Source organism: Isoptericola sp. 178 (assembly GCF_030586525.1).
GTDB classification, from domain to species: Bacteria; Actinomycetota; Actinomycetes; order Actinomycetales; family Cellulomonadaceae; genus Isoptericola; species Isoptericola sediminis.
This window is the reverse complement of sequence record NZ_JAUQYN010000006.1, coordinates 1-50,667: the sequence shown is the minus strand read 5'-3', so window position 1 is coordinate 50,667 and position 50,667 is coordinate 1. Positions and strand designations below refer to the sequence as shown.

41 protein-coding genes and 1 riboswitch are annotated in these 50,667 nt (G+C 74.2%); of the genes, 15 read left to right on the top strand and 26 right to left on the bottom strand.

Annotated elements, in window-relative coordinates:
* Positions 1-126: 126 nt before the first annotated feature.
* On the bottom strand, positions 127-747 hold the full coding sequence (locus tag Q6349_RS15270) for a hypothetical protein (protein WP_304604835.1): 621 nt from the start codon (positions 745-747) through the stop codon (positions 127-129).
* Complete coding sequence (locus Q6349_RS15265; RefSeq protein ID WP_304604834.1) at positions 744-1,613, bottom strand: PASTA domain-containing protein; 870 nt, start codon at positions 1,611-1,613, stop codon at positions 744-746. Before Q6349_RS15265 ends, Q6349_RS15270 begins: the two co-directional genes overlap by 4 nt.
* Positions 1,614-1,750: 137 nt before the next feature.
* On the opposite strand from Q6349_RS15265, the gene Q6349_RS15260 reads away from it, so the two are divergent.
* The 4 genes from Q6349_RS15260 to Q6349_RS15245 all read left to right on the top strand — a co-directional run bounded on the left by Q6349_RS15260 (position 1,751) and on the right by Q6349_RS15245 (position 4,823).
* Positions 1,751-3,016: an MFS transporter gene (locus Q6349_RS15260; protein ID WP_304604833.1), complete on the top strand. Its 1,266-nt coding sequence runs from the start codon at positions 1,751-1,753 to the stop codon at positions 3,014-3,016.
* The gene (locus Q6349_RS15255) at positions 3,013-3,363 is read left to right on the top strand and encodes a helix-turn-helix transcriptional regulator (RefSeq protein WP_304604832.1); all 351 of its coding nucleotides are present in this window, start codon (positions 3,013-3,015) and stop codon (positions 3,361-3,363) included. The genes Q6349_RS15260 and Q6349_RS15255 overlap by 4 nt, the downstream gene beginning before the upstream one ends.
* 78 nt (positions 3,364-3,441) lie before the next feature.
* Entirely contained in the window at positions 3,442-4,122 is a 681-nt protein-coding gene (locus Q6349_RS15250) for a phosphatase PAP2 family protein (protein ID WP_304604831.1), read from the top strand.
* Positions 4,119-4,823, top strand: a complete 705-nt coding sequence (locus tag Q6349_RS15245; RefSeq protein ID WP_171246598.1) for a phosphatase PAP2 family protein — start codon at positions 4,119-4,121, stop codon at positions 4,821-4,823. The genes Q6349_RS15250 and Q6349_RS15245 overlap by 4 nt, the downstream gene beginning before the upstream one ends.
* Before the next feature lie 15 nt (positions 4,824-4,838).
* Here Q6349_RS15245 and Q6349_RS15240 read toward each other — a convergent pair whose 3' ends face one another.
* Entirely contained in the window at positions 4,839-5,534 is a 696-nt protein-coding gene (locus Q6349_RS15240; RefSeq protein WP_304604830.1) for a GPR1/FUN34/YaaH family transporter, read from the bottom strand.
* Positions 5,535-5,696: 162 nt separating this feature from the next.
* On the opposite strand from Q6349_RS15240, the gene Q6349_RS15235 reads away from it, so the two are divergent.
* A complete protein-coding gene (locus Q6349_RS15235) occupies positions 5,697-5,903 on the top strand; it encodes a heavy-metal-associated domain-containing protein (protein WP_171246600.1) in 207 nt (68 codons plus the stop codon).
* Between the two features lie 33 nt (positions 5,904-5,936).
* Here the strand turns inward: Q6349_RS15235 and Q6349_RS15230 are convergent, their stop codons facing one another.
* Both Q6349_RS15230 and Q6349_RS15225 read right to left on the bottom strand, forming a co-directional pair.
* Positions 5,937-6,551, bottom strand: a complete 615-nt coding sequence (locus Q6349_RS15230) for a cation transporter (protein WP_304604829.1) — start codon at positions 6,549-6,551, stop codon at positions 5,937-5,939.
* Complete coding sequence (locus tag Q6349_RS15225; RefSeq protein WP_304604828.1) at positions 6,548-7,585, bottom strand: DUF4190 domain-containing protein; 1,038 nt, start codon at positions 7,583-7,585, stop codon at positions 6,548-6,550. Before Q6349_RS15225 ends, Q6349_RS15230 begins: the two co-directional genes overlap by 4 nt.
* 171 nt (positions 7,586-7,756) lie before the next feature.
* Between Q6349_RS15225 and Q6349_RS15220 the strand changes: the two genes are divergently transcribed.
* The gene (locus Q6349_RS15220) at positions 7,757-9,157 is read left to right on the top strand and encodes a polysaccharide deacetylase family protein (protein ID WP_304604827.1); all 1,401 of its coding nucleotides are present in this window, start codon (positions 7,757-7,759) and stop codon (positions 9,155-9,157) included.
* A gap of 40 nt (positions 9,158-9,197) precedes the next feature.
* Here Q6349_RS15220 and Q6349_RS15215 read toward each other — a convergent pair whose 3' ends face one another.
* Positions 9,198-10,928, bottom strand: a complete 1,731-nt coding sequence (locus Q6349_RS15215) for an acyl-CoA dehydrogenase family protein (RefSeq protein WP_304604826.1) — start codon at positions 10,926-10,928, stop codon at positions 9,198-9,200.
* Positions 10,929-11,000: 72 nt separating this feature from the next.
* On the bottom strand, positions 11,001-11,951 hold the full coding sequence (locus Q6349_RS15210; protein WP_304604825.1) for a ketopantoate reductase family protein: 951 nt from the start codon (positions 11,949-11,951) through the stop codon (positions 11,001-11,003).
* 140 nt (positions 11,952-12,091) lie between these two features.
* Positions 12,092-12,258: riboswitch (cyclic di-AMP (ydaO/yuaA leader) on the top strand.
* Positions 12,259-12,277: 19 nt separating this feature from the next.
* Between Q6349_RS15210 and Q6349_RS15205 the strand changes: the two genes are divergently transcribed.
* On the top strand, positions 12,278-13,219 hold the full coding sequence (locus tag Q6349_RS15205) for a D-alanyl-D-alanine carboxypeptidase family protein (RefSeq protein ID WP_304604824.1): 942 nt from the start codon (positions 12,278-12,280) through the stop codon (positions 13,217-13,219).
* A gap of 12 nt (positions 13,220-13,231) precedes the next feature.
* Here Q6349_RS15205 and gtfA read toward each other — a convergent pair whose 3' ends face one another.
* A complete protein-coding gene (gene gtfA, locus Q6349_RS15200) occupies positions 13,232-14,764 on the bottom strand; it encodes a sucrose phosphorylase (RefSeq protein WP_304604823.1) in 1,533 nt (510 codons plus the stop codon).
* A 202-nt stretch (positions 14,765-14,966) separates the two neighbouring features.
* On the opposite strand from gtfA, the gene Q6349_RS15195 reads away from it, so the two are divergent.
* Together Q6349_RS15195 and Q6349_RS15190 are read left to right on the top strand one after the other, a co-directional pair.
* Positions 14,967-15,773, top strand: a complete 807-nt coding sequence (locus Q6349_RS15195; protein ID WP_304604822.1) for a maleylpyruvate isomerase family mycothiol-dependent enzyme — start codon at positions 14,967-14,969, stop codon at positions 15,771-15,773.
* 22 nt (positions 15,774-15,795) lie between these two features.
* Entirely contained in the window at positions 15,796-16,110 is a 315-nt protein-coding gene (locus Q6349_RS15190) for a hypothetical protein (RefSeq protein ID WP_304604821.1), read from the top strand.
* 101 nt (positions 16,111-16,211) lie between these two features.
* Here the strand turns inward: Q6349_RS15190 and Q6349_RS15185 are convergent, their stop codons facing one another.
* From Q6349_RS15185 to Q6349_RS15175, 3 genes are read right to left on the bottom strand one after another with little or no spacing between them, the layout of a single operon-like run.
* Entirely contained in the window at positions 16,212-16,709 is a 498-nt protein-coding gene (locus tag Q6349_RS15185; RefSeq protein WP_304604836.1) for a flavin reductase family protein, read from the bottom strand.
* A gap of 37 nt (positions 16,710-16,746) precedes the next feature.
* Positions 16,747-17,196, bottom strand: a complete 450-nt coding sequence (locus Q6349_RS15180) for a thioesterase family protein (RefSeq protein WP_304604820.1) — start codon at positions 17,194-17,196, stop codon at positions 16,747-16,749.
* Entirely contained in the window at positions 17,196-22,946 is a 5,751-nt protein-coding gene (locus Q6349_RS15175) for a type I polyketide synthase (protein ID WP_304604819.1), read from the bottom strand. The genes Q6349_RS15180 and Q6349_RS15175 overlap by 1 nt, the downstream gene beginning before the upstream one ends.
* 238 nt (positions 22,947-23,184) lie before the next feature.
* Between Q6349_RS15175 and Q6349_RS15170 the strand changes: the two genes are divergently transcribed.
* Entirely contained in the window at positions 23,185-24,165 is a 981-nt protein-coding gene (locus Q6349_RS15170; protein WP_304604818.1) for a DUF1702 family protein, read from the top strand.
* Here the strand turns inward: Q6349_RS15170 and Q6349_RS15165 are convergent.
* The 9 genes from Q6349_RS15165 to Q6349_RS15125 all read right to left on the bottom strand — a co-directional run bounded on the left by Q6349_RS15165 (position 24,154) and on the right by Q6349_RS15125 (position 34,482).
* Positions 24,154-24,663 (bottom strand): DUF2505 domain-containing protein, encoded by a 510-nt coding sequence (locus Q6349_RS15165; RefSeq protein WP_304604817.1) that lies wholly within the window; start codon positions 24,661-24,663, stop codon positions 24,154-24,156. The genes Q6349_RS15170 and Q6349_RS15165 overlap by 12 nt on opposite strands.
* A gap of 9 nt (positions 24,664-24,672) precedes the next feature.
* Positions 24,673-26,295, bottom strand: a complete 1,623-nt coding sequence (locus Q6349_RS15160) for a GMC oxidoreductase (RefSeq protein WP_304604816.1) — start codon at positions 26,293-26,295, stop codon at positions 24,673-24,675.
* A complete protein-coding gene (locus Q6349_RS15155) occupies positions 26,292-26,891 on the bottom strand; it encodes a DUF5987 family protein (protein WP_304604815.1) in 600 nt (199 codons plus the stop codon). Before Q6349_RS15155 ends, Q6349_RS15160 begins: the two co-directional genes overlap by 4 nt.
* The gene (locus Q6349_RS15150) at positions 26,888-28,162 is read right to left on the bottom strand and encodes a cytochrome P450 (RefSeq protein ID WP_304604814.1); all 1,275 of its coding nucleotides are present in this window, start codon (positions 28,160-28,162) and stop codon (positions 26,888-26,890) included. Before Q6349_RS15150 ends, Q6349_RS15155 begins: the two co-directional genes overlap by 4 nt.
* On the bottom strand, positions 28,155-29,147 hold the full coding sequence (locus Q6349_RS15145; RefSeq protein ID WP_304604813.1) for a DUF1702 family protein: 993 nt from the start codon (positions 29,145-29,147) through the stop codon (positions 28,155-28,157). Before Q6349_RS15145 ends, Q6349_RS15150 begins: the two co-directional genes overlap by 8 nt.
* On the bottom strand, positions 29,144-30,175 hold the full coding sequence (locus Q6349_RS15140) for an enediyne biosynthesis protein UnbU (RefSeq protein WP_304604812.1): 1,032 nt from the start codon (positions 30,173-30,175) through the stop codon (positions 29,144-29,146). Before Q6349_RS15140 ends, Q6349_RS15145 begins: the two co-directional genes overlap by 4 nt.
* Positions 30,172-32,037 (bottom strand): VCBS repeat-containing protein, encoded by a 1,866-nt coding sequence (locus Q6349_RS15135; protein ID WP_304604811.1) that lies wholly within the window; start codon positions 32,035-32,037, stop codon positions 30,172-30,174. Before Q6349_RS15135 ends, Q6349_RS15140 begins: the two co-directional genes overlap by 4 nt.
* Before the next feature lie 77 nt (positions 32,038-32,114).
* The gene (locus tag Q6349_RS15130; protein WP_304604810.1) at positions 32,115-32,948 is read right to left on the bottom strand and encodes a helix-turn-helix transcriptional regulator; all 834 of its coding nucleotides are present in this window, start codon (positions 32,946-32,948) and stop codon (positions 32,115-32,117) included.
* A 244-nt stretch (positions 32,949-33,192) separates the two neighbouring features.
* Positions 33,193-34,482 carry an NAD(P)/FAD-dependent oxidoreductase gene (locus Q6349_RS15125; RefSeq protein ID WP_304604809.1) on the bottom strand — a complete coding sequence of 430 codons (1,290 nt, stop codon included), beginning with the start codon at positions 34,480-34,482 and terminating at the stop codon, positions 33,193-33,195.
* Positions 34,483-34,674: 192 nt separating this feature from the next.
* Between Q6349_RS15125 and Q6349_RS15120 the strand changes: the two genes are divergently transcribed.
* Positions 34,675-35,829, top strand: a complete 1,155-nt coding sequence (locus Q6349_RS15120) for an epoxide hydrolase family protein (RefSeq protein ID WP_304604808.1) — start codon at positions 34,675-34,677, stop codon at positions 35,827-35,829.
* A 27-nt stretch (positions 35,830-35,856) separates the two neighbouring features.
* On the opposite strand, the gene Q6349_RS15115 is transcribed toward Q6349_RS15120, so the two are convergent.
* The 6 genes from Q6349_RS15115 to Q6349_RS15090 form a co-directional block, all read right to left on the bottom strand.
* Positions 35,857-36,516 (bottom strand): response regulator transcription factor, encoded by a 660-nt coding sequence (locus Q6349_RS15115; RefSeq protein ID WP_304604807.1) that lies wholly within the window; start codon positions 36,514-36,516, stop codon positions 35,857-35,859.
* Positions 36,513-37,508, bottom strand: coding sequence for a sensor histidine kinase (locus Q6349_RS15110; RefSeq protein WP_304604806.1), 996 nt, complete (start codon positions 37,506-37,508; stop codon positions 36,513-36,515). The genes Q6349_RS15115 and Q6349_RS15110 overlap by 4 nt, the downstream gene beginning before the upstream one ends.
* A 94-nt stretch (positions 37,509-37,602) precedes the next feature.
* Positions 37,603-38,478 (bottom strand): UbiA family prenyltransferase, encoded by an 876-nt coding sequence (locus Q6349_RS15105; protein WP_304604805.1) that lies wholly within the window; start codon positions 38,476-38,478, stop codon positions 37,603-37,605.
* A 123-nt stretch (positions 38,479-38,601) separates the two neighbouring features.
* The gene (locus Q6349_RS15100; protein WP_304604804.1) at positions 38,602-39,861 is read right to left on the bottom strand and encodes an FAD-binding oxidoreductase; all 1,260 of its coding nucleotides are present in this window, start codon (positions 39,859-39,861) and stop codon (positions 38,602-38,604) included.
* Positions 39,858-40,280 (bottom strand): SgcJ/EcaC family oxidoreductase, encoded by a 423-nt coding sequence (locus Q6349_RS15095; protein ID WP_304604803.1) that lies wholly within the window; start codon positions 40,278-40,280, stop codon positions 39,858-39,860. The genes Q6349_RS15100 and Q6349_RS15095 overlap by 4 nt, the downstream gene beginning before the upstream one ends.
* Positions 40,281-40,338: 58 nt before the next feature.
* Positions 40,339-45,564: a type I polyketide synthase gene (locus tag Q6349_RS15090; RefSeq protein WP_304604802.1), complete on the bottom strand. Its 5,226-nt coding sequence runs from the start codon at positions 45,562-45,564 to the stop codon at positions 40,339-40,341.
* 177 nt (positions 45,565-45,741) lie between these two features.
* On the opposite strand from Q6349_RS15090, the gene Q6349_RS15085 reads away from it, so the two are divergent.
* Genes Q6349_RS15085 through Q6349_RS15070 form a run of 4 tightly spaced genes read left to right on the top strand, consistent with a single transcriptional unit; the run spans position 45,742 to position 50,571 of the window.
* Positions 45,742-47,502 (top strand): (2,3-dihydroxybenzoyl)adenylate synthase, encoded by a 1,761-nt coding sequence (locus Q6349_RS15085; RefSeq protein WP_304604801.1) that lies wholly within the window; start codon positions 45,742-45,744, stop codon positions 47,500-47,502.
* The gene (locus Q6349_RS15080) at positions 47,499-48,515 is read left to right on the top strand and encodes a methyltransferase (protein WP_304604800.1); all 1,017 of its coding nucleotides are present in this window, start codon (positions 47,499-47,501) and stop codon (positions 48,513-48,515) included. Before Q6349_RS15085 ends, Q6349_RS15080 begins: the two co-directional genes overlap by 4 nt.
* Complete coding sequence (locus Q6349_RS15075) at positions 48,512-49,810, top strand: NAD(P)-binding domain-containing protein (protein ID WP_304604799.1); 1,299 nt, start codon at positions 48,512-48,514, stop codon at positions 49,808-49,810. Before Q6349_RS15080 ends, Q6349_RS15075 begins: the two co-directional genes overlap by 4 nt.
* Before the next feature lie 17 nt (positions 49,811-49,827).
* Positions 49,828-50,571 (top strand): thioesterase II family protein, encoded by a 744-nt coding sequence (locus tag Q6349_RS15070; protein WP_304604798.1) that lies wholly within the window; start codon positions 49,828-49,830, stop codon positions 50,569-50,571.
* Positions 50,572-50,667 lie beyond the last annotated feature (96 nt).

The following is a 50,667-nucleotide window of genomic DNA, read 5'->3' as shown; positions in this document are numbered from 1 at the left end:
CCCCCGCCCGGGCGCCCGGGGGCGCGCCCCCCCCCGGGGCCCCGCCCCCCGGCCCCCCGGGTCCGGACGTCTCAGGGACGCAGCAGCGCCTTGATCGCGCGGCGCTCGTCCATGGCGCGACCCGGGTCAGGACTCCCCGCGGAAGACCGCCGACCGCCCCGACGTCAGCGGGATCGGCCGGCGCAGCCGCACCAGCGCCTCGACGTCGAGGGTGCGGGACCTCTCCACGAGCCGCACCCCGTCCAGGGAGAGGGTGCCCGTGACGTCGGCCGACCCGCCCCGGACCGCCACCAGGGAGCCGCCCGCGACGACGGCCGCGACCCCCGTGAGGACGGCGACGAGCGAGATCTCGAAGGTGAACCGGTGCAGGGGGACGCCGTCGACGGACAGGTCGACCCGCGGGTGGTGCGTCGCGGTGATCCGGTGCGTGGCCAGCGCGACGATCTCCTCCCCGGGGGCGAGGGCGGTCCGCCGGCCGGCCGCCGTGAGGTCGGCGACGGACCGCCACGAGCGCAGCAGGACGTCGCCGAGGTCGAGGTCGAGCAGTCCGTCCGCCACGGCGGCGAGCTCGGACCCGACGGCCTCCCGCGTCGCCGTGGTGGCCCGCCGCACGCCCTGGAGCGCCGCGCCGCCGATCCCGTGCCGCCGGACGGCCTCGCCGAGCACCTGCGCGGTGTCCCGGCCCGAGCCGTCGTCGAGGAGGAAGACGCGCGCCGTCATCGTCGGCGCGGCGGTCGTCGTGGTCATCGTCCGATCACCTCCAGGTGCTGGTCCACGTCGTCCGCGGAGGCGACGAGCCGGATCACGAGGGTCGCGCCGGGTCCCGCGGGGTCCGTCGGGTCCGCGGCGAGCGTCACGGTGGGCGGTGGGGTCGGGGCGGGCCGGACCCGGACGTGCTCGCTCACCCAACGCCGGTCCTGCCGGCGACGGGCCCGGCGCAGCCGGGGGGCACCGGCTGCGGCCCCGGCGACGAGCAGCCCGACCAGGACGATCCACAGCAGCGGGAACCGTTCCGCCGGGTCGTCCGTCCCCGTGTTCCCCGGGGGCGGGACGACGGCGGCGAGGGTGACGGCCACCTCGCTCTCGACGTCGACGCCGGTGCCGGGGCCGGGGTCCTGGTCGGCGACGGCGTCGCCCTCGCCCGACACCTCGCCGAGCACGAGGCCCCGCTCGGCCAGCAGCGTCTCGGCCTCGTCGAGCGGGCGGCCCACCAGGTCCGGGACCGTGACCAGGTCGGCGACCGGCTCGACCTCGAACGTGGTCTCGGCCGCGACGTCGTCGGACCTGGCGCACCGGGCGAACACCTCGTGCCCACCGGGCTCCGCCTCCGTGGGGACCGGGAACGTCGTCTCGTCGGCGCCACCGTCCAGGTCGACGGTCCCGACCACCCCGGACTCTCCCCACAGCAGCTCGACGACGCCGATGGAGCAGTCGAAACCGTCGACGCTCGCCGTGACGGAGGTCCCGGGTGGCCCGGCCGACGGGTCGAGGTCGATCTCCTGCCCGGGCACGACGACGGCGGGGAGCGAGGACAGCAGGCCGAGGACGGCCGCCACCAGCGTCGGCACGACCGTCCGCGTCGCCGGGCGGTTCCGCACGGGTCCGGATCGCACGGGGCCACCTCCGTCCTGGCCGCGGCTCGAGCGTTCCTCTACCGGTCCGGAGCGCCGTGTCTCCCCTGCTGATACGGCCCGCTCGTCGACCCTCGAGCTTTGTTGCGTCCCTGCGCAATCATGCAGACAATGGGTCGGTGCTGCAGGTACTCGCCCACCCGGTCTACCGTCGGCTCTTCCTCGCCCAGCTCGTCGCCCTCGCCGGCACCGGGCTCGCCACCGTCGCCCTCGGGCTGCTCGCCTACGACCTCGCCGGGGCCGAGGCCGGGCAGGTCCTCGGCACCGCGCTCGCGGTGAAGATGGTCGCCTACGTGTTCGTCGCCCCGCTGGCGGCGGCCGCGGTCGTCCGGCTGCCCCGGCGGTCGGTGATGATCGGCTCCGACGTCGTGCGGCTGCTCGTCGCGGTGTCCCTGCCCTTCGTCGGCGAGGTCTGGCAGGTCTACGTCCTCGTCTTCGTGCTGCAGGCGGCCTCGGCCACGTTCACCCCGACGTTCCAGTCCGTGATCCCCGACGTGCTCGACGACGAGGAGGACTACACCGCGGCGCTGTCCCTGTCCCGGCTGGCCTACGACCTCGAGGCCGTCCTGTCCCCCGTGCTGGCGGCCGGGCTGCTGCTCGTCGTCCCCAGCTCGACCCTCTTCTTCGGCACCGCCGCCGGCTTCGGGGCGTCCGCGCTGCTCGTCGCAGCGACGGTCCTGCCGCGCCGTGGCGCCGACGCCGGCGGGGACGGCCCGCAGATGCCCTTCGGCGAGCGTGCCCGGCACGGGATCCGCCTCTTCGTCCGCACCCCGGCGCTGCGGCCGGTCCTGGCACTCAACATGGCCGTGGCCGCGGCCGGGGCGTTCGTCATCGTCCAGACGGTCGTGATCGCGCGCTCCGCGTTCGGGCAGGGCGAGGACGTCGTCGCGCTGCTGCTGGCCGCCAACGGCGCCGGCTCCATGACGGCGGCCTTCGCCCTGCCCCGGCTGCTGCGCCGCCGGCCCGAACGGCTCGTGATGCTCACGGGGGCCGTTGCCCTCACCGTGGCCACCGCCGTCGTCCCCCTCGCGCTGGCGGCCCCGTCGCCGGTGGCCGGGCTGACGGCCGTCGCGGCGCTGTGGGTGCTCGTCGGCCTCGGCTGGGCGTCGGTGGAGACCCCCGTGGGCCGGATCGTGCGTCGCACGGTCGCTCCCGGCGACCGCCCGGCGGCCTTCGCGGCGCACTTCGCCCTGCTGCACGCCTGCTGGCTGCTCACCTACCCCCTCGCCGGTCTGCTCGGCGTGGGCCTCGGGCTGAGCAGCACCGCGCTCGTGCTCGCGGCCCTCGCGGCGGCCGCGACGACGACGGCCGCCCTGCTGTGGCCGCGCCGACCCGGACGTCCGGCCACGACGGGGACGACGGCGCGAGGGACGGTGCCATCATGAGTCCCGTGGCCCCCGCCGAGCGCAGCGCACCCCCGGACGCCGAGCTCGACCGCGCCGTCGAGGTGCTGCGACTCCTCGCCGACCGCACCCGCCTGGCGATCCTCGTCATGCTCGACGGCACCGAGATGTCGGTCGGGTCGATCGCCGCGGCGCTCGACCGCCCCGTCCCCGCGGTCTCCCAGCACCTGGCCAGGCTGCGTGCCAGCCGGCTGGTCACGTCGCGGCGCGACGGCACCACCGTCTACTACGGCCAGCCCGACGAGCACGTCGCCGCGCTCGTCGCGAACGTGCTGCACCACACGGAGCACCTGCTCTACGAGGTCCCGCCGCACCACCGCTCCCCCTGAACGGACGCGCCGTGCGACCCGCACGGGTCGTCCCCCGCTCGACAAGCGCTGCGGGGACCTGCGGGTTAGTCTCCCGGGATGCTTCGACGATCGCCCCGGGCCCGCGCTCTGGCCCGCGCCGGCGCCTTCGCCGTCGCCGGATTCGTCCCGGTGCTCGTCCTGGCCTGGTTCGTCCGCACGAACGCCACGGTGCAGGAGGCCGACCAGGCCGTCGTCGACGCCGCCGTGTCGGTCACGCTGGACAACGACTGGCTGCTGGACACCTTCGTCGTCTGGTCGGCGGTCACCCAGCCCGGCTGGGTCGTGCTGGCCGGCGGCGCGGTCGCCCTGTGGATGTGGCGCCGACACGACTACCCCGGGCGCGCCCTGTGGGCGGTCGGGACGTTGCTCGCCTCGTGGGGGCTGGCCAACCTCGCCAAGGAAGCCGTCGGACGGGTGCGGCCGGTCGTCGACGAGGTGATCCTCGACGCGCCCGGCCTCAGCTTCCCCTCCGGGCACGCGACGTCCGCAGCGACCGCCGCGGTGACGATCACCCTGCTGGTCTGGCCGGTCCTCGGCCGGGTCGGCCGGGTCGTCGTCCCGCTGGTCGCCACCACGTTCGCGCTGATCACTGCCGCCGACCGCATCTTCCTCGGGGTGCACTTCCCCTCGGACGTGGTCGCCGGCATCCTCCTGGGCGTCACCATCTCCGGTGCGTCCTACCTCGGGTACCGCGGGTGGTCACCCACCACCCGCACCACAGATGCGGAGATTCGATGAACGCCTTCGTCCACCGCTACGAGCTCGACACCAGTCGGCCGACCAAGGGACAGGCCGCCCGGGACGCGGCGGTGCGCGCGCTGGGTCCCGCCGTCCTCGGCTGGCTCGTGCTCCTCGGCGTCGGGTTCCTCGTCGTCGGCCCCCTGAACGACTTCCCCCAGGGGAACACGGTCGAGCAGTGGTTCGCCGATCAGCGGACGTCCACGATGAACACCGTCTCGGAGTGGCTGGGTCGCTTCGGCATGACCGAGGTCGTGATCGGCGTGACCGCGCTGACGGTCGGGATCCTGTGGTGGCGCACCCGCCAGTGGTGGTTCGCCCTCGTGCCGGCGCTCGCGGTCTCCCTGCAGTCCCTGCTGTTCATCACCAGCTCCGCCCTGGTCGGGCGGGAGCGCCCGGACGTCGAGCACCTCGACCCGGCCCCGCCGACCTCGAGCTTCCCCAGCGGTCACACCGGTGCGGCGACGGCGCTGTGGCTGACCATGGCGCTGCTCGCCCAGCGCATCTCGAACCCGGTGCTGCGCCGACTGGTCACGGTGGTGTGCGTGGCCATCCCGTTCATCGTCGGCATCTCCCGGATCTACCGCGGCATGCACGGTCCGCTCGACGTCGTCTTCGGCCTGCTCAACGGCCTGTTGTGCGTGGTCGTCGCCTGGTGGTACCTGCGCCGGGACACGTCCGGGGCCGTGCGGACGCGCTGACCCGCCGCGCACTTCTCAGAGCTGCTGGCGCACGCCGGCCGACCGGGCGACTCCCTCGAGCTGCTCCTCCAGGTCGTCGCGCAGCGGCTTGAGTCCGGCTCCCCGACGCAGCACGGGGAGCCGGACGGGGTGGTCGACCTCCTCCAGGACGAACCCGAGCGCGGCGTAGAGCGCCATCGCGGCCAGGACCAGCCCGAGGACACCGGCGGTCGTCTCCCACGCGCCGGACCCGGTGAACTCGGCCACGCCCGTGACCGCGAAGCGCACGCCGGAGCCGATCATGACGGCGGCCGCGACGACCTTCCCGCCCGCGGCCAGGGCCGGGACCACCATGGCCAGGGCAGCGGTCAGCAGCAGCACGCCGAGCGCCGGGCTCGAGGAACCGGGCGGTGACGTCAGCGTCGAGACCGCGAGCATGGCCCAGACCCCGGACACCACGGCCATCCCCGTGCCGGCGATCGGGTCGCGGGCCCCGAAGCCGATGATCGCGGCGAGGAGCTGCAGCGGGACGGTGAGCACGAGGACGGCGAGGGCCACGGTGCTCTCCTCGGCGGTGCTGAGGATCCCCAGCTGCAGACAGCTGAACCCGACCGTCGCCACGGCCAGCGCCATGAAGCCGAGGGGAAGCGGGTTGCCCGTGGGGCGGAGCACGATGCGCGTGATCTCGAGCTGTTCGCTGCGCGTGCGCTGCCCGTCATCGGTGTCGTTCATCGCTCCACACAACACGAGGACCACGGACCCCACAACATCGGGACGGACCCCTGCCTGCGCCCCGGGGAGCGGGCCTCGCGCGGACTCGTTGATCTATACCCACTGGGGGTATAGCCTCCCTGGTGACGACCACCCGTCGGTGGTGGCAGGAGAGGAGAGACGATGAGCACGAACACGTACCAGGTCACCGGCATGACCTGCGGCCACTGCGAGATGTCGGTCCGCGAGGAGGTCGGCGAGGTTCCCGGGGTCGAGGAGATCCAGGTGAGCGCCGAGACAGGCACGCTCGTGGTCACCGGTCCCGCCGAGGAGTCCAAGGTCCTGGCCGCGGTCGACGAGGCCGGCTACTCCGCGGTCCGCGTCGGCTGACTCCCCTCGGGGCGCTCGACCGCGGAGGACGACTCAGTCGATCTCCTCCCCGGCGAGCGCCCTGGCCGCGAGGCGTTCGTCCTCGCTGACCTCCCACACCTCCCAGGCGGCCCGCCCGGCGAGGCCGATGATGACGCAGCCCAGGACGAGGTCCGGCCAGCCGGACCCGGTCCACGCCGTCACGAGGCCCATGGCGATCACGGCGACGTTGACGAGCACGTCGTTGCGGGCCGACAGGAACGCCGCCCGGCTGAGCGACCCGCCGTGGAGCCGCACGCCGACCAGCAGCCATGCCGCCGTGCCGTTGACGACGATCGCCCCCGCGGACGCGAGGACGAGCGGGACCACGTCGGGCGCCTCGGGGGCGCCGAACCGCTGCACCGCCTCCCAGGCGGCGAAGGCCGCCGGACCCAGGATGATCACGGCCATGACCTTGCCCATGGCCGCGCGGCGGGCCAGCGGCCATCCCAGCGCGAGCAGGATGAGCAGGTTGACCGCCGTGTCCTCCAGGAAGTCGACGCTGTCGGCGAGCAGCGAGACCGACCCCGCGCTCAGCGCCACGAAGAACTCGACGAAGAAGTAGGCGAAGTTCAGCGCGGCGACGACGGCGACGACCCGTCGCAGCCGGGCGACGGGGATCTCGGTCACGGGTTCCCGACACCCTCGGGGAGCAGATCGGCCGGCACCCGCTCGAGCAGGTCGTCGCAGGCCGCCGCGTCACCCGACTGGCACTGGCCGCCCAGCTCCTGGAGCTCGTCGGCGTCACCCAGCATGCCCCCGAGCTCCTGCAGGTCCTCGAACGAGTAGTCGCCGGTGACGCCGCCGAGCAGCAGGTCCGGGACACTGACCTCGCCCGCGGCGATCGCGTCCGCCTGGTCCAGGGCGGCCTCGACGTCCTCGCCGTAGGCGTCCCAGAACATCAACCCGCCGACGACCAGCAGCGTGGTGAACAGCACCTGCAGCGTCCCGAGCGTCATCCCGGTCCGCGCCATGCCACGGCCGTTCGTCCCCCGCCGGCGCGTGCGGTCGAGGCCGATGCCGCCGAACACGATCGCCAGGATCCCGACGAGCGGCACCACGATCCCGAGCAGGCCCGTGATCAGGGACGCCACCGCCGTCGGCTCGGTGCCGCGACGCGGGCCGGCGCCGCTCTCGCGCGGTGGTGCGGGGGCCGACGGCGCCGGGCGCTGTTGCGGCGCCGGGCGCTGTTGGGGAGCCGGCCGCTGCGTCGGCGTTGCCGCGGGTCCGGGCGCCGGGGCGGTCCGCTGCGCGGGTGCCGGCGTCGATCGCGGGAAGGCAGCGGCCGACGGCGGCGTCGCGGACGACCGGTCGGCCGGCATCACCCGGGTCCCCCAGGGCGTGGCGTCACGACCGCGGTCGGTGGCGGGCAGCACCGACTCCCGGCGCGGCCGGCCAGCGAGGGGCTGCGTGGCCGACATCGCGCCACCACCGAGGACCTGGGTCTCCTGCCCCGCGTCGCGGTCGAACACCTGCGTGTCCTGCGCCGACGGGGCCAAGGGCTGCGTCTCCTGCCCCGCGTCGCGGTCGAACACCTGCGTGTCCTGCGCCGACGGGGCCGGTGGAGGCTCCTCGGTGTGCGCCGGCAGGACCTGCGTCGCGTCGTCGGGGTCGGGTCCCGTCCCCTCGGCGTCGGTCCGGTCGGGGCGGTGCTGCTCGTTCATGCGGCTCCCGTGTCGAAGTCAGCACCGATGCTATGCCCCGGGCGGCGACCCCGGACAGCCCCGGCCCGGTGGCGGCGCCCGGGTGACCGTCGTGTGCACGCTCCGCGAGCGCCTCGCGCGAGCATCGCGACCAGGGTGGCCACGGGGCGCCGTTGGCCGGAGGATCACCCTGTGAGCACCTCCGAGCCGACCGCGCCCGAGCCGCCGGTCCGTCGCCGCCGCGCCCGGTGGTGGTGGATCGGCGCGCTCGTCGTGCTGCTCGCCGCTGCGGTCGTGGTCGCCGGTGAGCTCGAGCACCGTGCCTGGGAGTCGCAGGTCGCCGAGTACGAGGAGGAGGTCGCCCGTCTCACCGACGCCGCCGACACCTCCCGCGGACGCTCCGAGGACGCCTACGCGGACAGCCGCGAGACCCTCACCGCCGCCGTCCAGGACGGCCGGCCCGTGTACCGGCGCAGCGAGGGCCAGGTGGCGGACCCCGCGGTCCGCGAGCCCTTGGACGCCGCCCTCACGGAGGCGCGGAAGCTGCGGGACGCCGAGGTCAGCTACCCGGTCGAGACCCGCACGGTCGAGGCGGTCACCCGCCCGAACCCGTTCTTCCCGGAGACGTTGCCACAGGTGGAGGTCGAGGTCGTCGACGGGTCGGACCCCTCGCCGGAGGCGCTCGACGACGCCGCAGCGGAGGTCCTGGAGACGAGCGACGCCGTCGCCGCCGCACGCCGCCAGTGGGCCGTCGACGAGCTGCAGCCCGCCGTCGTCCAGGGCCGTGACGCGCTGACGGACCTCACCGCGCAGGACGCCGACCTCGACCTCGGCACCCTCGACACGGCGGTCTCCGACGCCGAGGCGATGCTCGACGCCGGCGTCGACGCCGTGGACCCCGACGAGGCCGTGCGCCTGCGGGACACCCTGCTCGAGACCAGCACGTCCCTGTGGCGCACCCGGCTGGACCAGATCACCGCCGAGCGCCGTGCGGCGGCGCGTGCCGAGGGCGTCGACTGTCGGGTGGACAAGTGCGTCGCCCTGACCTTCGACGACGGTCCCGTGGCGCAGACCGAACGGCTGCTGCGGATCCTCGACCGCAAGGACGCACCGGCCACGTTCTTCATGGTGGGCGACAACGTCGCCAGGAACCCGCAGATCGCCCGCGCGGTCGCCGACGCGGGGCACCTCGTCGCCAACCACTCGTGGAGCCACCCGCAGCTCACCACCCTCGACGACGCCGAGGTGCGCGAGGAGCTGCGCAGCACCTCCGACGCGATCCGCGAGGCGACCGGGTCCACCCCGTTCCTGCTGCGGCCGCCCTACGGTGACGTCGACGGCCGGGTCCGCACGCTCGCGACCCGCAGCGGGCTCGACGTCATGACCTGGAACCTCGACACGCTCGACTGGCAGACCCGCGACGCGAAGGAGACCCGCCGTCGGGTCCGCGAGCAGGTGGAGCCCGGGAGCAACGTGCTGCTGCACGACATCCACGCGACCTCGGTCGACGCCGTCGGCAAGATCATCAAGGACCTGCGCGACGAGGACTACGTGCTGGTCACGGCCGACCTGCTCGTCGACGACGAGGAGTGACGCCCCGCCCGGCCGGACGACGCGTCGGGACGCGCCTCGGTCAGCGCCGGCGGTGCCGTGCCAGCACCGCACGGCAGTCGGTGCCGGCCGGCAGCACCCCGTAGCCGGCGCCGCGGTCCTCCCCGAGCCGCGCGGCGACGAACGCCTCGGCGCTGCCCGACGGCGCGTGCCGCACCATCAGCGACGCCTGCAGCGCCACGGCGAGCGACTCGACGACGCGGCGGGCCTGCGCCTGCTGCGCGCCGTCGTCGGACCCGGCGAGCTCGGTGAGCAGCCGCTGCGTGCGCGCGACGTGCGCGTCCAGGGCGGGGTGCGCCCCCGCCGTCGTGCCGAGCTCGGCACGGAACGCCTCGACAGACTCCGGCTCGCGCGCCATCGCCCGCAGCACGTCCAGGGCGATGACGTTGCCCGACCCCTCCCAGATGGCCATGACGGGCTGCTCGCGGTACCGGCGTGCCAGCGGGAACGCCTCGGTGTACCCGTTGCCGCCCAGGCACTCCATCGCCTCGAACGCGTGGTGCGGGCCGCGCTGGCACACCCAGAACTTGCTCACCGCCGTGGCCAGACGGCGGAACGCCCGCTCGGCGTCCGTCTCGGCGTCGTACGCCGCGGCCAGGCGCATCGAGGTCAGGGTCGCGGCCTCGGACTCCAGCGCGAGGTCGGCGAGCACGGCCGTCATGGCGGGCTGGTCGACCAGGTGCGCCCCGAACGCGCTGCGGTGGTCCGCGTGCCACAAGGCCTCGGCGACCCCCTGGCGCATGCCGGCCGCCGACCCGTGGACGCAGTCCAGCCGGGTGCGCGACACCATCTCGATGATGGTGCGCACCCCGCGGCCGGGCTCCCCGACGAGATACCCGACGGTGCCGTCGAGCTCGACCTCCGCCGACGCGTTCGACCGGTTGCCGAGCTTGTCCTTGAGCCGCTGGATGCGGAACGCGTTGCGGGTGCCGTCCTCGAGGACGCGCGGCACCAGGAAGCACGTCGGTGACCCGGGCGGCCCGGCGTCCTCGCCTCCGGCCTGGGCCAGGACGAGGAACGCGTCCGACATCGGGGCCGAGCAGAACCACTTGTGCCCGGTGAGCAGGGACGTCCCGTCCGAGCCCACGGGGACGGCCGCCGTGGTGTTGGCGCGGACGTCCGACCCGCCCTGCTTCTCCGTCATGGCCATGCCGACGAGCACGCCGGGTTTGTCCCCGGGAGCGGCCGGCGTGCCGTCGTACCCGGACGACAGCAGGCGCGGTTCCCAGACGGCGGCGAGCTCCGGCGCGTGCCGCAGGGAGGGCACGGCCGCGTGCGTCATCGAGACGGGGCACGCATGGCCGGGCTCGACCTGCGAGAACAGCGAGAAGACGGCGCCCCGCACGACGTTCGCCCCGGGCCCCGGCTCCGCCCAGGCGCCCGTGTGCGCCCCGCGCTCGACGGCGGCGGCGAGCACCTCGTGGTAGGCGGGGTCGTACTCGACCTCGTCGAGGCGGCGGCCACGCCGGTCGTGGGTGTGCAGCACCGGCTCGTGGATGTTCGCCCGCTCGGCCGCGTGCTGGAACGCCGCGGTCCCGACGTGCGCCCCGGCCTCGACCAGTCGCTCCTCGCCCCAGTCGCCGCCGAACGCGTGCACCGCCTCGCGCAGCACCGGGAAGTCCAGGTACTCGTTGACGTCGACGCGTTCCGGCGGCTGGTTCACGACCTGGTGGGTGGTGCGGGGTGCCGGCTGACGCTGCGCGGGGTCCGGCGTCGCGACGTCCGGGGTCGTGGCGGGCGGACTCGCGGTCATGGGATCCTCCGTCGTCGTCGACCTCGTCCTCGAGGGGCCGGCTCCAGGATGTCCCCCCGGGGCACCTGCTCGCTACCCAGTGGCGCCGGCTCCCGTCGAGGCGCCCGGTGACGAGGTCGAGGACCGGCCGAGCTCGGTCACCAGCCGCCGGGTGAGGGGTGCGGGGACCTCGTGCCGGTCGGCGGCCCGCAGCACGGCCCCGCCGATGGCGTCGAGCTCCAGGGGCCGCCCGGCCTCGGCGTCACGCTGCATGGACGAGCGCGCCTCGGGCGGGAACGTGTCGTAGAAGCGCAGGGCCGTCTGGCTGGTGTCGGGACCGCCGCCGGCCTGGCCGATCGCGGCGACCTCCGCGACGAGCGCCGCGAGGGTGTCGCGACGCTCGGTCCGGAGCGTCCCGATCGGCTCCCCGTGGTAGGTCGTCAGCAGGGCGAAGGGCGCGAGGAGCCCGAGCTTGCCCCACAGCATCGCCCCCTCGTCGTCGCGGACCAGCGTGGTGACCCCCGCGTCCCGCAGGATCGTCGCCGCGGCCTCGAGCCGCTCGGGGGGCGCCGTGCTGCTGGCCAGGTCCACCTCGACGAAGGGACTGCCGTGCACGATCCGCCCGGGAGCGGTCCGGGTGGACTCGACGCGGATGACACCGGCGGCGACGGACGCCGGCGCGAACCGCTCGCGCAGGGTGGCGACGTGCTCGACCCCGTTGAGCAGCGGCACGACGAGCCCGGCGGCGACGTGCTCAGCAGGGACCCGCTCCAGGGCTTCGGGCAGCGACGGGTGCTTGACGGCGACCAGGCACAGGTCGACCGGTTCGCGCAGCTCGGTGTCCGCCTCGACCTCGGCCGAGAAGTCCCCGAAGAAGCCGCTGGTGACGCGGAGGCCGTCGGAACGGAGGGTCGACGCCGTCTCGGGGCCGGCCAGGACGATCACACGATGGCCCGCCCGGGCGGCCAGCGCTCCCACCAGCCCGCCGACGCCCCCCGGGCCCAGCACGGCGATCGTCGAACGACGTGACGTCCGTTCCGGCATCGTCCACCTTCTTCCTGCGAATCGGGTCAGAGGTTGGTCAACGTAGCGCACCCGTGATCTACCCGTGACAACTCGCGGCGGGAGGGATAGTGTCCAGGCAGCTCACACCCCAGGTGAGATGTCCGAGGCGGGCGCCGAGCCCTGTCACCGCCCCGGAGCCGGACGACACGAACGACAGGGACGGGGGACCCACTCTCGGGCACCACGGTGCCCTCGGGGTGAAGCCGTGCAGGGACGCCCTGCCGGCCGGGTCAGTCTCCGACCCGAACCCGACAGCTAACCCCGCAGGCGCCAGGAGAATGTTCGATGCGACCCCGCACCGCCCGATGAGGCACACGCGCGACCTGCCCGCGCTCCCCGAGGCGACCGCACGACCCGCACCCACGAGGGCACGTGCCAAGGGACGACACACCGCGAGCCACGCGGCTCGACGCCGCCGCACTGGCCCGACCTGGTCCTCGCTCGCGCCCACGAGCTGGCCGCTGAGCATCGGCCTGGGCCTCGCCGTCACGATGGCGACCACGACCGGCATGGCCGTGGCCTCCAACACGACCGAGCTGCCGCGCGCCACGAGCCCGGAGGCCGCGCCCTCCGGCGTCCGCGCCCCGGGTGACGCCGCCGCCGACCTCGCGGCCGTGACGAGCGCCGCGAAGCAGGCCGCCCTGCTCGCCGACCGTGGCCAGGCCGCCTCCCGGAACGCCGACCGGGCCGCGCCGACGACGTCCCGCGCGGCCGGTGGCTCGGTCGGCGGCACCGTCGTGCCGGCGGACGCCACGATGTCCGCGGAGAAGGTCGCCCTGTCCGTCGAGGCGGCGCCCGAGCCCCCGCCGCCGCCGCTGCCCGGCTGCGACGGCTACGCCAGCGGCACCGGGTCCAACGGGTACATCCCCGAGAGCGAGATGTGCACCCTGTGGGACGGCACGACGCGGATCCGCGCCGACGCCGGCGTCGCCCTCGCCCGGCTCAACCTGGCCTACCGCGTGGTCTTCGGCGAGAACATGTGCATCACCGACGGTTACCGGAGCTACTCGTCGCAGGTCGCGACCAAGGAGGCCAAGGGGTACCTGGCCGCCACGCCCGGCACCTCGAACCACGGGTGGGGTCTGGCCGTGGACCTCTGCCCGGAGACGTACTCCGGCAGCCGCTACGACTGGCTCCGCGCGAACGCGCCGGCCTACGGCTGGGACAACCCCGACTGGGCGATCTACGACAAGTACGAGCCGTGGCACTGGGAGTACACGGACGCCGTCACCGAGATGGGCGGCTGAGACCGGACGATCTCAAGGCCCCACCGGGCCGCCGAGGTCGTCCGGGGTGAAGGCAGCGAGGTCGACCGACGCCTCGCCCCGCCCACCGGAGGACCAGGTCAGGGTCCCGGCGCCGCTGGCCAGGTCGACCTCGAGGACGGCGACGGCGTCGGGCACCTCGACGCCGCGGCGCTCCATGCTCAGCACCGCGCCGTGGAGCGTCGCGTCGACGTCGCCGTCGAACGCCGGGAACGTGTTGCGGAACCGGCACAGGGCCAGCATCCGCCGCACCACCGGCGTCTCGAGCGCGGCGTCGATCTCCTCCGCCGTGTAGTGGTGGCGGTTGATGTCCCGCCCCACGCCCGTACGCTGCAGGAGCTCGACGTCGTTCTCTCCCGCCAGCAGGCCGACGTAGTAGACCTGCGGGATGCCGGGCGTGAAGAGCTGGAGCGCTCGCGCGGCGAGATAGCGCGCGTCGTCGCGGCCGAGCGCGTCGTAGAAGGTCGAGTTCACCTGGTACAGGTCGAGGTTCGACGCCGCGGCACCCGTCGCCGCGGCCGACGCACCGCCGGTCCGCTCGTGGATCCCCTCCACGAGGGCGTCGATCTGGGCCGGGTCCAGCAGGCCGGGGCGATCCGGCTCCCCCGGTTCGACGGTCTGGTCGGGGCCGACGTCGATGACCCCGATCCCGTCGTGGGTGTCGAGCACCGTGACGGCGTTGCGGGGACGTTCACGCAGCCAGTCGAGCAGCGCCGTGCCGTCGCCGGTGTACAGCGCGTGCAGCACGAGCGGAGGCAGCGCGAAGTCGTAGACGAGGTCCACCTCCCGCGCGATCTCGATCTGACGCCGGTAGTAGGAGTGCACCTCGACCAGGACGTCCACACCCCGCTCCCGCGCCCGTGCCGCGAAGTCCGCGATGAAGGCGAAGGTCTCGGGCGTCATGAAGCACGTGCTGCCCGGCGTCTTGACCGCGTACCCGACGGCGTCGAGGCGCACCTGGCGCACCCCGGCCGCCGCGACCGTGTCGAGGATCGAGGTGAGGTAGTCCTGGCCGAGCTCGGAGCTCAGGTCGATGTCGATCTGCTGGGGCGTGAACGTCGTCCACACGTAGCGCAGCGCGTCCCCGAGCCGCAGCGCCGTGAACGGCAGCCCGGGCCGGGGCCGGTAGATGCGGGCCAGCTCCTCCTCCCGTGCGCCGTCCGGGAAGACCGACGACATCGTGAGGAACATCGGTGCCCACGGCGAGGCGTCGCCGTGGGCGACGACGTCGCGGAACGCCGCGGAGTCGGCGGAGACGTGGTTGACGATGAGGTCGACCATCACGTCGTGGGTGCGGGACAGGTCACGCACGTCGTCCCATGTCCCCAGGCGCGGGTCGACGGCCGTGTGGTCGACGGGGTCGAAGCCGGCGTCCGCGCCGTCGAAGGGCGTGTAGAACGGCAGGACGTGCACGCCCCCGAACGACTCGGCGACCTCGTCGCGGCGCAGGAAGCGCGCCAGTCCCCGCAGGTCGCCGCCGAGCCGGTCGGCGTAGGCGATGAGCTGGACCTGGTCCTGCGTGCCCATGGATCCTCACCCTCCGTCGGGTCGGTCGGCATGCCTCTCGCCCGCCATGATGCGCCACCGTCGACGACCACGCCCACGCGGCGCACCCGGTGCGGGGGCCGCGTCCGGGTACCGCGCCGGGAGGAGCACACCGGGAGATGTCCCAGGGGGACCGCGGGGGTTCACTCGCATGAACCCGGACATCACGAAACGAGGTCAGGACATGACGACCACCACCGAGATTCTCGACGACTTCCTCCTCGAGGCAGCGGACCTCCGCGGTCTCCTCGCATCGCTCGACGACGACCAGTGGGAGCTGGTCACGCCCGCCGAACCGTGGCGCGTGCGCGACCAGGTCGCCCACCTCACGTTCGTCTTCACCCTGGCCGCCGCCGCAGCCTCGGACACGGAACGGTTCGCCGCCATGACGGCCCCCGCGGCCGACGTCGGGTTCGACGCCGCGGTGAACCACGCTCTGGACCTCTTCAACGCCGGCACTCCCGCGGAGGTGCTGGGGCGCTTCGACACCGCCGTCGACGACGTCGAGCGGGCGCTGCGTTCACGCGGCCCGGACGATGTCGTGCCGTGGCTGGTCAACCCGCTGCCCGCGGCGGTGCTGACCGCCGCCGGCATGCTCGAGCTGTTCGCGCACGGCCAGGACGTGGCGGACGCGGTCGGCGTGGGGATCGTCCGGACGGACCGGGTACGGCACCTCGTCCCCTTCATCCACCGGACCATCGCCTTCGGCTACCAGGCCCGGGACCTCGACGTACCGCAGGGCTCGTTCCGGTTCGCGGTGAGCCTGCCCTCCGGTGCGGCGGTCGAGGCCGGCGACGAGTACGCCCCGAACATCGTGTGCGGCGAGGCGGTCGACCTCGCGCTCCTGGCCTCCCGGCGTCGACACCCGGACGACCTGGTGCTGCACGCGATCGGCCCCGACGCATGGACCTACCTCGACGTCGCCCAGGCGTACCGCGGGCCCGCCGGCACGGGGCGCGAGCCCCTGGCCGCCGGCGCGGCGACGGTCTGAGCCGAAGGGTCAGGAGGAAGCCGTGCTGAGAGTCATGACGTACGAGGTCCGCGAGGACGCGGTCGGTGCCAACACGGCGCGCGTCCGTGACGTCGTGGCCGCGCTCGAGGCGCGCGGCCACGCGGGGACCTATCTGTCCGCCCACGTCGCCGGGACGGGACGGTTCGTCCACGTCGTCGACCCGCGGATCGAGGGCGTGCTGGACGACCTGCCCGAGTTCGCCGCCTTCCGCCACGGGCTCCGTGGCGTGCTCGTCGCCGGTCCCGTGGCCCACCAGGCGGCCGTCGTCGCCGGCGCCATCGACGGCGCCGTCACCGCGCCGAGCGCCTCGGTGTAGCCAACCTCATGGCCGGGTACACCTAGACGGTCGGGGCGGGTCGGGGAACGTGCCCCGACCCGCCCCGCCGGCCCGACCCGCCGCTCCGTCGCGGCGGGTCCTCACGTGCCCGCACCGGCCCCCAGAAGAGTCACCGGCACCGGGCCCGGGGTCCCGAGCTCGCGGAACCCTCCGTCGAAGAACGTCAGCACCTCGGGGGCGCCTTCACCACAGCCGAGGACCCGAGCCACGACGATGCCGTGGTCCCCGCCCGGATGAACGTCCTCCACCTCGCACTCCAGCCACGCGGCCGCGCCCGCGATCAGCGGGACACCGGTGCTCTGTCCGCACCACCACGACAGGTCGCCGAACTGACGCCACCCGCGCGGTCGACCGCGGTCGGCGAAGTGCCGGGCGATCGGCTCCTGGCCCCCCGCCAGGATCGAGACGCCGAGGCACGCACCCGGGGCGAGGAGGGCGTGCATGCGGGCGCTCGCTGCGACGCAGCCGAGGACCAGGGGCGGGTCGCACGACAACGACGTGAACGAGTTCGCGGTCATCGCGTGCGCGTGCTCACCGCAGGTGGAGAACACGGTCACGCCCGTCGCGAATCGTGACATCACCCTCCGCAGCCGGACCGGGGTCACCGCGGGCATGTCAGACGACCTCGAGCGCCGGCTCGGCGCGGTACGGGGCGAGCGCGGCGACCAGGTCGTCCGGGACCCGGGTCGGCACCGTGTGCTGGTTCGGACCACGCATGCACACGATCTTCTGCCGCCCCTTGCCGACGAGCGTCTCGGTGTCCTCCTCGACCTTCACGTAGTCGAAGGCGAACTCCAACCGGCTCGGGCCGAGGTCCACGAGGCTCATCCGGACGCCGACCTGGTCGAACGCCGTCAGCTCGCTGAAGAACTCGCACTCGACCTTGAGCGTGAACAGCTTCAGGTCCTCCTGGACCTCGGCCAGGACCGTGGGAGCCTTGTCCCGCAGGAACATCTCCCGGCAGCGGCCCTGCCAACGCAGGTAGTTCACGTAGTAGACGTTCCCGACGAGGTTCGTCTCCTCGAACCCGACGACGTGGCGGATCTCGTAGTAGCGCGACGGCATCAATGACCTCCCAGCAGTGCGAACATCGTGCTCGTGCCGGTCTCACCGGTGGGCAGCACCCAGGTGATGACCCGGTAGGGGCCCGCGGCGATGACGACGGCGTCGTCGGTGGTGCTCGCCAGGGTCAGGCCGATCGACGCGTGGCCGACCTTGCGGACGCACTCGAGCGCACCCCACACGCGGGTCGCGGCCTCGTGCACGTCACCGCCGGCCGCGGCGGCGATCTCGCGGACCAGCGTCCATGCGTCGCCCAGCAGGTCCTGCCACACGTCGTCGGGCCGCTCCACGACCGCCTCCGTGTCGCAGGCCACGCTTCGCGGCGCGACGGCGGACATCGTGAACAGAGCGTGGTGGGCGGAGCACGCCTGGGTGGTGTCGTCGAGCAGGAGCCGGCCGTCGGCCTGCCGGCGGAGCGTGGCCCCTGGCCGGAGGCGCGCGATCGCCCGGTCCGTGGCCGCCCGGTCGTCGGCCCGTGAGGCCGACCCGGCGGGTGCATGGGGCTCGACGGCGACCTCCACGCCGCGTCCGAACAGCTCCTCGGCCTGGCGCTGCAGGTAGGGGCCCGTCATCGCCGGGCTCCAGCGCATCGTCCGTGCCGGACGTCTCGTGACGGCGCGCAGCCGCAGACCGGACCAGGTCTCCACCGGACCCGACAGGTCGTGACAGGCGAGTCGGTACGTGTAGGAGTCCCCGTCCTGGACGTCCTCGTAAGCCTCCATCAGCACCTCCGCGCTCGGATGCGTGGCCATGGCCGGCACCAGGAGGTCGACCCTCTCGGGGAGCAGCACGGCGTCCGGGACGCAGCACTGGATGGCGTGCATCATCGCGTCGCGGGCACCAGGTGCGGCCAGGATCAGCTCCTGCGGGTGGACGAGGGAGAACCACGGCTGGCCCGGCCCGGTGTCCAGGTCGGCCACGGCCCGACGGGCCAGCGCCGCGCGGTAGCCACGCACCGCCTGGAACCGCGGCCCCTGGAACATCAGGGACCCGTACAGGTCACGTCCGGGCTCCAGACCGACGGGCTCCAGACCCGCCGACGCGGGAGCATCGGCCTCCGGCACGTCCGGCGGCGGGGTGATGAGTGCGGTGAAGTGGTCGACGGCGAACGCGGTACCAGCCGTGCGGACCGCGACCCGGACGGAATCGCCCTCGACCAGCGCGGCGACACGGATCGTCTCGGGACGGTCGGGCGGGACGAGGACGGGCCGGTCGAACGAGAGGTCGGCGAAGGCGAGCCCGCCCCGCAGCTGCGGGCGCAGGGCCACCGCGGCCTGGGCCATCGCCTCCATCCCCATGACGCCGGGGAAGATCATCTCGCCGTCCAGGACATGGTCGGCGAGGTAGGGGTCCGTACCCGGGGACAGCTCGGCGTCGACCACGAGTTCCACCCCGGCGTAGTGCACCTGCGGCGTCTCCAGGAAGCGGAGCAGGGGCAGGTCACCGGGGGCGTGCCGCATCGTCGGGAACGTGCCGGTCCGGCCGGCGACGACGATGAGCGGCGGCAGGTCGCCGTCGTCGACGAGTGAGGTGACGAGCCCGACGCCCCACTCCGACGGGATCGGCTCGATGCCCCGTTGCCGCAGCGACTCCAGGACGCCGAGCCGTTCGCCCATCCCGGCTCCGGACCAGACGGACCACTCGACGGCGCGGACCCGGACCTGGGGGTTCTCCCGGCCGAACGCCAGCACCTCCTCGGTCAGCCAGTCGTTCGCGGTGGCGTAGTGGACCTCGCCCTCCAGACCGGCGCGTCCGATGATGCTGCCGAACGCGACCAGCAACCGTAGACGTGAGGCGTCGAGGCAGGCGAGCACGTTCCGCAACCCGTGCACCTTGGGCGCGACGGTCCGGTCGAGCTGCTCGCGCGTCAGGTCCCGTGCCCGCGCCGGTTCGTTGGTGCCGGCCCCGTGCAGCACCGCCGTGACGGTGCCGAGGGTCGCGGCCCCCTCGCGCACGGCTCGCGCGACCGCGGCGGCGTCGGTGACGTCCGCGGCCACGTAGACGCACCCCACGCCCGCGCTCCGTGCCTGGTCCAGGGTGGCCGACACTGCGGGGTCGGACATCGGCGCGCGGCCCAGGAGCAGCAGTCGGCAGCCCGATGCCTCGGCGATCCGGAGCGCGGACGCGGCGGTGATCCCCTTGCCGCCCCCGGTCACCAGCAGGACGTCGTCCGCCCCCAGGTAGGAGGCCGACGAGGCCTCGGAGGTCTCCAGCGCGGCCCACGCGTCGTGCCGACGGGCACCGCCGTCCGCGTAGGTGACCTCGGCGAAGCCGGCGGTGCGGTCCACGTCGGCGGCGATCGAGTCCGCGACCGCAGGAAGGGGGTCGGCCAGTTCGGCGGGAAGGCGCACGACCGTCACCCGCGGCGAGCTCCCCTCGAGAAACAGCGAGCGGGCCGCGGCCGCCGCTCCGTGGTCCCCACGCTGCAGGACCACGAGCGGCACGGTGCCGTGCTGGCGCAGCGCGCCGAGCAGCGCCTCGATCGCGTCCGCGCCGGCGTCGGGCCCCCGGCCCGTCGTGCTCACGAGCACACCCGGCTCGACGCCGGGCAGGCGGGCCAGACGGGCGAGGACGCGATCCGTCAGCTCGTCGTCCGCCCCGACGAGCGTCCAGCGTCGCTCCGGCCCCTGGGCCGGCGCCGGCAGCAGGTCCTCGGTCCGCGACGACCGGCCGAAGGCCCGGACCCACGGCCCGGCGCCGATGACCTTCGCCGGCACCTCGTCCCGGTCGGACATCTCGTCGATCATCGTCGCGATGTCCCCGAGAGTCGACGTCGCGAAGGACGGCACGCCGTGCAGCGGCCCACGCCCCAGGGAGCGCAGGACGTCGTTGGTGATCTGGCCGACGGTGATCGAGGACAGGTGCAGGTCGTCCAACGGGCTGGTGGCCGGACCGAGCACCGACACGGGCAGGTCGACCTTGTCGGCGACCACCGACAGCAGCACCTCCAGCGTGCTCGCCCCGGCCGCGGCCCCGGTGTCCCGCGATCCGGCAGCCTCGTCCTCGGAGGTCTCGGTCGGCACGAACCCCAGCCCGGGCGCGGCCTCGCAAGGGTTGGCAAGGAACGTCATCCGCTGGCCCGGCACCAACGGGCGGTACGCACGGCCCCGCACCAGCTCCTCGGTGCTGACCGACCGGCCGACCACGTGGGCAGCACCGACCGCGTCCAGGAAGGGCGCCAGCGACCGTGAGTCGGTGTCGATGCTCACCGTCGGCACGGTCGGCAGGTTGGCGGCGACGAGGCCACCGATCGTGCGTCCGGGCCCGACCTCGATCACGAGGTCGTGACCGCCCAGCAGCTTCGCGGCATCGCTGAAGCGGACAGGGTTCGTGATCTGCTCGACGAGGAACGCCGAGACGTCCTGGTCCTCGGGGAGCAGGGCGGCCGACGACGGCGAGACGACGTCCCGCTGCAGCGGCCCGAACGGGACGCCGCGCAGATGGTCGCGCAGGACGGCCGCCGCACGGGCGCACTGCGAGGTGTGGAAGGCGTGCTCGACGTCCAGCACGCTGACGTCCAGCCCGGCGATCGCGCTCGCGGCCACGACGGCCTCCACGTCCGTCCGGGGGCCGGCGACCACGGTCAGCTCGGGTGCGTTGTACCCCGAGACCTCCGCCGCGGTCCCGTCCAGCAGTGCACGGACACGGTCGGGTCCCGCACCGACCACCGCCATGGCGCCGGTGCGGGGGACCTCGTCGTACATGGCTCTCCCGCGCACGCGCGCCAGCTCGATGGCCCGCTCCTCGCTCAGCGCGCCGGACCAGGCGAGCGCCGTGATCTCGCCGAGGCTGTGGCCGATCGCGGCGTCCGCCTCGACGCCGAGGCGGGTGAGCGCCGCGAGCCCCTGCAGCGACCGGCGGACGACTCGTGGCTGGAGGCCTGCCGTCCCCGGACCGTCGTCGACCTGGCCGACGCGGTCGTGCACCGCGTCGAACCGGCGCACCGGGGCGCCGGGGTGCCCGTGCCCGGCACCCTGGCCCGGGAACGCGAAGGCGATCCGTCCCGGTGCGGCCCCGCGCCCGAACCAGATCCCCTCGCCGACCCGGACGAGCCGCCCGGTGGGCACCTGCGTGCCGGTCAGCAGGTCCGCGACGCGCTCGAGCCGCGCCACGGCGTCACCGGGGTCGCGCGCCACGACCGCGACCCGGTGCTCTCCGTCCGTCAGCGTCCGCTGCAGGTGGACGGCGAGGTCCGTCAGCTCGCACGTCGCGGCGCGCTCCAGCGTGCCGGCGGCCTCCCGGACCTCCGCGGCGAGCGACTCGACGTCCGCCGCGGCGAACAGGAGCAGCTCGGCGTCCTGACGGCCGAGGACCGTGTCGGTCACCTCCGGTGCCACCGACGCCCGGGTCGGTGGCGCGGCGTCGGCGCTCTCGAGCGCGATGTGGGTGTTGATCCCGCCGAACCCCATCGCCGACACCCCTGCCCTCACGGGGACGCCGGAGCGGTAGACCCCGGCGTCGGTCGGGACGTGGATCGCGTGCGCGGTCTCGCTCAGCAGGGGGTGCGGGTCCACGTGCCCGCTCGCCGGAGGCACCACCTGGTGGTGCACGGACAACGCCGCCTTGATGAGGCCGGCCACTCCCGCCGCCGCCTTCGTGTGGCCGATGTTCGCCTTGACGGAGCCCAGCGCCGCGGGCCACGGGTCGTCGATCCCCTCGCGGGTGGAGGCGAGCGCGGCGATCTCGGTCGCGTCGCCCACGGCGGTCCCGGTGCCGTGCCCCTCGAAGTACGAGACGGTCGACGGGTGGTATCCGGCCCGAGCGTAGGCGTGGGCGAGCGCGCGGCGGTGCCCGCTCTCCTCCGGCCGCGTGATGCCTCCCTTGCCGTCGGAGGACATCCCCCAGCCAGCGATGCACGCGAGGACCTGCCTGCCCTGCGCACGGGCGTCGTCCTCGCGCATCAGCACGACCATGCCGCACCCCTCGCCCGGCCAGAAGCCGTTGGAGCCGCGGTCGTAGACCACCATCTCACCGGTCGCCAGTGCGCCCGTCTTGCTGAAGCCGACCAGCTCGAAGGGGTCGATGGAGAGGTCGACACCGCCGGCCAGGACCACGTCGGCGTCACCGGACCGCAGGGCGTTCGCGGCGTTGATGACGGACAGCAGCGACGAGGAGCAGGCGCCGTCGACCGTGTAGCCGCCGCCGCCCAGGTCGAAGAAGTTGCAGATCCGGCCGGCGATCGTGTTGGCCAGCCCGCCGGCGAGCATGTCCTCGTTGGCTTCCGGGAAAGGTGCCTTGTAGACGCCCTCGAGATCCCGGACGAACCCGTCGATCTCGGCGTTCTCCCACCCGCGCTCCGCGAGCTGGGCGGAGATCGTCCGGCGGACGTAGGGCCACCGCAGGCGCATCACGTTGGCACGCGAGAACTCGCCGGTGAGCGTGTTGCCGAGGACGACGGAGGTCGTCGCGAGCGGTAGTCCCTCGCCGTCCTCGAACCCGGCGGCGCGCAAGGCGTCCGTCGCGACGTCCAGCGCGAGCCAGTGGGTCATGTCCGTCGACGTCACGGTGCGCGCCGAGATCATTTTCGCGACCCGGTCGAAGGTGTAGTCGCGCAGGACGGCGGCCCGACTCGCGTAGAACTTGTCCGGCGCCGCCGGGTCGGGGTCCCAGTAGTCGGCCAGGCTGGTCCGCTCCTCCGGCATGGTCCGGAACGCCCGCCGGCCGGCCAGGACGTTGGTCCACAGCTCGTCCGGGGTCGCGGCGTCCGGGTACCGCAGACCGACTCCCACGATGGCGATGCGCTCGGACGTCACTGGACTCGCTCCATCCTCCGGGTGGCGGCCCGGCAACCACGACGACAATGCGTTCGAGACCTCAGGATCCCGCCGTGGCACCGTGCGGAGTTCTCCCTGGTTGCCTCCCGCCCCGGCGGGCGACGGCGGCCTGCGCCGGCACCTCCTGACGTGCGCCGGGACGCCCGCACCGTGGACCGGTGCGCCGCGGGTGCCTAGGGTCGCGACCAGCACGTCCACCGACCCGGGGAGACCTCCGATGCCCGTGACGTTCACCCGCATGCTCCGCTGGGCGGTCGCGCCCGCGGTCACCAGCGTGACCGGTGCCCACCTGGGGTTCCCGGCGGCGGAGCTGCCGGCGCGGGCCGCGCTCGACCGGATCCCCCAGGCCGTGGTCGTCGGGTTCGAGTCGGCCCTCGAGTCGCCCGGCACGGCAGCGATCGCCGCCCGCGTGGAGCTGATGGACGAGCACCTGCGCGGGTTCGGGTACGAGGGAGCCGTGATGGCCACGACGATCCTCGACGCGGCCACCGGGGGTTCGCGGACCCGGGCGCTCGTCGAGGGGCCGGCCCGGCCGCACGGGCTGCTGGCGTACATCGGCGTCGGGTTCGCGCTGGCCCGGCTCCCTCGACGGCTGTGGAGCCGCGCCCTGCCCGAGCTCGACCTCGGCGCGTACCACCCGACGCTGTCGTGGCTCGCTGTGGACGGCTACGGGTTCGACCTCGCCTACTTCGACCGGCACCGGTGGGTCGGTACGCGTGCCCGTCCACGCCCGTGGCCGTTCCAGGGTGCACCCACGTACTTCGCCCGAGCGGTCGACCAGGGCATGGGACGCGCCGTGTGGTTCATCGACGGGGCACGTCCGGAGCACGTCGCCGCGACGGTGGGCAGCTTCGACCCGGCACGGCGCGGGGACGTGTGGTCCGGGGTGGGGTTGGCCGCCACCTTCGCGGGGCCGTCGACCGGCGAGGACGTGGCCGCCCTGGCCGTCCTGGCCGGCGAGCACGCACCCGACGTCCGGCTCGGCGCAGTGCTGGCGGCCCGTGCACGGTGCGACGCGGGTTCGGTTCCGGCGCACACGGAGGCCGCGACGCACGCTCTTGCCGGGCTGTCCCCCGCGCAGGCGTCGGAGGTGTTCGACGCCTGCGCGGTCCTGGACGACGACGGCCCGACCCCCGCTTACGAACGCTGGCGACTCGCCATCAAGCAGGAGCTCGTCCGAATCCGCTCAACGGTCTGACGGGACGGCGCCGCTGCGGGACAGCTCCTCGAGCAGGGCCGCCTCGACCTCCATGGTCTCGCGGACCAGGGTGGCCGAGGCCTCCTCGATCCGACCGCGGAACAACGGCACCGTCGACGACAGCGTGCCCTCGAAGGTGAGCCGAGCCCCCCTCCCCTCCGGGACGACCCCGACCGCTCCACGGAACCTGACCGGAGCACCGTCGACGTCGATCTCGAAGGCGCCCCGACGGCTGCCGCCCTCCGGCGGGTCCCACCGCTCGGTCTCGGCGACGACCATGACCGGCCGCACGAGGGCCTTGACGAACTCGGGCAGCCCCACCGTCGGAAGGTGGCGCTCGGTCCGTACCGTGACGCCGTCCGGACGTCGGTCCACGGTCATCGCGAAGTCACGGGCGGCGAGGCGGGTGGCCTTCTCCGCCTGAAAGGCCTCGTCGCACAGGTGCGCGACGACGCTCTCGACAGGGAGCGGCACCGGCTGGCTGAAGGTGAACTGCATGGCTTCTCCTCACACGGGGACGGGACGGGGGGTGGGCAGCTCGGCCTGGTAGTCGACGTCCGCGCCGCGCCGCCTGAGACGTTCGACGACGAAGGGGACCGCCCGCTCCGCGAGAGCGGCGATCGTGTTGGAGGGGTTGACCGTCAGGGCGGTCGGCACGGCGGAACCGTCTGTCACGAAGATCCCCTCGTGGCCACGCAGCTCATGCGTGTGGTCGAGGGCGCTGGTCTCCGGGTCGGACCCGATCCGGCACGATCCGAGGGGGTGCACGGTGTACGCCCCGACGAGGTCGTTCGTCCAGGGGTCGACGGTACCGAAGCCGGGCCCCTCGACGAGATCCTTGATGGTCTCGTCGGCACGCCGCCAGGCAGCCACGGTCGACGGGCGGGGCCGGTAGCGCAGGGTTCCTCGTCCCAGCAGCTGCTGCGAGAGCCGCACCGCGTTCCCGGTCGGCGGGGGTGGCCCGAACTCGCCCTCGTTGTCGTCCTCCACCAGCGAGAACAGCATCAACCAGTTGCGCCACCTGCTCAGCAGCTCCTTCTTCTCGGGCCCGAACCAGCCCGGCAGCCCGTCCGCCGTGCGGGCCTGGGCGAGGATCGTCCCAAGGCCCGGCGGGAAGTAGAGCTGCTCGACGGCGAACCGTTCGTGCTCGGGCAGGCTCCCGTCGAGCCGGTCCCAGGTCGCCACCACCGGGCCGCGGCCCACCTGGAACGCGCCGTAGGGACGCTCGCCGGCGGTCGCACCCGGTGGCAGGATCTCCCGGACGGCGTCCTCGTCGATGACGGCGACGTTGATCCGCTCGCCGTTGCCCGAGAAGTACCTGCCGACCGCGTCGGGCATCGCCCCCAGCTGCGGCTCGGACCGCTGGAGGATGACAGGCGTGGCGGCGGCCCCGGCCGCCAGGACAACCACCCGTGCCCGGACCTTCCCGGTCCCGGTCGTGAGGCGGTAGTCGACCGGGTCGACGTGGGCGTAGGAGACGACGTACCCGCCGTCCGCCGAGCGCTCCACCGTCTGGACCTCGTGCAACGCGCGGATCTGCGCCCCGTGCTGCTCGGCCGCGGGGATGTAGTTCGTCAGCAGCGACCGCTTGGCGTCCTCGACGCAGCCGGACATCATCCAGTTGCAGCTCGTGCAGCGGCTGGTGTCGACCGCCGACGGCAACGGGTTCGCTGTCAGGCCGCCGTGGTCGCAGATCGCGGCCCACAGCCCGCCGGGCTTGCTGACCTCGTCCCAGCCGTGCGTCCGGATCGGCAGTGCCTCCGCGACCCGGTCGTACCACGGGTCGAGGCTCTGCCGGTCCACCTCCGCGGGCCACAGCCGCTGTCCCTGCGGACCGGTGCGGTCGAAGACGAAACGCGGCGCCCGCGGCATCGCGGCGAAGTACACGACGCTGCCGCCGCCGACGCAGTTGCCGCCGAGCACGCTCATGCCGTCACCGGCCGTGAAGTCGAAGATCCGGGTCGACGACGAGCCGAACCGCAGCGACTGGTCGAACTCGTCCGCGGACAGACGCGGCCCCCGTTCGAGGACGAGGACGCGGGCGCCCCCTCGGGCCAGGTGGAACGCGGGGATCGAGCCCCCGAACCCGCTGCCGACCACGACGGCGTCGAACTCTTCGATGTCGCTCACGTGAGGCTCCCTGTCCTGGGGTCGGTCGCGGGGTGGAGACGGGCCATGGGGACCGTGTAGGTGGGGTCGCTCGCGCGCCAGCGCCCACCGGACGGCGGGGCGAACCCCATCGCCGTCAGTCCCGGCGCCCCCGAGAGCACGGCCTCGGCCGTCTCGCGGTGCGGCGCGCTGTCGTAGGCCATGGTGGCGAACAGCGCCAGGAGGAACCACAGCTCGTGCGCGGGCTCCTCGGCGCCGGTGAGCAGCGCGAGCAGACGCCGGCGGTCCTGGTAGGAGAGGTCGGCGAACCGGTCGACGTCGACGAGGCCCTCCGCACGCGCCCAGGACGCCGCACGCTCGTCGAGCATCTCCGCCATCTCCCCGACACCGTCCTCGATCCCGGTCGCCGGGTCCGTGAGGACCTCGAGCGCACCGGCCTCGACGGCACCGGGCGTATCGCTCACCCCGGCGATCGCGACGTCGTCGTCGTGCCGACGGCGCCCCGGGACCACCGTGTCGGCGCAGGCCTCCAGGGCGGTCGTCTGCTGAGCGGTGAGCCGGGGCCGCGCCCCGCGCGGGGCGACTCGTGGCCGGCTGATCGGGTCGGTGGGACTCATGCGTGGCTCCTTGCCGGGGGTCGGTACTGCTCCGAGGTGGCGCGGGACCGGACCTCCACGACCGCTCCACCGGCCGGCGCCTGGGACATGCGCGCGAGCGGTCGTGGGGGTGCGGCGTCGGCGGGACGCAGCCGGACCGCCCGGGCCACGACCGCGAGCCAGACGGCACCCTCCATGCCAGCCAGCGAGACGCCCGGGCACGACCGGGGACCGGCACCGAAGGCGAAACCGCTCGGGGCCCCCTGACCGCGGGCGACGCGACCCGGTTCGAAGGACCGGTCCGCAGAGGTCGCCCCCGGGAGCAGCAGCACCTCGTCGCCGGCGCGGAGGCGCACCCCCGCGACGGTGTCCGCGGCGACGGCCCGGCGACTGATCAGCCAGACCGGGGGACGCAGCCGCAGCGTGTCCTGGAACACCGCGGACGCCCAGGTCAGCGCCGCCAGGTCGTCGACGGTCACGGTCGTCGCGTCCGCGAGGCGCTCCCCCTCGGCCGCGACGCGGTCCTGCAGCTCGCCGTCGTGGGCGAGGAAGCCCGCCGCCCAGCCCAGGGTGCTGGCGGTCGTCTCGTAGCCGGCCAGGAACAGCGACATCATGCCGTCGTCGCCGGACCATGCGTCCGGGCGCGCCGAACCCTCCAACGACGTCCGGGCCTCGGTACGGAGCGCGGCGAGCGCCCCCGCGACGGCGGCCGCCCGGCGTGGCCGCAGCCAGATCGGCACCGCTCCCTGGGTGACGGCGCGGAAGATCGCCTCGTCCTGGACCACGTCGAACGCCTCGTGCACCCGCCGCCCGTCAGGCGGCGCGAACCCGAAGGTGCGCGCCAGGCACGTCAAGGTGTACGACGCGAGGTGGACCGTCAGGTCGACGCGGTGCCATGCCGTGGAGTGCAGCCGGTCGGCAGCCTCGTGGGCGGCCCGGACGACGTGACCGAGCTGGTGCTGCACGGCGCGGGCACGCAGGTACGGCCGGGCGGCGGCACGCTGCTCCCGCCAGGTGTCCCCCTCGGCCGTGAGCAGTCCGTCACCGATCATCTCGCGGGCGTGCAGCTGCCCCATGCCCTTGACGTACCTGTCCGCCCGGTCGACGAGCACGTGCTTGACCGTCGCCGTGTCACGGGCGACGAGAACCCGTCCGGTCGGCAGCGTCATCACGCACCCGTGCGGGTGCGCGCCCGCGAGCCGGGTGAGGTGCTCGACCCGGTCGCCCCGGGTGAGCGCCAGGAGGGTCCTGGCCGTCTCGACGGGCCCGAGGGAGCGCGCGCGCTCAGTCATCGCCCAGCTCGTCCGCCACGGCCGCCCGCCACTCCTCGTAGGCGTGCCAGTTGCCCGGCCCGCCGGCCGGGATGCGGGGGCGCAGTGCGTCGACGACGGACACGACGTCGTCCCAGGGGCGCTCGCAGATGACCTCGGCCGCTGTCCGGGTGTGGGGCACCGTCGTGGCCGACCGGGCGCGGGCCTCCACCGCGAAGGCACACCCCTGGCGGACCCAGCGCCGGTGGTCCCCGGCGGCGGCCAGCACCGCCCGCATCCCCTCCGGGCCCCGCCCGCCGGCGTAGGTCATCGCCAGTCCCACGCCCGCCCACAACGACGCGCGCTGGTCCGTGGGGAAGTCCTGCACGTGCCCGGCGAGACGCCCGGCGGACCCTCCGGCGACGAACCACAGACCGCGCCCGATCCCCTGGGCCAGGTGCTGCGTCGCCGCCTCGGGGCCCCCGGGCCAGCTGTCCCGGGGGAACCGAGTGGACCGCGTGCCCAGCACCGCGCCGGTGCGGAAGAACACCTCGTGGAAGGCGTACCCGTCGAGGACCAGCGGGACGACCGACCGGTCGAGGCGCGCGAGATCCGGCCACCACGGCCGCGGCAGACGGGCCAGGGCCCATCCGACGCCCACGTGCGCCAGGTAGGTGTGCTCGTCCGCCCGCCGGAGCAGCTCGTCGAGCACGCCGCGGTTCCACGGCTCGAGCCGGGAGCGGAGGGTGCAGGCCATCGCCGCGCCCTCCAGGGCGAACCCGCGCCGCCCGGCGGACACGCGGCCGACCTCCTCGAGGACGGCGGCGGCCGTCGACCGGTGGCAGGCGACGGCGAAACCGTCCAGGAACGCGTTGCCGACCGGCTCCACGATGCTGTTGCCCTCGGTCCAGGGATGGAAACCGCGTCGCCGCGGGTCCACCTGGCTCCGGGACGGCGTCATCACCCGCGCCCGGGCGGCGCGCCACGGCGCGGAGGCCCGCCGCAGCACCGCCGCCGGCGCCTTCACGTCGCCGCCCCGGCCGGGGCGCCGACGCGTTCGCGCTCGCTCTGGCGGGACCGGCGACGCTCGGCCGTCCACAGCACCACTCCGCGCAGCGCGCAGGTGATGACGAGCCCGAAGAAGATGGCGTAGGCGACACCCAGGGCGATGAGGACCCCGTACACCGCGGCGGTCGTGAGGCCGAACACCACCTGGCGGCGCGGCGAGAACGGGGTGGTCCCGGGGTCGGTGATCATGTAGTTGGTGAACAGCACGAACGCGACACCCGTCATCATGCCGAGAGCGGACCAGACGTTGTCGCCGAGGAAGACGTCGCGGACGACGGCCTGGGCGACGTACCCGCCGACCCACGCCGCGATGAGCGGCATCCGCCGCGTCAGCTTGGCGTTCAGCAGCGTGCCGGCGACCAGGATGACCGCCGGGATCAGCCAGTCGAAGAACGTGTCCGTCCGGTTGAGGAACATGTAGGGCGGGACGAACCCGACCGCCGGCATCAGCAGGAGGGTGACGCAGATGCCGAAGTTCGACGGGTTGAGGTAGTGCCGCAGGCGCCCGCCGGACCGGAGGCGGAAGAGGTACTTGGACCCGACGGCGACGACGACGGCGAACAGGTAGATGCTCAGGGACTGCCCGTAGATCAGCATGGCGCAGGCGAGCGCCGCGATGTGAGCCGGCAGCAGGAAGTAGAACATCTCCTGCGGGCCGCCGGCGTACCCCGGCCGGACGCCGCGCGCCCAGGAGTCGACGAGCTCCAGGCCGAGGCTGCACGCGTAGGCCACGAGCACCGCGGCGATCGGGACGATCGGCGCCTGCTCGAACCCGAGGAGGAGGTGTCCCACGACGTTGAGCACCGTGATCGACACGGCGAACCGCAGGAGCGCCGCCTTGCGGGGGTCCCGGCCGGGGGCGGGGGCGGGAGCGGGCGGAACCTCGCGGACGGCGTCCGTACGGGGCGGGGCAGGTGTCGGGCGGGCGTCCGCGGGCGCCTCCGGCGCAGCCGGCCCGGGCTTCATCGGTGCGGTGGTCTCGGTCATCGGTCGATCCTCAGCTCTTGGGCCCCCTCGATGAGGGCGAAGGTCGTGGAGTGCTGGCCGTCCGCGTCGACCCAGCGGACGGTCGCGGTGGCGTCCGCCAAGGCGTCGGCGGGCAGGGCGAAGTGCAGCTGCGACCCCGAGACGCCGGAGTGGCCGTTGGCCGGGTAGAGCTGCGAGGTGCGCGAGTAGCCGGGACCCTCGACCGTCACGACGGCTCCGATCACCGGTGTCGGCCCGTGCTCACCCTGGCGGGTGACCGCCAGGGTGACGCTGGGGTTCTCCGGCGTGCTGGTGTTGAGGTGCACCTGCGAGCGCGCCCACTGGTTCGCGACGAGGACGTCCTGGAGCCCGTCGCCGTCGACGTCGGCCACGGAGAACCCCCGGCTCGGCGTGCTCTCGTCGAACGGCACGCGCGACCCGGCGTCCACGAACTGGTCCCCGACGGGGATCCAGAGCCGGTTGGGCTCGTCCCCGGAGATGTCGCCGTCCTGACCGATGCGCATCCACGACGTCGGCGAGGACAGGATCTGGTCGTTGCCCATGGCCATCTCCTGCAACCGTGGCCACAGCTCCTCGGTGCCCGCGATCATGCCCGTGGCCTGCACGAAACCTTCGCGCCCTGAGTTGATCGGGTCGATCGGCTTGATGTCCCAGGACCAGCCGCTCACGGCGAGGTTGACCTCCGCCGCACGGTCCTCGAACGGGAAGCTGCCCTCCAGCAGCTCCTCGCCCCGGCCGGTGGGGTAGAAGGCGAAGTTCCCCTCCTGCAGCCCCCAGGTCGTCGTGATGTTGCTGACGTGGATGCTGGGCAGGTCGGCGCCCGGGGCGTAGGAGTAGGCGACCCCCATGCCCTTGAAGGAGTCGTGGCCCATCACCTTGGAGCGCGCCGTGGTGAGGTCACGGTCGCCGCGGACCTCGGTGAGGCGCACGTCGCCGGGTTCCGAGGTGTTGACCAGGAGCTGGTCCGGGCCGAAGTCGTTGGCGACGTAGAGGTCGGGCAGCCCGTTGCCGGTGAGGTCCTGGGGCCCGAGCGCCAGGGTCCACGAGTCGGCGGACTCCTCGGGCCACCTCTCGGAGACGTCCGTGAACCGCAGGCGGCCGTCGGCCTCCGTGCCACCGCCCAGGTACAGGCGGTTCACCCCGGCGTTGTGGGCGTCCCCCATGGAGTGCTGCATCTGCATGCGAGGGTCGTCGTCGGCCGTCTCGTCCAGCACCCGGCTCCCGTCCGGGAAGTAGTTGCCGACGGCGATGTCCAGCAGCCCGTCACCGTCGATGTCGGCGATGTTGAGCGCGGTCGAGTTCCAGACCTGCATGGGTTCGACGAGCTCGGCCGCGGTGAACCAGTCGGCCGACGGCGTGCCCGTGCCGGGACCGGTGTTGCGGAAGATGACCGGCGAGCGGCCCCAGTAGTAGGCCACGACGTCCTGGCGCCCGTCCTGGTCGATGTCGGTCGGGACGCACCCGATGGGCGCCATCGTTCGGTCGTACCGCAGGCCGTCGGGGTGCAGCTCGAACGGCTCGAAGTCCGGTCCACCGCTGCCCGGCACGGGGAATACCCGGAGCCGGTCGTCGCGCGGATCGGTCAGGCAGGCGTCGCCGGGCCTGCCGAGCCCGCGCAGGTCCATCGACCCGACCGACGCCCCGACGGCCGAGATCCACGGCCGGATGTGCTCGAGGTCGGGGGCGACGGGACGCTGCTGCTGGTTCCCGTCGGAGTCGGGCAGGTCGTGGGTCGCGAAGGAGATGCGCTCCACCGCGCGTTCCGCGGCCTCGGCGGGCGGGCCGGGCTGCCACGGCAGCCAGGCGAGACCGGCGAGGGCCAGGGCCGCGACGGGTGCGGCCAGCAGCTTCAAGGACGACACGGGATCTCCTTCGGGGCGTAGCGGTTCCGTACGGTGGATCCGTGGCACGTCGGTCCCGGTCCGAGCCGCCGAGCCGGCTACCGCCCTGGCGTGCCGCCAGGAGCGGGGGCCACTCCTCCAACCTGGCCGAGGACCATGTCCAGCGGGTATTCCCGGTTGCGCCGGACCGGAGGCGGCCCGGCTGGGTCGGCGTGCGTGCCGCCGAGAAGGACGGGCGGGTCGCAGGGCCGCGCAGACCGCATCCGCAGCCGCACCGGCAGCTGGCTGGTGCTGCTGTCGGCGTAGGCCGTCATCCGGGCGTCCGCACGCAACCACTCGACGTGGGCCCCGGGGCCCCGGTGCGCGACCCGGGCAAGGACCACGACCGTCCACTCCCCCGGCGGGAGCCCGTCGAGGTGGAACGCCCCGGGACCGTCGAGCCGCGTCGCAGCGACCGGTCGGCCCTGCACGATGCTGTCCTCGAACGCACCGACGAAGACGTCGCAGTCGGCCGTCTCCGCCGCCGCACCCAGGTCGACCTGCCCGCGGAGCTGTCCGGTCGCGGTGCCCTCGACCCTGTCGATGGCTCCCGGTCTGCCGCCGCACGCTCGCCACTGGCGCGGCGACACGCCCACCAGGGCCGAGAACCGCGTGCTGAAGGTCCCGACGCTGGAGTAACCCACCATCGTCCCGGCGTCGGCGATGGACAGGTCCGTGGTGAGCAGCATCGTGCTCGCCCGCTCCATCCGGAGCGCGGCGAGGAACCGGCGCGGGGTCGTGCCGACGAGCCGGGAGAACTCCCGCGTGAAGTGGAACTTGGAGTAGAACGTCCGGCTGGCGATGTCGGCGATCCCTGCGCCGCAGAACAGGTCCGCGCGCATCGCCAGCACGGCCTGCTCGACGGCCGCGGCGATGTTCGAGGTGTCGGGCACCGTATCCGGCAGGGCGGCTGTCGGTCGCGCTACCCCGAGCCTCGGTCGGGTCAAGCCCAGGAGTTCACCGTGCCGTACTGATTCGACGCTCATTGTCATCGCCTCTCGGTCGGTCGAGCCGGATACGTGCCCCCGTGCGACCGACGATGGGTGCGGGAGGACCTCGAGGACAGGGCCGAGCCGTTCTTTGTGCCCCGAAGATCAGGACATGACCCGGAAGGTGCCGAGATCTGACCCGATCGGGTCAGGCCGCCAGCGCCCGCGCGACGATCCCGGGCCGGAACAGGCTCGTCGGCTCCTCGAGGAGGCCGGCGACGCGGAGGAAGGCCTTCGCCACCACCGGGTCCTTGACCGCGCCGCGCTGGACCTGGGTGACGTACCTGTTCGCCATGCTCGTGGCGAGCGTGCGTCGACCCCGGACCGTGGGGAACCCGAGGTCACCGCCGGCGGCCAGGGTCCAGGGCGTGTCCACGACGCGCCCGAGCTGGCGGGCGAAGAGGCGGGCGTCGAACGCCCCGCGGTCCTCGAGATGGGCCCTCAGCCGTTCGGCCGCCATGGCGGCGACCGTCATCCCCTGCGCGTAGACGGGGTTGAACCGGGCGAACGCGTCGCCGACGACCGCGAAGCCCTCCGGCAGGCCGGTGAGCCGTTCGTACCGCCGCCGGGTGCTGGCCGGGAAGCGGAAGGAGTGCGGTTCCTCGATCCGGGACGCGGAGAGCACGGACCGGTACACCTCCGGGACGGGCAACGACCGCACGAACTCGAGGAAGCCGTCCCAGTCGCGCGGCGGGGCGTGGCGGCCCAGGCCGTTCAGGGACAGGGCGTACCGGTCGGTCAGACGCGCGTAGATCATGCCGCGTGGCAGCTCCGGGGTCATCGTCGAGACGATCGCGATGTCGTCCCCGATCGGGTCGAGCTCCGGAGCGATCTCGAACCCGCAGGTCGTGTACACGAGGTCCATCCGGACGGACTCCTCGGTGACCGTCCCGCAGCCGAGGGCCTCGAGCCACGCGGGCGTCCGGCTCGCCCGGCCGGCGGCGTCGACGACCATGTCGGCGTCGACGCGGGCGCCCGGCGTCGACACCCCGGTCACGGAGCGGCCCGTCGCGTCCAGCAGCAGCCCGTCGGCCTCCTCCCGCACGAACCGGACGTTGGGCAGGTCGAGGACACGGCCTCGCACGTAGCTCTCGAGCAACGGGCGTCCGGCGGCGACGCACATCATCCCCGCCGGCCCCTGCCGGAACCTGTCCGCCCCCCGGTGCCAGGCGACACTCGTGCCGAAGTCGAGGATCGGCACCCCGAGGTCCAGCAGGTCGTCCGTGAAGCCGGGCAAGAGGTCCTCGAAGATGTCGTGCCCCCGGGCGAGCAGCGCGTGGATGTGGTGGCCCTGCGGGGCGGCGCGACGGACGGTGTCGACGTCGGTCTCGTCCCGTTCGAGGATCGTGACGTGGTCGGCGTGGTCGGCGAGGACGCGGGCGGCGAGCAGGCCGGCGATGCTCCCGCCGACGACGACCGCGTGCGTGGCGACTGACATGTGGACCTCCGGGTCAGGGGGACTGTGGCGGTCCCACGCTGGCCCGTCGGCACCGGCCCCGGCCCTCCTGGCGTGCGGCGTCCCACGGCGGAGAACTTCCGACGTGCTCTGGCGGGCCCCGGGCGTTCCGCTGCTCCGTCGGAGGTCCTAGCGTGCGTCGCAACGTAGCCCTCGACCTCAGGAGTGCTTGGGATGAAACCCTTCTCGATCAACGTTCCGGACGCCGCCATCGACGACCTGCGCGCGCGGCTCGGTGCCGTGCGGTGGCCCGACGAGGGCCGTCGCGACGAGCACCAGGGCCCCGGGCAGCGCGGCCCCGAGCTGAGCCGCGTCCGCGACCTCGCCGGCCGGTGGGCGGACTTCGACTGGCGTGCGGCGGAGGCGAGGCTGAACAGGTTCCCCCAGTTCGTCGAGGAGATCGACGGCGTCGCGGTGCACTTCTTCCACGTGCGCTCCCCGCACGAGGGGGCCACGCCCATCGTCCTCACGCACGGCTGGCCCGGGAGCGCCGCCGACTTCGTCGACGTCGTCGAGCCCCTGACCGACCCGACGGCGCACGGCGGCGCCCCCGAGGATGCCTTCCACGTCGTGCTGCCCGACATCCCGGGTTTCGGGTTCTCCGGGAAGCCGACCGCCGGCGGCTGGACCATCCCCCGGGTCGCCGGCGCGTGGTCGCTGCTGATGGAGCGGCTCGGCTACGAGCGGTACATCGCCCAGGGTGGCGACCTGGGCGCCTGGATCACGGAGGCGCTGCTCACCACCGACCCCGCCGCCGAGGCGGCGCACGTGAACTTCCTCGTGACTCCCCCGCCGAGCGACGATCCCGACGTGATGTCGACGCTCGACCCCACGAGCCTGGCACGACTGGAGAGCCTCGGCGCGTTCATGGCCGACGGCTCGGCATACATGGCGCTGCAGGCCACCCGCCCGCAGACGCTCGCCTACGCGCTGACCGACTCACCGGTGGGTCAGCTCGCCTGGCTGCTCGAGAAGTACCACTCCTGGGCGGCCGGGCCCGACTCGTTGACGGTCCAGCAGATCCTGACCCACGCGTCGATCGCGTGGTTCACGCAGTCGGCAGGTTCGGCCGCGCATTTCTACGCGGACAACGCCGCACTGCTGCCGACGGCGCCCGTCCCGCCACCGGCCCCGCCGGTGCAGGAGAAGCCGTTCGGGGTGGGCGTCTACCGGGAGGACCCCGCCCCGCCGATCCGGGCCTTCGCGGAGCCGCGCTACCGCCGGCTCGTGCACTGGGCCGAGCACGACGGCGGGCACTTCGCCCCCATGGAGGTCCCCAGCACCTTCGTCTCCGACCTGCGCCGGTTCCGGGCCGCCCTCTCCGCGTGACGTCGGGCGAGGCACGCCCCCGAGCACTCAGCTCTCGCTCGGGGGCGTGCCCGCCTCGTGCTGGATCAGGCCCAGCTGGTAGGCGCGGCTGATCGCCCCGGCCCGGGTGGACGCCCCGAGCTCGCGGTAGACCTCGGCGAGGCGCCTCTTCACCGTCGCCTCCGAGACGTACATCTCCTGGGCGATCCACCTGTTGCTCCGCCCGGCCGCGATGTGGGCGAGCAGCTCGCGGTCCCCCGCGCGCAGCGAGACCTCCCGGTCGGGGCCGTCGAGCGCCCCCGGCACGACGCGGATCGTGCCGCCCCCGGAGCTGTGCGCGGCCGCCGTCAGCACGGAGCACAGGGTGGCCGCGTCGACCACCTTCGAGAGGTACGCGGCGATACCGAGGTCCTCGAGCTCGGCGACCCGGCGCTGCGACGCCTGCATGGAGAGCATGGCGATGCGGGTTCGCGGGCTGTCCTCGCGGATCCGCCGGACCAGGGCCGTCGCGGAACCCCCGGGCATGTGGACGTCGAGCACCGCGAGGTCCGGCTGGTGCTCACGGACGAGAGCGGATGCGGCCACGGAGTCGCCCGCCGTCGCGAGGACGCGGAACCCGGCGTCGTCGAGGATGAGCCTCAGCCCCTCGGAGAAGACCACGTGGTCGTCCGCGACGACCACGGTGAGTCCGCTGCTCGGCGTGGTCATGGCAACGGGACGACCAGCTCGACCGTGGTGCCGTGCTCCGGCGAGGACTCGACGACGGCCGATCCACCGAGGTGCTCCACCCGCTCGACCATCGAGCACATCCCGGTCCCGGACGAAGCGGTGCGTCGGCGCGCCGGGGACTCCGACGTTCCGGACATGCCGACGCCACGGTCCCGGACGACGGCCACCAGGTTGCTGTAGCGCACCGCCAGCCGGACGGTGATGTCGTCGGACCCCGAGTGCAGGAGCGCGTTGCGTACAGCCTCTCGGATCGAGAGGTACATCTGCTCACGGACCCAGGAGGGGACGTCGCGCACGTCGACGGGGTCGTCGACGTGGAGCGAGGCCCGCCCGTCGCCGCCGGCCTCGAGGTACTCCTGCAGCGCCACGACGAGGCCGTCCCGCGTGTGGTCGCTGCCGAGGTCGCGGGCCAGGTCCCTGATCATCTCCGCGGCGTCCTGCAGCTGCGTGCGCAACACGTCCAGGCTCGCCTCCGCCCCGGCGACCTCCCCACGGGCGAGCCGGATCTGCCGGACGTCGAGCTGCTGGAAGGCCAGCGCCAGCGCGTGGGCGGAACGGTCGTGGAGGTCCCGGGCGACGCGCAACCGCTCCGCCGAGTGCGCGTCGGCGATCTGCTGGAGGAGCACCCGGGCGTACGGGACGGCGGCGTCGCTCACGCGCCGCAGGATCGCCTCGAACAGCTCCCGCAGGAGCTGGGCGAGGTCCGAACCGCGGCAGCCCAGCTCGTCCGCGCCACGCACGACCACGGCGGCCACCACGTCGTAGAGCACGGACGCGCCGCGCAGGGAGTGGACGGGGTTGATCTGCTGAAGCGCTCGTGACCGGCCGACGTCCTCACTCGTCGTGTCCGGCGCGGCGTCCGGGAGGGCGAGAGCATCGAGGAGGGGATGCACCACGCTCCGCAGCTCGTCGCAGGGCAGGCGTCCCAGGGGGCTGTCCTCGGCCCGCAGGCGGTCCGCGTACGCGGTCACGATCTCCTCGCGGCGACCGTCCACATAGCGGCGTAGACCGTCCAGGCCCTGGGAATCATCTGCTGCCACCGGTTCCCCCCGAAGAATGAACTCCCTACAGATGTACCAATGTCCCGTGCGCCGCGAACTGCGTGTACATGAAGATCCGGTACGGCCACGCTGTCCGTAGCGCGACCTTAGCGCAGGTCACGCACAGTGTCGCGGTACCGAGGACGAGGGCCACCGCCGGGACGTGCAGGAACTCCCCGGACGCCGACAGCCCGGTGGCGGCCCCCACCATGACCGCCGTGACGAGCACGGCCGCCCCGGCGGCCAGGCCGGCCGTCAGGGCGGGCCCGCGCAGGACGGCGAGGGTCGCACGGCGCGCGGCGCGGTCCCCCTCGACGTCGGTGAGGTCCTTGAGCATCGAACCGACGCCCATCCACAGCGCCATGCACGTCGAGAACACCAGGTAGGCCGGCGTCAGATGCCCGCCCGAGGCGACGAGGCCGGCGTGGTAGGTCACGAGCCCACCGAGCACCACCACGACGAAGGCGGCCGGCGAGCTCGCCTTGGCGGGCCTCGCTCCCGACGAGTAGCCGATCCCGAGCGCCAGGGCGAACACGAGGTGGACGGCGAACACCCAGGACACGACGAGGCTCAGACCCACGGCCAGCAGGCCGCAGGCCCAGAGGGACGCCCGGGCGGTCCGGACGGAGAGCCGACCCGAGGCGACGGGACGTCGGGAGCCGTTGAGCTGGTCCGCCCGGACGTCCGTCACCCCGTTGAGGACGTAGACGGCGACGGTCATGAGGATCCACGCGACCAGACCCGTCAGGGTCCGCGGCGACAGGACCAGTCCGCCGCTGAGCAGCGCACCGGTGAGGTACCGGAGCGCGCCGATCGCCAGCACCTTCGGGCGCGCCTCGCGCAGCACCAGCGCTGCGGTGCGCACCCGGGAGCGGGCGGCCGCGCCACCTCGGCGGGCCACGGTGGATGGTGCGGAGGTCGTCGTCGGGCGCATCGTCGCCTCTCCCGTTGGTCCGTCAGGTGCGCTGAGCGTGTCGCACCGGCGGGCCGGAGGTCATCTTCTGATGTGCCCCGGTCCGCGCCGTCACCTCCCTCGACGCCTGAGGACGCCGCACGGTTCCGACGGGTCCAGCGCCGGCCCCGCCCCGTAGAGCACGCCGCCCGCCTCCACCACGAGCGCGGCCAGGTGCCGGTTCTCCGCCTGCATGCGCCGGAGCGCCGGACCGTCCCCGCGAGGGGCGGTCCGCTGCCAGCCGACGACCAGCGCGTGGCCGCTGTCGTCGCCGTGCACGGCGAGCCTGCGCAGGGCCGCGGCGATCGTCACCGTGACCATGAGCGTGCCGCCCGGGCCGAGCAGGTGGCCGGCGCCGCGACCCAGCAGCTCGTCCACGACCTCGCGACCCGGCCCGAGGGGCAGGATCATCTGCATCCGCGGGTGCGGGTTGTGCTGCCACCGGCCTCGCGCCCGCTCGGAGGCGACGACCCGGTCCGCTCGCGCGAAGAAGTCCAGCAGGTCCGACCTGCCTCGGGTCCGGTCCATGACCAGGGTCGACCCGTGGTCGTCCGGCTGGGCCAGGCGGGAGGTGAAGGTCGGCGCGCCGTCACGGCCCGGGGTGGCGAACCCTTCCAGCCAGTGGACGGTGCCGGTGTCGAGGAGGTTCCGCTGGACGTCGATGTGGTCCTGGAGGGTGCGGGTGACCACGTCCGACCGTCGCACGCGGCGCGGGACCGGGCGCAGGCTCAGCGTCGCGGTCGCGAGGATGCCGTGCCTCCCCTGACCCGTGAGCACGCGGTCGAGCACCGCACCGCCCCCGGGTACCTCCTGCGCCGCACCGTCGTCGGACACCACCGTGCCGCGCCGCACGTGGTCGGCCGTGGTGCCGCACCGGTGGCTGGCACCGTTGATGCCACCCATCGACAGGGTGCCGCCCACGGTGAGGTCCAGGTAGTCGGGCACCACCGCGGGCGCCCGGCGGCGCGGGAGGGTCGCTCGCAGCACGTCGCGCCAGGTCGCGCCGGCGTCCACCGTGACGGCGTCGTCGGTGACCTCACGCACGCGGCGCAGTCCGCTCAGGTCGACGAGGGCCGAGTCGTCGAGGACCGTCTGGCCGTCCACGCTGTGCCCCCGGCCCCGCGGGACGACCACCCGTCCGTCCGCGGCGGCCTCGGCCACCGCCTCCCGGAGGCTCCGCGGGGACCGCGGCTGGTACACGACGGCCGGGCGGCCGAAGACCTGCCGTCCGAAGTCGGTGAGCTGCTCCCCGGGAGCACCCCCCGCCGGGGTGCGGACCGGTCGTCCCCCGCGGAGGACGACCGGTCCGACACCCGGGCTGGGCTCGCTCAATGCTTGGGGCTGTTCTGGTACGCGGCCAGCTTCCACCCCTGGTCCTCACGGACGAGCAACCAGGAGGCGCGGACGGCGTCGTCGTCCGCGACGGCGTCGGCGCCCGCCCGGGCGACGCCACCCTCGGTCAGCATCAGGGCGATGTCCTGGCTCAGGTAGCGGACCTGGAACGGGGTCCCCGAGACCTGGGTCCCCCGGTAGGGTCCGGCGAACGCCCGCTGCATGAACTCGCGGATGGCGGCGCGGCCGGTGGCGAAGCTGCCCGGCAGGATCATCGTGCCGTCCTCCGTGAACACGTCGGCAAAGGCGTCGGCGTCGTGCGCGGCCCAGGCCCGGATGATCCGGGCCGGGACGTCGACGAGCGGAGCCCAGGCCTCGGGCACGGCGGGGTCGGCCTCGTACGTCGTGGGAGCGGTCATGGTCACACGTCCTTTCTTCTGCACCAGGTGCGTCGTGGGTGGATGTCGGGCGGACCGATCAGTGCTGCGCGGCCAGCTCGTGGGGTCCGTCCCCTTCCTCCGCGGCAACGCGCGCGCCCTGCAAGACCTCGTGGACGTAGCCGCCGAGGTCGTGCACGGTGGGCTTGGCCCAGAGGATGGTGGGAGGGAAGTCCAGCGCGAACCGCCGCTGGAGGCGGGCCCGCAGGGCGATCGCCATGATCGAGTCGACCCCCAGCTCGACCAGCGGTCGACGGTGTCCCAGATCGTCCTTCGCGAGCCGGAGCTCGGCCGCCACGACGTCATGGACGACGTCGGTGACCGCCGTCCGCGCCTCGGCGGGCGCGAGGGCGGGGTCCGGGCGGTAGACGTCGGACTCCTCGGGGGGTGCCGCCTCGTGCTCCAGGTCGCGGAACATGGGCGGCACGGCGAGCCCCGGCGAGACCGGGAGCGCCCGCAGGACGGCCTGGTAGGACCCCGCGAACCGGTCGGCGAAGGACCAGGCCTGCAGCGCCTCGCTCGCCGAGACGGCGTCGAGCCCGCGCATGTTGCCCTCGACCATCGTGGTGGTGAGCTCCGCCGACAGACCGAGACCGCGCCACGAGGTCCAGGCCAGGGACACGGCACCGCGCTCCCCGGCCTCCGCCCGCACCTGGACCAGCGCGTCGAGGAACGAGTTCGCGGCGGCGTAGGCGCCCTGCCCCGACAGGTGGGCGAGCTGGCCGCAGGAGGAGAAGCCGATGAAGAAGTCCAGGCTCCCCGGCGGGAAGATCTCGTGCAGGGTCCAGGCCCCCAGCGACTTGGCGCCGAACACCTGCCGCACGCCGGCGAGCGACATGTTGTCGATCAGGGCGTCGTCCACGCCGCCGGCGGCGTGCACGATCCCGGTGATCGCCGGGTTGGCGGCGTCGTGCTCTGCGACGAACCGACGGACCGCGTCGGCGTCGGTCAGGTCCAACGACCTGACCTGCACGGAGACCCCGGCGGCCTCGAGGGCCGCGACGGCCTCAGCGGCGCGGCGCAGGGCAGGGTCGGCGAGCTGCCCCCAGGTCTGCCGCGGTGGCAGGCCCCGACGCCCGACCAGGACGAGCCGGCGGGCGCCTCGGGAGACGAGCCACTGCGCCGCCTCCAGGCCCAGCGCCCCGAGGCCACCGGTCACGAGCACCGAGCCGGAGGGTGAGCAGCGCAGGGGCTCGCCGTCCTCCGCCCGGGTGATCCGCGTCAACCGCGGGACCTGCACGGTCCCGTCGGGAGCGACGTGGACCACGTCCTCCCGACCCGCGGCTCCCTCCAGGACCCGCGCGAGGGTGGCGCCGTCCAGGTGGTCGACCGAGGGGACGTCGACGACGCCGCCCCAGACCTCGGGGTGCTCGCCCGCGACGATCCGGCCCAGCCCCCAGGCGGCGGCCTGAGCCACCTGGTCGACCCCGTGCGGCGAGCGGACACCCTCGGTCAGGAACCAGACCTTCGACGACGCTCCCGTCGGCGCGAGGTCGATGGTCCCGAGAAGGGTCTCCGCCGTGCGCTGGGTCAGGGCGACCGCGTCCTCGGGGTCCGTGACGGTGGTGGGAGCAGCCACCACCAGCACCAGCTCGGCCGCCACGGGGCCGCCGGTCACCGTCGCCGCCACGCCCGCGCGGCCGAGCGCCGCCGCGACCTTCGTGGCCCGCGGCCCGTCACCGACCACGGCGACGCAGGCCGGCAGCGGCGCGGGCGCGGCGACCGGCTCGTCGGGCGCGCGCCACACGACCTCGTGGACCAGCTCCTGCGGGTTCGCCGCCTCCAGGCGCTCCACCGAGCTGAACGCGAGGCCCCGTACGCGGGCGACGACGCGGCCGTCGCTGCGGGCGACGTCGACGTCGACGCTGTCGTCCGGCGAGCCCGGCGACCTGCGGGTGTGCACCACGATGCGGGCCGGCGGTTCCCCGCTGACCGCCACGCTCTCGATCGCCCGCGACATCCACAACGTCCGGGCGTCGACGGGTGTCACCAGGGTCGCGCTGATGGTCAGCGCACCGTCGACGACGTGCGCCCAGGAGGTCGCGGCGTCAGCGTCGGCGACGAGCGTGAGGACGGCCAGCTGCTCGTCCGACGACCGGTGCAGCTCGTCCAGGCTCCACGGGAACGCGTAGCCGCCCACGCCCATGTTGTGGAACATGGCGTCCAGGCGGTCCCAGTCCCCGAGCGGGAGGTGCGCGCGGAGCTCTTCGGGGTCGACCCGGCCCTGGAGCGGTTCGCGCGCGGGCTCCAGCACCGCGGTCGAGTGCAGGATCCAGTGGTCGCCGGAGCCGGTGTCGTCGTCGGCCACCCGGGACGAGAGGGAGATCCCCTGCCCTTCCCGCACGACCTGCACCGTGCGCGCCGGCTCGACCGCCAGGGGCGTACGGAGCACGACGTTGCGCAGGACCACGTCGTCCGGTGCGCCGCCCGCGGCCTTGAGGAACGAGTTGAGGACCGACGCGGCGGGCGTGACCTCCACCCCGTCGAGCGCGTGGTCGAGCGGGTAGGGCCGGGTTTCCCGGTCGAGGCGCGTCTGCCAGACCTGCCGCGCCGGGACGCCGCCGACGGCGTGGTGGCCACCGAGCAGGTCGTGGGCCTCGGGGTCGTGTCCGGCACCGGACCGGGACGGTGCCGAGTCCTCGAAGAGCCAGTAGGGACGGTGCTGCCACACGACACCGGGGAGCCCGAGCGGTTCCCGGGGCCGGTCCGTCCAGGCGGGCACCGGGCCGGCGCAGAAGAGCTCGCCGAGCGCGTGCAGGACGTCCCGCGGCGCACCGGCACCGCGCCGGAGCGTCGCGACGACGGCGACCTCCTCGCCCCGCTCCGCGGCGACCTCCAGCACGGAGTGCGCGACGACCGGGTGGGAGGAGACCTCGAGGAAGACGCGGTAGCCGTCCTCGAGTGCGGCGTCGACCGCCCCGGCGAACCGCACGGTGTCCCGCAGGTTCCGTCCCCAGTAGCCGGCGTCGCGCAGGCTCCCGTCCCGCGGGTCCTCCAGCGTCGTGCTGTAGAGGAGCACCGCCGCCGGCCGTGGCCGCAGGTGCCCGGCCGCGGCGACGACCTCGTCCAGGACCGGGTCCACCTGCGGGCTGTGGAACCCGAGATCCGTGGCGACGGGCCGCACGGGCAGGCCCTCGGCGCCCCAGTCGCGGACCACGGCGGCGACGGCGTCGGCGTCGCCGGACACGACCGTGGACCGGGGGGCCGCCGCGATCGCCGCCACCACCCCCGGTACGTCGCGCAGGCGCTCGCCCGCCGTCGCCAGGTCCAGGCCGACCATCGCCATCGCCCCGTCGCCCGCGACCGTTCCCAACGCCCGGGCCCGACGGCAGGCGAACTGCCCGGCCTCGTGCAGGTCGAGGACTCCGGCGGTGGTGGCCGCCGCGATCTCCCCGACGGAGTGCCCGACGACGGCCGCCGGCTCGTGCCCGTGGGCCCGCCAGGTCGCGGCGAGACCCGCCTGGACGGCGAACGTCAGAGCCTGGACCTCGGCCGTGGTCCACGGCCCGCCACCGGCCAGCATCTCCCGCGGGCTCTGCCCGAGCTCCTCGGTGAAGACGGCGGCGAGGTCGTCGATCACGCCGGTGAAGGCGGTGTCGACGTCGAGCAGCTCCTGCCCCATGCCCTCCCACTGCGCGCCGTGCCCGGAGAAGACCCAGACGGCGCCGCGCTCCGCCCCGGGCACCACCCGGCCGGCGACCACGTCTCCGCTCGTCTCGCCGTCCTCCGCCCTGGCGAGGCCGTCGGCGAGCGCATCCACGTCGCGAGCCACCACGGCCGTCCGCTCGGACAGGTGGGACCGGCCGGCCCGGAGCGTGCGCACCACGTCGTCCAGGTCGGGCTCGTGACGCGCCAGCCACCTCGCCGTCGCCCCCGCGAGCGCCCGGACCCCCGTGCGGGTGGTCGACGAGAGCGGGACGAGGACCGGGCGGGCACCGGTGGCCGGGACGAGGTCCGCCGCGGCCCGTACCGGTGCCTCCTCGAGGACCAGGTGCGCGATCGTGCCGCCGACCCCGTAGTTCGACACACCGGCACGACGGGGGGTGGCGCCCGGAGCCCAGTCGACGGCCTCGGCAGCCAGCCGCAGCCCGTTGCGTCCCCAGTCGGTGCGCGTGGTGGCCCTGCTGTGCAGGCTGGGCGGGATCGTCCCGTGCCGCAGGGCGAGGACCACCTTGAGGATGCCCGCCATGCCGGACCCGCCCTCCACGTGACCGATGTTCGGCTTCACCGAGCCCACCACGCAGGGCACGTCACGACCGGCACCCACCACCCGGGCGAGCGCGTCGAGCTCGGCGGCGTCCCCCGTCGGCGTCCCCGTGCCGTGGGCCTCGACATAGCCGACGGTGGCGGGGTCGATGCCGGCACGGGCGTACACCGTCCGCAGCATGTGGGCCTGGGCGTCCGCGTTGGGCGCCATCATGCCGTCGGAGTGCCCGTCCTGGAACACGCCGCTGCCGCGCAGGACGGCGTGGACCCGGTCCCCGTCCCGCTCGGCGTCGGCGAGACGCTTGAGGACCAGCACGCCCGCGCCCTCGCCGCGGCCGTACCCGTCGGCCGCGTCGTCGTAGGCCTTGCTGCGTCCGTCCGGCGCCAGGGCTCCCGCGCCCTCCAGGGCGACGTTGAGGGCGGGGGTGGAGATGATGTTGAGACCGCCCACGATCGCGACCGTGGTCTCCCCGCCCCGCAGGGCCTGGCAGGCGACGTGCACGGCCGTGAGCGACGCGGCGCAGGCGGTGTTCACCGCCATGCTCGGACCGCGGGTGTCGAGGAAGTAGGAGACCCGGTTCGCGATGCCGTAGTCCGTGGTGCCGTTGACGGCGTAGGGACCCGTCCGGGACATGTCCTCGAGCAGCCGTCGACCGTAGTCGGTGGAGTTGACCGCCGCGTAGACCGCCGCGTCGGACCCACGCAACGACGTCGGCGGGATGCCCGCGTCGACCAGCGCCTCCCACGACAGCTCGAGCATGAAGCGCTGCTGCGGGTCGAGGTAGGCGGCCTCCTTCGGCGTAATGCCGAAGAACTCGGCGTCGAACCCGTCGATGTCGTCCAGGTAGGACCCCAGCAGCGTGGTGCCACGCAGGACCGCCGTGGCCTCCGGGGAGGCGTCCGCGTAGGCACGCCACCTCTTCTCCGGCATCGGTCGGACCGTCGACCGCGACTGCAGGAGGAAGTCCCACAACGCCGCGGGGGTGTCGAGGTCCGGGGCGAACCGGCAGCTCATCCCGACGATGGCGACGGCGTTCTCGTCGTCCAGATAGTGGCTCAAGGACCTGTCCTTCCGTCGTGCCCGGCCGCCGGCACGCGGTGTGCGCCAGCAACTCCGAAGACTCCACCGACCCGCCGGCTCCATAGGTTCGAGTCGCTTGCCTCGAGTCTCGCGACACGAGCCCGCCAGCCGCACCTCTTGACGTGCGATCACCACCGGACCGAGGAGGACCGCCCGATGCCAGTCGACAGACCCGCCCACGACGCTCCCGCCTGGCCACCACGGTTCGCCGCGGCGTACCGCCGGGACGGCGTGTGGGACGACGCCACCCTCTTCGAGCTGCTCGTCGACGCCGCCACCCGGCACGCGACCCGGGAGGCGCTCGTCGACGGCGGACGGACCTGGACGCACGCCGAGCTGGTGGTGGAGGTGGAGGCGCTCGCCGCCGGCCTGCGCACCCGGCTCGACGCCGGTGACCGCGTCGTGGTCCAGCTGCCCAACTGCGCGGAGGCGGTGCTGACCACGCTGGCCTGCTTCGCGGCCGGGACGGTGCCGGTCTGGACGCTGCCGCAGCACCGGGAGCACGAGCTGGCAGCCCTCGCGGGGCACTGCGGTGCCCGCGCCCTCGTGACGAGCGGCACGTACCGGGACTACGACCACGAGGCCCTGGGCCACCGGGTCCGCGACCGACTCGGCCATCTCGAGCACGTCGTGGTCGTGGGGGAGCCGCGCGACCCGCGGTCGGTGCGGTTCACGGACCTCCCCCGCGGTGCCGGCGGTTCGTCCCCCCTGGTCCGGCGGGGTCCGGCGTCGGCCGACGAGATCGCGGTGCTCATCCCGTCCGGCGGCACCACCGGGGCCTCGAAAGTCGTGCCGCACACGCACAACGACCTCGGGCACATGCTGCGCGCGGCGGGCGCGGCCTGTCGGTTCGACCACACGAGCCGGTACCTGGTCGTGCTGCCCGTCGGGCACGGCTTCGCCAACACCGGCCCCGGGATCCTGGGGACGCTCGTCGCCGGCGGGACCGTGGTGGTCAGCCCCTCCCCCGCACCGGAGACCGCGCTGCGGCTCGCCGTCCGGCACCGGGCCACCGCCACCAGCGTCGTACCGGCCGTCCTCGCGCGGTGGGTCGAGCACCTCGAGGCGCACCCCGACGAGGCGCCCTCGTTCGTCCTGGTGCAGAGCGGGGCGGCGTACCTCGCCCCGGGGCTCGCCGCCGCCGCGGAACGCCTCACCGGGTGCGTCGTCCAGCAGGTCTACGGCATGTCCGAGGGCATGACGTGCGTGACCCGTGTCGACGACCCGCTGGAGGTCCGCCGGCACACCCAGGGCACGCCGATCAGCCCCGCCGACGAGCTGCGTGTCGTGGACGACGACGGCGTCGAGGTCCCGGACGGGCACGTCGGGACCCTCTCGGCGCGCGGCCCCTACACGATCCGGGGCTACTACCGGTCGCCGGAGGCGGACCGGCGAGCATTCACCCCGGACGGCTGGTACGTGACCGGGGATCTCGTCGTTCGACGTCCGGACGGGCGCGTCGTCGTCAAGGGCCGGACCGGCGACACCATCAACCGGGGCGGGGAGAAGGTCTCTGCGGACGAGGTGGAGCAGATCCTGCGCGAGCACGGGGACGTCGACGAGTGCGCGGTCGTGGCGATGCCGCACGACGCCTACGGCGAGGAGGTGTGCGCGTTCGTGGTCTGCGGCAGCCGCGCCGTCGGGCACGACGAGGTCGTGGAGCACCTGCGGGCGGCCGGGCTGGCGGAGTTCAAGCTGCCGAAGCAGGTGTTCCCGCTGCACGCACTGCCCCTGACCGGCATCGGCAAGATCGACCGTCGCAGGCTGCGCGCCGTGGCGGCGCGGGCACAGGACGCCGCGCGCCCCTCCCCGGTTGCGCCGTCGGGGACGGAGCCTTGTCGAGCCCCCGCCGCAGCCCTAGCGTCCGTCACGGTGGCACCGCACGAGGGACCCACCGGGAACGAGGGGCGTCCATGACCGACGGACCGCGGCTGCGGGCGATGGCGGATCTCGCCACGCCCATGTCCATCCGGGTCGGTGCCACGCTGGACGTGGCCGACCACGTCGCCGCCGGCGCGGCGACCGCCGCGGCGGTCGCCGACCGCTGCGGCGCCCACGCCCCCGCTCTCGAGCGGCTCCTGTTGCACTGGGCGTGGCTGGGGCTGCTGCACCGGGACGCCGACGGCACGTACTCGCTCACAGAGCTCGGCGCAGAGCTGCGCTCGGACCACCCGGCCGGCCGCCGCGACTGGCTGGACATCCGGGGCAGCGTCGGGCGGGGCGACCTCGCGTTCGTCGAGCTGCTGCACACCGTGACGACCGGGGGGTCGGCCTACCGCGCCCGCTACGGCCACGGGTTCTGGGACGACCTCGCCGCGGACGCGGGCCTGCGTGCTTCCTTCGACGCGCTGATGCAACGTCACGTGGCGGACGACGCGGCCCGGATCGCGGACGCCTACCCGTGGTCGGCGCACCGGGTGGTCGTCGACGTCGCGGGGGGTAACGGCACCCTGCTCGCCCGGATCCTGCGCGCGAACCCCGGTCTGGCCGGGATCGTCGTCGAGCTCGACGAGCCGGCCGCCCGGGCGCGGGAGACCTTCGCCGCGGAGGACCTGCGCGACCGGGCCGACGTCGTCGTGGGTTCCTTCTTCGAACCCCTCCCGGCGCGCGGCGACGCCTACGTGCTCTCGGCGGTGCTGCACGACTGGGACGACGATGCCTGCCGCCGGATCCTGCGGATCTGCCGGTCCGCCATGACCGAGACCGACCGGCTGCTCGTGGTCGAGGCCGTCGGCCCCGACGGAGAGTCCGTCGACCCCCGGATGGATCTGCGCATGCTCGCCTACACCGGCGGCAGGGAGCGCGGCGTGACCGAGCTCGAGTCACTTGCTGCGGCTGCCGGCCTGGAACGGGTCCGGACGCACCCCGTGCCGGGCAGCCGCTACATGGCGGTGGTCGAGCTCCGACCGACGGGGAGGCAGGACCCGTGACCGTGCTGATGATCGGCGCGCAGCTCGGGGCGGTTCCCGACGACGACCTCGACCGCCTCGCGCTCGACCCGGCTGCGGAGGATCGTCTCGCCGCCGACCTGTCAGCCTCCGGCGTCGTGGACGGCGTCTTCGTGCTGAGCACCTGCCAGCGCACGGAGGTGTACGTCTCCACCGGCGACCCGCTCGCCGCCACCGCGGTGGTGGAGCGCGCCTGGACCGCCGCGACCGGACGCGATCGCGGCTCCCCGGCCGGGGTGCCGTGCCTCCGGACCGGTGCCGATGCGGCGGCCCACCTGTTCGCCGTGGTCGGCGGCCGCCGGTCGGCGACGCCGGGCGAGACCCACGTCGTGGACCAGGTCCGCGGGGCGCTGGCCCGGGCGCAGCACCGCGGCCGCCTCGGCGGTGAGCTGAACAGCCTGGTGCAGCAGTCCCTGCGGACCGGCCGACGGATGCGGGCCCTCGACGGGCCGACGGGAGGCGACGACCTGGCGGACCGCGCGCTCCAGGTCGCCCTCGCGCGCCACCGTCCCGGCCCCGGCACCCGGGTCCTGGTCGTGGGCGCCGGCACGGTCGGCCGGGAAGCGGCCACGGCGGCCGCCCGGCGGGGCACGGACGTCACCGTCCTGAGCAGGACGACGGCCCGGGCGCGGCTCGTCGCCGAGGAGGTGGGCGGGCGGTGCGCGACAGGGTCGCTGGGCGCTGCCCTGGTCGCGGCGGAGGTGGTCGTCACGGCCACGTCGTCACCGGCGCCCCTGATCGACCTCACCGCCGCTCGCACGGCGCTGCGCGCCCGGGACGGCCGTCCCCAGGTCTACGTCGACCTGGCCCGCCCGCGCGACGTGGTCACCACCGTGGCGCGACTCCCCGGCGTGCAGCGGATCGGCCTCTCGGACCTGCTGGTCACCGGGCAGGAGCCCCGGTGCTCCGCCGTCGCCGAGTCGGACGCCGCGGACTGGGAACGGACCCGGCGCGCTGCCGCGGCCGGGCCCGTGGTGCGGGCCCTGCGGGACAGGGCGATGGAGGCGGTCGAGGACGAGGTCCGCAGGGTGACGCGCCCGTCCGGGTCGCCCGAGGACGCTGAGGTGCTGCGCAGGTCTCTCCGGCGCGTCGTCAACCGGCTGCTGCACACGCCGATGGAGCGCGCCCGGGCGCACGCCGCGGACGGGACGCTCGCCCGGTACGAGTTGTTGCTCGACGACCTCTTCACCCCACCTGGGACCACCGCCGACCGGCGTCGGCGCTTGGACCGCAACCCGGAAGAAGTCACGCCTCGACGAGAGCAAGTGATGAGATGACGACGGAGGCTCCGACCGTGCATGACGCACCCGCCTGGTTCGCCCTCTACCCCTACGGCGGCGGAGGTGTGGCGAGCTACCGCCCGATGGCCCCGATGCTCGTCGGGCACCACACCCACGTCCCCGAGCTCCCCGGGCGCGACCGCCGGCACCAGGAGGCGGCCCACACGACGTTCCCCGCGCTCGCCGACGACCTGTGGCGCCAGCTCGCGCCCGAGCTCGAGCACCGGGACCCGAGCGACCTCGTCCTGTTCGGGTACAGCCTCGGCGGCATGATGGCGGCCGAGATGGCGCGCCGTGTCGAGGCGGGGGGCGGTCGGGTCCGCGCCCTGGTCGTGGGCGGTGCCGCCGCACCTGACCGCTGGGACCACTCGGGCATCGCCGACCTCACCGACGACGAGTTCGTCGCGCGCTTCCGTCGCCTCGGGATCGCACCCGCCGAGGTCCTCGACGACGAGTGGATGGTGGCGCTTTTCATGTCGGTCTGGCGGGCCGACGCCCGGGTGGCCGAGTCCATCGTCCCGGCCCGGGACTTCGTCCTCGGCTGCCCGGTGCACGCGGTGGTGGGTGACCGGGACCCGCTCGCCGGGCAGGATGACGTCGAGGCCTGGGCCCGGATCGGCGGCCCCGGGTCGTCGTGGGCGACGATCCGGGGGGACCACGGGACGATGATCCGGAATCCCGTCCACGCCGCCCGCCTGCTGCGCGCCGCCGCCGCACCGGCCCGCAACGTCGCGGGCACGACCGCCGGCCTCGGGTGACCTGGACGGCCGACGCACGGGCCGGGGGGGGGGGGGGGGGGGGGGGGGGGGGGGGGGGGGGGGCGGCCCCCCCCCCCCCCCCGCGGCCGGGCGGGG

Coding starts and splice junctions, on each gene's coding strand:
- Q6349_RS15245 (WP_171246598.1), top strand. CDS start 4,119: ATGAACGCCTTCGTCCACCGCTACGAGCTCGACACCAGTCGGCCGACC.
- Q6349_RS15215 (WP_304604826.1), bottom strand. CDS start 10,928: ATGACCGCGAGTCCGCCCGCCACGACCCCGGACGTCGCGACGCCGGAC.
- gtfA (WP_304604823.1), bottom strand. CDS start 14,764: ATGGGCACGCAGGACCAGGTCCAGCTCATCGCCTACGCCGACCGGCTC.
- Q6349_RS15250 (WP_304604831.1), top strand. CDS start 3,442: ATGCTTCGACGATCGCCCCGGGCCCGCGCTCTGGCCCGCGCCGGCGCC.
- Q6349_RS15225 (WP_304604828.1), bottom strand. CDS start 7,585: ATGAACGAGCAGCACCGCCCCGACCGGACCGACGCCGAGGGGACGGGA.
- Q6349_RS15185 (WP_304604836.1), bottom strand. CDS start 16,709: ATGTCACGATTCGCGACGGGCGTGACCGTGTTCTCCACCTGCGGTGAG.
- Q6349_RS15140 (WP_304604812.1), bottom strand. CDS start 30,175: ATGACCGAGACCACCGCACCGATGAAGCCCGGGCCGGCTGCGCCGGAG.
- Q6349_RS15180 (WP_304604820.1), bottom strand. CDS start 17,196: ATGCCGTCGCGCTACTACGAGATCCGCCACGTCGTCGGGTTCGAGGAG.
- Q6349_RS15210 (WP_304604825.1), bottom strand. CDS start 11,951: ATGCCGGAACGGACGTCACGTCGTTCGACGATCGCCGTGCTGGGCCCG.
- Q6349_RS15255 (WP_304604832.1), top strand. CDS start 3,013: ATGAGTCCCGTGGCCCCCGCCGAGCGCAGCGCACCCCCGGACGCCGAG.
- Q6349_RS15205 (WP_304604824.1), top strand. CDS start 12,278: ATGAGGCACACGCGCGACCTGCCCGCGCTCCCCGAGGCGACCGCACGA.
- Q6349_RS15150 (WP_304604814.1), bottom strand. CDS start 28,162: ATGACTGAGCGCGCGCGCTCCCTCGGGCCCGTCGAGACGGCCAGGACC.
- Q6349_RS15115 (WP_304604807.1), bottom strand. CDS start 36,516: ATGACCACGCCGAGCAGCGGACTCACCGTGGTCGTCGCGGACGACCAC.
- Q6349_RS15155 (WP_304604815.1), bottom strand. CDS start 26,891: ATGAGTCCCACCGACCCGATCAGCCGGCCACGAGTCGCCCCGCGCGGG.
- Q6349_RS15235 (WP_171246600.1), top strand. CDS start 5,697: ATGAGCACGAACACGTACCAGGTCACCGGCATGACCTGCGGCCACTGC.
- Q6349_RS15240 (WP_304604830.1), bottom strand. CDS start 5,534: ATGAACGACACCGATGACGGGCAGCGCACGCGCAGCGAACAGCTCGAG.
- Q6349_RS15170 (WP_304604818.1), top strand. CDS start 23,185: ATGCCCGTGACGTTCACCCGCATGCTCCGCTGGGCGGTCGCGCCCGCG.
- Q6349_RS15120 (WP_304604808.1), top strand. CDS start 34,675: ATGAAACCCTTCTCGATCAACGTTCCGGACGCCGCCATCGACGACCTG.
- Q6349_RS15165 (WP_304604817.1), bottom strand. CDS start 24,663: ATGCAGTTCACCTTCAGCCAGCCGGTGCCGCTCCCTGTCGAGAGCGTC.
- Q6349_RS15195 (WP_304604822.1), top strand. CDS start 14,967: ATGACGACCACCACCGAGATTCTCGACGACTTCCTCCTCGAGGCAGCG.
- Q6349_RS15095 (WP_304604803.1), bottom strand. CDS start 40,280: ATGACCGCTCCCACGACGTACGAGGCCGACCCCGCCGTGCCCGAGGCC.
- Q6349_RS15085 (WP_304604801.1), top strand. CDS start 45,742: ATGCCAGTCGACAGACCCGCCCACGACGCTCCCGCCTGGCCACCACGG.
- Q6349_RS15270 (WP_304604835.1), bottom strand. CDS start 747: ATGACCACGACGACCGCCGCGCCGACGATGACGGCGCGCGTCTTCCTC.
- Q6349_RS15125 (WP_304604809.1), bottom strand. CDS start 34,482: ATGTCAGTCGCCACGCACGCGGTCGTCGTCGGCGGGAGCATCGCCGGC.
- Q6349_RS15080 (WP_304604800.1), top strand. CDS start 47,499: ATGACCGACGGACCGCGGCTGCGGGCGATGGCGGATCTCGCCACGCCC.